At 45.0% G+C, this 57,671-nt stretch carries 55 protein-coding genes (2 of these 55 cut by a window edge); 25 read left to right on the top strand and 30 right to left on the bottom strand.

All coding sequences use genetic code 11. From position 1 onward, the window contains the following. A protein-coding gene (locus GVN20_RS09960; protein ID WP_166558152.1) for an LD-carboxypeptidase crosses the window boundary here: on the bottom strand, positions 1-99 show its beginning. 927 nt of this gene lie to the left of the window's left edge; the window shows 99 of its 1,026 coding nt (coding positions 1-99); its start codon is at positions 97-99; its stop codon lies beyond the left edge, outside the window. Positions 100-196: 97 nt separating this feature from the next. On the opposite strand from GVN20_RS09960, the gene GVN20_RS09955 reads away from it, so the two are divergent. Both GVN20_RS09955 and holA read left to right on the top strand, forming a co-directional pair. Beyond that, a complete protein-coding gene (locus GVN20_RS09955) occupies positions 197-1,495 on the top strand; it encodes a DUF5103 domain-containing protein (RefSeq protein WP_166558151.1) in 1,299 nt (432 codons plus the stop codon). A gap of 90 nt (positions 1,496-1,585) precedes the next feature. Then, positions 1,586-2,608 (top strand): DNA polymerase III subunit delta, encoded by a 1,023-nt coding sequence (gene holA, locus GVN20_RS09950; protein ID WP_114070478.1) that lies wholly within the window; start codon positions 1,586-1,588, stop codon positions 2,606-2,608. A gap of 88 nt (positions 2,609-2,696) precedes the next feature. On the opposite strand, the gene GVN20_RS09945 is transcribed toward holA, so the two are convergent. Both GVN20_RS09945 and GVN20_RS09940 read right to left on the bottom strand, forming a co-directional pair. Further along, positions 2,697-3,095 (bottom strand): hypothetical protein, encoded by a 399-nt coding sequence (locus tag GVN20_RS09945; protein WP_166558150.1) that lies wholly within the window; start codon positions 3,093-3,095, stop codon positions 2,697-2,699. Positions 3,096-3,165: 70 nt separating this feature from the next. Further along, positions 3,166-3,846 (bottom strand): DUF4230 domain-containing protein, encoded by a 681-nt coding sequence (locus tag GVN20_RS09940; RefSeq protein ID WP_166558149.1) that lies wholly within the window; start codon positions 3,844-3,846, stop codon positions 3,166-3,168. Positions 3,847-3,985: 139 nt separating this feature from the next. On the opposite strand from GVN20_RS09940, the gene GVN20_RS09935 reads away from it, so the two are divergent. Beyond that, positions 3,986-4,438: a lipocalin family protein gene (locus GVN20_RS09935; protein ID WP_166558148.1), complete on the top strand. Its 453-nt coding sequence runs from the start codon at positions 3,986-3,988 to the stop codon at positions 4,436-4,438. Positions 4,439-4,498: 60 nt separating this feature from the next. Beyond that, positions 4,499-5,410 (top strand): tRNA (adenosine(37)-N6)-dimethylallyltransferase MiaA, encoded by a 912-nt coding sequence (miaA, locus tag GVN20_RS09930; RefSeq protein ID WP_166558147.1) that lies wholly within the window; start codon positions 4,499-4,501, stop codon positions 5,408-5,410. Positions 5,411-5,484: 74 nt separating this feature from the next. Here miaA and GVN20_RS09925 read toward each other — a convergent pair whose 3' ends face one another. The 3 genes from GVN20_RS09925 to GVN20_RS09915 all read right to left on the bottom strand — a co-directional run bounded on the left by GVN20_RS09925 (position 5,485) and on the right by GVN20_RS09915 (position 8,395). Further along, entirely contained in the window at positions 5,485-6,198 is a 714-nt protein-coding gene (locus GVN20_RS09925) for a YebC/PmpR family DNA-binding transcriptional regulator (RefSeq protein WP_114460816.1), read from the bottom strand. A 104-nt stretch (positions 6,199-6,302) separates the two neighbouring features. Continuing rightward, the gene (gene lysA, locus GVN20_RS09920) at positions 6,303-7,538 is read right to left on the bottom strand and encodes a diaminopimelate decarboxylase (RefSeq protein ID WP_166558146.1); all 1,236 of its coding nucleotides are present in this window, start codon (positions 7,536-7,538) and stop codon (positions 6,303-6,305) included. Between the two features lie 122 nt (positions 7,539-7,660). After that, positions 7,661-8,395: a class I SAM-dependent methyltransferase gene (locus tag GVN20_RS09915; RefSeq protein WP_166558145.1), complete on the bottom strand. Its 735-nt coding sequence runs from the start codon at positions 8,393-8,395 to the stop codon at positions 7,661-7,663. A 178-nt stretch (positions 8,396-8,573) separates the two neighbouring features. Here GVN20_RS09915 and GVN20_RS09910 point away from each other — a divergent pair, with 178 nt between their 5' ends. Together GVN20_RS09910 and GVN20_RS09905 are read left to right on the top strand one after the other, a co-directional pair. Continuing rightward, positions 8,574-9,887, top strand: a complete 1,314-nt coding sequence (locus GVN20_RS09910) for an alkaline phosphatase (RefSeq protein ID WP_166558144.1) — start codon at positions 8,574-8,576, stop codon at positions 9,885-9,887. 26 nt (positions 9,888-9,913) lie between these two features. Then, a complete protein-coding gene (locus GVN20_RS09905) occupies positions 9,914-10,687 on the top strand; it encodes an amidohydrolase (RefSeq protein WP_166558143.1) in 774 nt (257 codons plus the stop codon). 38 nt (positions 10,688-10,725) lie between these two features. Here the strand turns inward: GVN20_RS09905 and GVN20_RS09900 are convergent, their stop codons facing one another. Both GVN20_RS09900 and tpiA read right to left on the bottom strand, forming a co-directional pair. Then, a complete protein-coding gene (locus GVN20_RS09900; protein WP_166558142.1) occupies positions 10,726-11,832 on the bottom strand; it encodes a hypothetical protein in 1,107 nt (368 codons plus the stop codon). 72 nt (positions 11,833-11,904) lie between these two features. Continuing rightward, complete coding sequence (gene tpiA, locus GVN20_RS09895; RefSeq protein WP_166558141.1) at positions 11,905-12,669, bottom strand: triose-phosphate isomerase; 765 nt, start codon at positions 12,667-12,669, stop codon at positions 11,905-11,907. A 248-nt stretch (positions 12,670-12,917) separates the two neighbouring features. Here tpiA and GVN20_RS09890 point away from each other — a divergent pair, with 248 nt between their 5' ends. Continuing rightward, positions 12,918-14,174 (top strand): aspartyl protease family protein, encoded by a 1,257-nt coding sequence (locus GVN20_RS09890; RefSeq protein ID WP_166558140.1) that lies wholly within the window; start codon positions 12,918-12,920, stop codon positions 14,172-14,174. A gap of 73 nt (positions 14,175-14,247) precedes the next feature. Here the strand turns inward: GVN20_RS09890 and GVN20_RS09885 are convergent, their stop codons facing one another. Then, a complete protein-coding gene (locus GVN20_RS09885) occupies positions 14,248-15,444 on the bottom strand; it encodes an anhydro-N-acetylmuramic acid kinase (protein ID WP_166558139.1) in 1,197 nt (398 codons plus the stop codon). 39 nt (positions 15,445-15,483) lie between these two features. Between GVN20_RS09885 and GVN20_RS09880 the strand changes: the two genes are divergently transcribed. Then, on the top strand, positions 15,484-16,371 hold the full coding sequence (locus tag GVN20_RS09880; RefSeq protein ID WP_206023233.1) for a fructosamine kinase family protein: 888 nt from the start codon (positions 15,484-15,486) through the stop codon (positions 16,369-16,371). A gap of 166 nt (positions 16,372-16,537) precedes the next feature. Continuing rightward, complete coding sequence (gene fbp / locus GVN20_RS09875) at positions 16,538-17,536, top strand: class 1 fructose-bisphosphatase (protein ID WP_166558137.1); 999 nt, start codon at positions 16,538-16,540, stop codon at positions 17,534-17,536. Positions 17,537-17,541: 5 nt separating this feature from the next. Here fbp and GVN20_RS09870 read toward each other — a convergent pair whose 3' ends face one another. Then, the gene (locus tag GVN20_RS09870; protein WP_166558136.1) at positions 17,542-19,191 is read right to left on the bottom strand and encodes a hypothetical protein; all 1,650 of its coding nucleotides are present in this window, start codon (positions 19,189-19,191) and stop codon (positions 17,542-17,544) included. After that, complete coding sequence (locus GVN20_RS09865; RefSeq protein WP_166558135.1) at positions 19,172-19,753, bottom strand: RNA polymerase sigma factor; 582 nt, start codon at positions 19,751-19,753, stop codon at positions 19,172-19,174. Before GVN20_RS09865 ends, GVN20_RS09870 begins: the two co-directional genes overlap by 20 nt. Before the next feature lie 235 nt (positions 19,754-19,988). Here GVN20_RS09865 and GVN20_RS09860 point away from each other — a divergent pair, with 235 nt between their 5' ends. From GVN20_RS09860 to GVN20_RS09825, 8 genes are all read left to right on the top strand, one after another. After that, positions 19,989-20,696, top strand: coding sequence for an SGNH/GDSL hydrolase family protein (locus GVN20_RS09860; protein WP_166558134.1), 708 nt, complete (start codon positions 19,989-19,991; stop codon positions 20,694-20,696). 613 nt (positions 20,697-21,309) lie between these two features. Next, positions 21,310-24,378 (top strand): TonB-dependent receptor, encoded by a 3,069-nt coding sequence (locus GVN20_RS09855; protein WP_166558133.1) that lies wholly within the window; start codon positions 21,310-21,312, stop codon positions 24,376-24,378. Between the two features lie 12 nt (positions 24,379-24,390). Further along, positions 24,391-25,893 carry a RagB/SusD family nutrient uptake outer membrane protein gene (locus GVN20_RS09850; protein WP_166558132.1) on the top strand — a complete coding sequence of 501 codons (1,503 nt, stop codon included), beginning with the start codon at positions 24,391-24,393 and terminating at the stop codon, positions 25,891-25,893. 152 nt (positions 25,894-26,045) lie between these two features. After that, on the top strand, positions 26,046-28,403 hold the full coding sequence (locus tag GVN20_RS09845; protein WP_166558131.1) for a DUF1549 domain-containing protein: 2,358 nt from the start codon (positions 26,046-26,048) through the stop codon (positions 28,401-28,403). Between the two features lie 108 nt (positions 28,404-28,511). Further along, positions 28,512-29,945, top strand: coding sequence for a DUF1501 domain-containing protein (locus GVN20_RS09840; protein WP_166558130.1), 1,434 nt, complete (start codon positions 28,512-28,514; stop codon positions 29,943-29,945). A gap of 9 nt (positions 29,946-29,954) precedes the next feature. Continuing rightward, positions 29,955-32,288 carry a PSD1 and planctomycete cytochrome C domain-containing protein gene (locus GVN20_RS09835; protein WP_166558129.1) on the top strand — a complete coding sequence of 778 codons (2,334 nt, stop codon included), beginning with the start codon at positions 29,955-29,957 and terminating at the stop codon, positions 32,286-32,288. Between the two features lie 20 nt (positions 32,289-32,308). Further along, positions 32,309-33,763 carry a DUF1501 domain-containing protein gene (locus GVN20_RS09830; protein ID WP_166558128.1) on the top strand — a complete coding sequence of 485 codons (1,455 nt, stop codon included), beginning with the start codon at positions 32,309-32,311 and terminating at the stop codon, positions 33,761-33,763. 79 nt (positions 33,764-33,842) lie between these two features. Further along, a complete protein-coding gene (locus GVN20_RS09825; protein ID WP_166558127.1) occupies positions 33,843-36,011 on the top strand; it encodes a c-type cytochrome domain-containing protein in 2,169 nt (722 codons plus the stop codon). An 82-nt stretch (positions 36,012-36,093) separates the two neighbouring features. Here the strand turns inward: GVN20_RS09825 and GVN20_RS09820 are convergent, their stop codons facing one another. The 5 genes from GVN20_RS09820 to GVN20_RS09800 form a co-directional block, all read right to left on the bottom strand. Further along, the gene (locus tag GVN20_RS09820) at positions 36,094-36,741 is read right to left on the bottom strand and encodes a hypothetical protein (protein ID WP_166558126.1); all 648 of its coding nucleotides are present in this window, start codon (positions 36,739-36,741) and stop codon (positions 36,094-36,096) included. A 74-nt stretch (positions 36,742-36,815) separates the two neighbouring features. Then, complete coding sequence (locus tag GVN20_RS09815) at positions 36,816-37,232, bottom strand: hypothetical protein (RefSeq protein WP_166558125.1); 417 nt, start codon at positions 37,230-37,232, stop codon at positions 36,816-36,818. Positions 37,233-37,393: 161 nt separating this feature from the next. After that, entirely contained in the window at positions 37,394-38,107 is a 714-nt protein-coding gene (locus GVN20_RS09810) for an endonuclease/exonuclease/phosphatase family protein (RefSeq protein ID WP_166558124.1), read from the bottom strand. Between the two features lie 206 nt (positions 38,108-38,313). Next, a complete protein-coding gene (locus GVN20_RS09805; RefSeq protein ID WP_166558123.1) occupies positions 38,314-38,484 on the bottom strand; it encodes a hypothetical protein in 171 nt (56 codons plus the stop codon). A 178-nt stretch (positions 38,485-38,662) separates the two neighbouring features. Further along, positions 38,663-40,081, bottom strand: a complete 1,419-nt coding sequence (locus GVN20_RS09800; RefSeq protein ID WP_166558122.1) for an ATP-dependent RecD-like DNA helicase — start codon at positions 40,079-40,081, stop codon at positions 38,663-38,665. A gap of 137 nt (positions 40,082-40,218) precedes the next feature. Between GVN20_RS09800 and GVN20_RS09795 the strand changes: the two genes are divergently transcribed. The 4 genes from GVN20_RS09795 to coaD all read left to right on the top strand — a co-directional run bounded on the left by GVN20_RS09795 (position 40,219) and on the right by coaD (position 42,772). Further along, on the top strand, positions 40,219-40,659 hold the full coding sequence (locus tag GVN20_RS09795; RefSeq protein ID WP_114460799.1) for a CBS domain-containing protein: 441 nt from the start codon (positions 40,219-40,221) through the stop codon (positions 40,657-40,659). 118 nt (positions 40,660-40,777) lie between these two features. Continuing rightward, positions 40,778-41,299, top strand: a complete 522-nt coding sequence (locus GVN20_RS09790) for an NUDIX domain-containing protein (RefSeq protein ID WP_166558121.1) — start codon at positions 40,778-40,780, stop codon at positions 41,297-41,299. Between the two features lie 87 nt (positions 41,300-41,386). Continuing rightward, on the top strand, positions 41,387-42,277 hold the full coding sequence (locus GVN20_RS09785) for a DUF3822 family protein (protein ID WP_166558120.1): 891 nt from the start codon (positions 41,387-41,389) through the stop codon (positions 42,275-42,277). Between the two features lie 21 nt (positions 42,278-42,298). After that, entirely contained in the window at positions 42,299-42,772 is a 474-nt protein-coding gene (coaD, locus tag GVN20_RS09780) for a pantetheine-phosphate adenylyltransferase (protein ID WP_114066250.1), read from the top strand. Here the strand turns inward: coaD and GVN20_RS09775 are convergent. The 3 genes from GVN20_RS09775 to rfbC form a co-directional block, all read right to left on the bottom strand. After that, positions 42,756-43,160, bottom strand: coding sequence for a DUF983 domain-containing protein (locus tag GVN20_RS09775; RefSeq protein ID WP_166558119.1), 405 nt, complete (start codon positions 43,158-43,160; stop codon positions 42,756-42,758). The two genes, coaD and GVN20_RS09775, sit on opposite strands and share 17 nt — an antisense overlap. 59 nt (positions 43,161-43,219) lie before the next feature. Beyond that, positions 43,220-43,963, bottom strand: a complete 744-nt coding sequence (locus GVN20_RS09770) for a tyrosine-protein phosphatase (protein WP_166558118.1) — start codon at positions 43,961-43,963, stop codon at positions 43,220-43,222. Between the two features lie 195 nt (positions 43,964-44,158). Further along, on the bottom strand, positions 44,159-44,704 hold the full coding sequence (gene rfbC, locus GVN20_RS09765) for a dTDP-4-dehydrorhamnose 3,5-epimerase (RefSeq protein ID WP_166558117.1): 546 nt from the start codon (positions 44,702-44,704) through the stop codon (positions 44,159-44,161). A 50-nt stretch (positions 44,705-44,754) separates the two neighbouring features. Here rfbC and GVN20_RS09760 point away from each other — a divergent pair, with 50 nt between their 5' ends. After that, complete coding sequence (locus GVN20_RS09760; RefSeq protein ID WP_166558116.1) at positions 44,755-45,858, top strand: sensor histidine kinase; 1,104 nt, start codon at positions 44,755-44,757, stop codon at positions 45,856-45,858. Positions 45,859-45,902: 44 nt separating this feature from the next. Further along, entirely contained in the window at positions 45,903-46,637 is a 735-nt protein-coding gene (locus tag GVN20_RS09755; RefSeq protein ID WP_166558115.1) for a LytTR family DNA-binding domain-containing protein, read from the top strand. A gap of 49 nt (positions 46,638-46,686) precedes the next feature. Here the strand turns inward: GVN20_RS09755 and GVN20_RS09750 are convergent, their stop codons facing one another. The 6 genes from GVN20_RS09750 to GVN20_RS09725 form a co-directional block, all read right to left on the bottom strand. Next, positions 46,687-48,072 carry a Gfo/Idh/MocA family oxidoreductase gene (locus tag GVN20_RS09750; RefSeq protein WP_166558114.1) on the bottom strand — a complete coding sequence of 462 codons (1,386 nt, stop codon included), beginning with the start codon at positions 48,070-48,072 and terminating at the stop codon, positions 46,687-46,689. A 247-nt stretch (positions 48,073-48,319) separates the two neighbouring features. Further along, positions 48,320-48,772: a DinB family protein gene (locus tag GVN20_RS09745; protein WP_166558113.1), complete on the bottom strand. Its 453-nt coding sequence runs from the start codon at positions 48,770-48,772 to the stop codon at positions 48,320-48,322. A gap of 133 nt (positions 48,773-48,905) precedes the next feature. Further along, positions 48,906-49,907, bottom strand: a complete 1,002-nt coding sequence (locus GVN20_RS09740; protein WP_166558112.1) for a 3-oxoacyl-ACP synthase III family protein — start codon at positions 49,905-49,907, stop codon at positions 48,906-48,908. 79 nt (positions 49,908-49,986) lie between these two features. Next, the gene (gene purS, locus GVN20_RS09735; RefSeq protein ID WP_114066241.1) at positions 49,987-50,238 is read right to left on the bottom strand and encodes a phosphoribosylformylglycinamidine synthase subunit PurS; all 252 of its coding nucleotides are present in this window, start codon (positions 50,236-50,238) and stop codon (positions 49,987-49,989) included. Positions 50,239-50,287: 49 nt separating this feature from the next. After that, complete coding sequence (gene pssA, locus GVN20_RS09730; RefSeq protein WP_166558111.1) at positions 50,288-50,995, bottom strand: CDP-diacylglycerol--serine O-phosphatidyltransferase; 708 nt, start codon at positions 50,993-50,995, stop codon at positions 50,288-50,290. Positions 50,996-51,055: 60 nt separating this feature from the next. Next, positions 51,056-51,694 carry an MBL fold metallo-hydrolase gene (locus tag GVN20_RS09725; RefSeq protein WP_166558110.1) on the bottom strand — a complete coding sequence of 213 codons (639 nt, stop codon included), beginning with the start codon at positions 51,692-51,694 and terminating at the stop codon, positions 51,056-51,058. Positions 51,695-51,753: 59 nt separating this feature from the next. Between GVN20_RS09725 and GVN20_RS09720 the strand changes: the two genes are divergently transcribed. Further along, positions 51,754-52,503 (top strand): TIGR00730 family Rossman fold protein, encoded by a 750-nt coding sequence (locus GVN20_RS09720; protein WP_166558109.1) that lies wholly within the window; start codon positions 51,754-51,756, stop codon positions 52,501-52,503. A 14-nt stretch (positions 52,504-52,517) separates the two neighbouring features. Here GVN20_RS09720 and GVN20_RS09715 read toward each other — a convergent pair whose 3' ends face one another. The 4 genes from GVN20_RS09715 to GVN20_RS09700 form a co-directional block, all read right to left on the bottom strand. Next, positions 52,518-52,886, bottom strand: coding sequence for an SxtJ family membrane protein (locus GVN20_RS09715; RefSeq protein WP_166558108.1), 369 nt, complete (start codon positions 52,884-52,886; stop codon positions 52,518-52,520). Positions 52,887-52,970: 84 nt separating this feature from the next. Continuing rightward, positions 52,971-53,120: a DUF5989 family protein gene (locus GVN20_RS09710; protein WP_166558107.1), complete on the bottom strand. Its 150-nt coding sequence runs from the start codon at positions 53,118-53,120 to the stop codon at positions 52,971-52,973. Between the two features lie 139 nt (positions 53,121-53,259). Continuing rightward, the gene (locus GVN20_RS09705; RefSeq protein ID WP_166558106.1) at positions 53,260-54,393 is read right to left on the bottom strand and encodes a GDSL-type esterase/lipase family protein; all 1,134 of its coding nucleotides are present in this window, start codon (positions 54,391-54,393) and stop codon (positions 53,260-53,262) included. Positions 54,394-54,453: 60 nt separating this feature from the next. Then, entirely contained in the window at positions 54,454-56,316 is a 1,863-nt protein-coding gene (locus GVN20_RS09700; protein WP_114066235.1) for a carbamoyltransferase, read from the bottom strand. Positions 56,317-56,531: 215 nt separating this feature from the next. Between GVN20_RS09700 and GVN20_RS09695 the strand changes: the two genes are divergently transcribed. Beyond that, the gene (locus GVN20_RS09695) at positions 56,532-57,404 is read left to right on the top strand and encodes a Ppx/GppA phosphatase family protein (RefSeq protein WP_166558105.1); all 873 of its coding nucleotides are present in this window, start codon (positions 56,532-56,534) and stop codon (positions 57,402-57,404) included. Between the two features lie 61 nt (positions 57,405-57,465). Here GVN20_RS09695 and GVN20_RS09690 read toward each other — a convergent pair whose 3' ends face one another. Continuing rightward, positions 57,466-57,671, bottom strand: the end of a protein-coding gene (locus tag GVN20_RS09690) for a DUF1624 domain-containing protein (protein ID WP_166558104.1). 955 nt of this gene lie beyond the right edge of the window; only the last 206 of its 1,161 coding nucleotides appear in the window; the start codon falls outside the window, past its right edge; the stop codon is at positions 57,466-57,468.

Below are 57,671 nucleotides of genomic sequence, written 5' to 3'. Positions count from 1 at the left end.
GAGGCGCGGAGGTTTGATGGTTGGCTTATTTTTTGAAAAAGAAGGAGTGGAAACGGCGGCAGTGGCGGCAAGCGTGTGCAGGAAATTTCGGCGGTGCATGAAAAGTCGTTTTTACATTTTTTGCTAATATAAATAATTGCCAACATAAAATGTGCTTCACATACGTTAGTTTTAAGCCATAAATGACGATGATTATATGATGACCCTCCGGAGTTTGTTTTTGCTTTTGATGGTGTTAAGCGGTTCGGCAGGACTCTTAGCCCAAAAATTCCCCGCGATTCGGTACGAAGACAAAACGTACGAAACCAACATCAAAACCGTGGGTATTTATCCATCGCCCAACCAACTTCAAGACCCCGCTCGGACTACGTACCCGCCCGTCATCAGTTTGGACGCGGGCGCGCCGCTCATTGCCGAATTTGATGACTTAACGGCCCGATTTCGCTCATTTCGGTACAAAATTTTTCACTGTAATGCCGATTGGACACCGTCCAACCTGAACGATATTGAGTTCACTTATGAATATAACGATTACGCTATCAACAATTATCAGGCGTCGTTCAATACCAAAATTCCTTACTTTCATTACACCCTAGAGGTGCCAAAACTGAAATTGTCGGGCAATTATGTCCTCGCCGTCTATGAAGATGTTCGCCCCGCCAAGTTGGTGCTCACCCGTCGATTTATGATGTATCAACCCCGCGTGAATGTGTTTCCGCAGGTACGACTTTCGACGGGCATTGCCGAACAACGCACCCATCAACAGGTGGATTTTGACTTGGAATACCGCGGCTACGAGATTTTGTCGCCCGCCGAAGATTTGAAAATTGTGATTCGTCAAAACTTCCGTTGGGACAAGGTTATAACCAAAATGCGCCCTACCAACGTGCGGATTTTTGACCAACGGTTGGAATATCGCCCCTTTGATTTGTCCAATAATCTGTTGGCGGGAAACGAGTTTCGGTGGTTTGATACACGTCTGTCTAGGGCATCTGGTATGAGTGTGAGGGATGTACAACAGCTTCCAGACCAGACCATTGCGCATTTACGGCCTGATGCTTCGCGTTTGGGCGGTGGGGCAAGTTTTCAGGCACAGGATTTAAACGGACAATACATTGTGCTAAACCAGGATGCCGCCAACAGTACCAACGAAGCTGATTATATCAACGTGGTATTTACGCTGCAAAGCCCGCCGTACCCCAATGCGCAAGTCTACGTAGGGGGCGCATTCAATCTTTGGCAGCGCGAAGATGCCAATCGCATGACCTACAACACCGACCGCAACGCCTACGAAGCCAGTATTTATATCAAGCAGGGCGTAGCCAACTATTGTTATTATGCGGTTTTGAACGACGGTCGCGTTGACGAAACTTCTTTTGAGGGGAGTTTTTCCAACACCGCCAATGACTACGAAATCTTCGTGTATCACCGTCCGCCAGCCGCCCGCGCCGACCAATTGGTGGGTTATCGACTCGTAGAGTTTGGAAGAAGATAAAGTAATTGTTGATTTCCGCACTTCAAATCCCGATTTTTGCGCCATACACTCTTTGCTTTTACACTTTTTGCCTTTTGGTTTTCCCAAACAATGCCCACTTTTACGCCTGAGCAAGCCCTCAAAGATATTCGTCAAAAAAAGCTACAACCGTTGTATTTTATTCACGGCGACGAGCCCTATTACATTGACCTATTGGCCGATGCTATCGAAAAAGTAGCGGTGCCCGAAGCCGAAAAAGGTTTTAATCAGTTTGTGTTGTTTGGCAAAGAGACCGACATTGGTACCATTCTCAACTACGCGCGTAGGTTTCCTTTCATGGCCGAGCGCCAATTGGTATTGGTCAAAGAAGCACAGCAAATCAGCGGTTTTGACTCAAAAGAAAAAACGGCGTTTTTGGAAGATTATGCGTCGCGGCCACCTGCCTCTACGATTTTGGTGCTGTGTTTTCAAGGGAACTTCGACATGCGCAAATCATTGCCCAAAGTCTTCGAAAGGCACGGAGCGATGATTCAGAGCAAAAAAATGTACGACAACAAACTGCCCGATTGGGTAGGGGAGTACGCCCGAAGTTTAGGGACAAAAATCAGCATCAAAGCCATTCAGATGTTGGTCGAAAACATTGGCAACGATCTCAAACGCATTACGAGCGAGATTGATAAAATTCTGCTCAATCTCACCGCCAGTGAAGAAATTACGGCAGCGATTGTCGAAAAATACGTCGGAATCAGCAAAGAATATAATGTGTTTGAACTCCAAAAAGCACTTACGCAACGGGATATTCTGAAATCCAACCGCATCGCTAACTACCTGGCGGCCAATACCAAAGACAATCCCTTGCCACAGGTCTTGATTATTCTTTATAATTTTTTCAGCAAGGTGCTGGTCGTTCACGGAACGCCCGACAAATCGGAAGGAAATCTGGCATCGGTACTGGGTGTCAATCCTTTTTTTGTCAAAGATTATCTGTCGGCCGCCCGTCAGTATTCGTTAGGACACGTGGTAAATGTCATCAAGGCCATTCGCCGCGCCGACAACGCCTCCAAAGGCATTGAAGTAGGAAGCGTAAACGAAGAAGCTGTTTTGAAAGAGTTGATTTTCAGGATATTGCATTGAGGGAGTTTTGTGAGGTGAACCGCAAAAGGGATGTTAAGCCTGGGTTAATGTTATTACTGCCCGATGGGACTGAAAATGGAACATCGTTTTAAAAATTACATTCTTCTTCAATTATGTCTTGATAGAAGATATTTTTTCCCTGAACAATATATGGCAAATACCAAGCAAACGATTTACCATCTTTATTTATAACTTTTACTTCTATGGCACTTATTTGGGAGCTATCTTTAGAAGATTTTATAAATACATCTACCCCTATCCCACCTGCAATTATATCTCCATTGTTTAGCCGGCTGGAAATATCCTTTTTTAATAGCTGAATTAAAATATTTGAGTCTGGATATTCTTCACCTGTAGAAGCACTTAAAGGCTTTATCTCACTATTTTCCAGCATGATTGCTCCAAAAGGATAAAACTCACCTGATTCTTCTAAAAAATGTTTGGCTTGTATAAAGCATAAATCCCTTACTTCATTCATAGGATTCATAGTGAAGTGATAAGCTAAATATAATGTTGATATTAAAGCTTAAACTATTTTTCTGTTCCTCAGTTCAGTTTTACATTTCTTTCCCCGCGTCTCCTTCTCCCAATTCCTTCACTTCAGCTTTGACTTCTTCGTAGATTTTAAACTCTTCGAGCTTCTGCTGGTTAGTAGGAGGGAGTTGCATATCGACGTTCCAGCCCATTGAAGCCGCCAATTGGTACATCATAAACTGGACTTGGTTGTTGGCAATGCGCGGCAGGTCGCTGGTGAGGGCTTTTTCGTTCATGGCTTGTTTGGCGTCCACGAGCAGATTGGTGTAATCTTCTTGGTTGAAGCGATTCCAAAGGCCATTTTCAATGTCATAAAATTTGTAGTCGGTATCAATCGACAAAACTTCTGGGTCGGGAAAGTATTCTACGACCATTTTGTTGGTTTTTTCGTCGATACGGTAGCGCATTTTGGCAAAATCAAAACCTATCAACACCTTTGCTTTGGCAATGACCAATGCTTTTTTGGAGTTTTTGAAGAGGTACCAATAGGTTTTGTCATCTTTGTAATCAAAGATTTCGGTAAAATAACCCTCTGCCATCACCACTTTGAAGACTTTTTCGATGCGTTCGAGTAGAATGGTGGAAGATTGAACCAATTGCTTGTTAGCGTTTTGTTTTTGGGTCAGCACATAAAAGATGCCAAACCCTAAACTCCCGCCCAATACTAAGGTAATAATGAAAAAAATAAGTGAAGAAAAGCCCATAATTGTCGGATTTTGCGAAAGTTAGGGAAAATTTATGACCAATAGAATGTTGACTACTTTGTGTAGTTACTTTGGCAGAATCATTGCTTGATTGAAAATAAAAGCGTTATTTTGAAAATAATATTTCGGCCTGATTCTTATGAAAAAGATTTATACCTGGGTACTGATGTTAAGTATTGTGTTTGGTTTGACGCAATGCTCTAAAACAAGTAACGAAGAAGACCCAACTCCTGCCCCCGGCGTTACGAAAACTGAACTTTTGGCGGGAAAATCATTGAAGACGTGGGTGATGATATCGTCTAAAATTGACGGAAAGGAAGTATTTAATCAATCGCTTGTTTGCAGCCGCGATGACCATACCATTTATCGTACCGACAAGACTTATGAGGTCAACGAGGGTGAAACCAAATGTTACTCCCAAGACCCGCAGACCTACGAAAAAGGAACATGGTCATTTAATACGGATGAAACGGAGTTGATTATCAACAATGAGCAGCGTTTTAAAATCCTTGAACTCAACAATACTACGCTGCGGCTTTCGATAAAAACGCTTTTTGGAGAAACCATTGAACGTACTTTTAAGAAAATCTAGCGTTTTTAACAAGCTATTTCTTCGAGGTACCGTATTTACGGATAACTATTTCACAGTGTTTTGCAAAAACTTCTCGTTGTCATTGCGGGCCCTACCGCCGTTGGAAAAACTGACTTTTGTGTCCGATTGGCACAAACGCTGAAAACCGAAGTAATCTCTGCCGATTCTCGACAGTTTTATCGTGAGCTTAGCATCGGTACCGCCAAGCCATCAGATGCTGAACTTCAGGGGATTACGCATCATTTTATCAACTCTCATTCCATTGATATTTTGTACAGTGCGGGGTCTTTTGAGCGAGACGCCTTGGCCGTGTTGGATAAACTTTTTGAAAAACAGAATGTTGCGATTTTGACGGGCGGTTCGGGATTGTACATCAAAGCCGTTTGTGAAGGTTTGGATAATTTGCCCGAAACCCCACCCGAATTGCGGGCTGAGCTGATGCATCGATTGGAGACGGAAGGTCTTCAGTCCTTGCAGACCCAACTTCGGGCCTTAGACCCCGTGTATTGCGAATCCAATGACCTTCAAAATACGCAGCGGGTGGTGCGGGCGTTGGAAGTTTGTTTATTGACGGGAAAACCATTTTCTTCATTTAGAGAACACCACCCTGCGCAACGTCCTTTCCGAATCTTGCAAATAGTGTTGGAAAGAAATCGGGAAGAATTATACCAGCGTATTGACCGTCGGATGGAGCAAATGCTAGCGGCAGGCTTGGTCGAAGAAGCCCGTTCGTTGGTGGCGTATCGGGAGCATAATGCCCTGCAAACGGTTGGTTATAAAGAAGTGTTTGACTTTCTGGATGGTCAATATGATTATGAAGAAATGGTACGACTTCTCAAACGCAATTCTCGCCGCTACGCAAAACGGCAAATTACGTGGTTCAAACATCAAGGAAATTTTAAAGGATTCCAGGCCGATGATTTTGGGGGAGTACTCGCTTATATTCAATCAACGAGAGAGGCACTGAAATAGATAAATGATTTTTAGGAATTATAGACGGATAATATGACATAAACGGAGCCGAAACCCCGTTTATGCCATTGAAATTACTTCATATTGGTGTACACATTCTGTACGTCGTCGTCTTCTTCGAGGCGCTCGATGAGCTTGTCTACCTCGGCCATTTCTTCTTCCGAAAGTTCCTTTAATTCCGTCGGGATTCGGGTAAATTCTGCGCCTTTTAGTTCGTAGCCTTTTTCTTCTAAAAATTTCTGAATGGCTCCAAAAGCCGAGAATTCGCCGTAAATGTTGATTTCGTTGGTTTCATCGTCCAAAAATACCTCGTCACCGCCCAAGTCAATGAGTTCAAACTCAAGCTCTTCCAAGTCGATGCCTTCGTTGGCAATTTTGAAAAGACATTTGCGGTCAAACAAATAATCCAACATCCCCGAAGTACCCAAACTTCCGCCCAATTTATTGAAATAACTGCGGACGTTGGCTACGGTACGGTTGGTATTGTCGGTGGTAGCCTCGATCAAAATCGCGATTCCGTGTGGGCCTTTTCCTTCGTATACAATCTCTTTGTAATCTTCCTGATCTTTGGAAATTGCCCGTTTGATGGCCCGTTCAACGTTTTCTTTGGGCATGTTTGCCGCTTTGGCGTTTTGGATAATGGCCCGCAAACGAGAGTTGTTTTGGGGGTCAGCTCCGCCAGCTTTTACGGCCATTACGATGTCTTTACCGATTCGGGTGAAGACTTTGGCCATCATTCCCCAACGTTTTAATTTACTGGCTTTTCGGTATTCAAATGCGCGTCCCATATTGAATGAGTAAATGTGTGATTTTATTGAATGAGTAAAAAAAAGGCGTCAAATGTTGGGCCGAGCGTCGTCGATATTCTGCGTTTACTGGCCCTTTGGCGCGGTTATAGTTCCAAAAGTACTTGATTTTTCAGAATGTCTTCCATCGTTTCGCGTTGGCGAATGATGTGCGCCTCGCCCTGATAGACCAACACCTCGGCGGGGCGAAAACGGCTGTTGTACTGGCTGCTCATCGTAAACCCATAAGCACCTGCGTTGAGCAACGCAAGGGTGTCATTTTCATGCACTTCCGTGAGCTGTCGGTCGGTAGCAAAGGTGTCGGTTTCGCAGATATAGCCTACTACATCGTAGGTTTTGAGCTGGTCAGAAACAGGGTTTGAAACATTGACAATGTGATGATACGCATCGTACATCATCGGACGAATCAGGTGGTTAAGGCCCGAATTAACCCCCACAAAAGTGCGATTAGGGGTTGATTTTACCACATTCGCATTCACCAACAGGATGCCAGATTCACTGACCAGAAACTTGCCCGGCTCAAACCACAACTGAAGCTTGCGGCCCAACTGCTCGCTAAGGGCTAAAAAGGCTTCACTGAGTTGAGCACCTAGCGCGGGCATGTCGGTGGTAGGGTCTCCTTCTTTATAGGCCACCTTAAAGCCTCCGCCTAAGTCGATGATTTGGAGGTTGGGAAAATCTTTGGCAAAGTTAAAAATAACGTCGGCGGCGCGGACAAAGGCATTGGCTTCTTTGATGTCAGAACCCGTATGCTGGTGCAACCCTACGACGTTGATGCCGTATTGGTTCACAATCCGCAGAATATCTTCACGTTGCCGAATGTCAATGCCAAATTTGGAACCTTCGTGCGCGGTCATGATTTTGGCGTTTCCACCCGCGGCCACGTTGGGTTTGATGCGAATCATGCACGGCACCGTTCCCCCAAAACGTTGCCCAAATTTTTCGAGGACAATCAGGTTGTCGAGGTTGATGATTGAACCCACGGCCACGGCCGTCTCGATTTCATCAAAAGAAACCCCGCTTGGGGTAAATGTAATCTGTGAGCCTTCGTAGCCGGCGTGCAGTCCCAGCTCCAATTCCTGCGGCGAAACTACGTCCAATTCCACCCCGTTTTGGCGCATCAATTTCAGGATGGAAACATTGGTCAAAGCTTTGCAGGCAAATTTTATCTTTAAATCGACCGATGAAAAGGCGTTACGCAACTGATTGATTTTATCGACTATCTTGTCGGCATCATATACATAGAGCGGGGTTCCGAATTGCTGCGCGATGTCTAAAACGGGTATTCCTTGGATTTCGTAACGGTCGTTTACTAATTGCATGATGATTTGGGCTAATTCGCTGATCATTATTCTCTTAACGCATAAGAGGGTGGACGTCGGCGACAGAAAAAAGTTGATTGGTTGAAAATGAAGCCGCAAAGATAGTTGATGCTTCTGCTTTTTCAAACCTCACCGAGTTGCGCAAAAACAGGAAATGTAACCAAACGCCTCGGCGCGCTACCCCAAACACCGATTAAGCGGTCATGCAGGGCTTCGATTGGGTTGTAACCGTTGGCTTTTTCAAACTTGCGCACACTCGACCAAGTGTTGAGGTAATGGCAGAGTTGGGTCAACGACCAGTTGTAGTTTTGCAGAAAAATACTCTTTTTAAGAGTGTTATATGGAAAAGGAACGTCAGCGTATAGGTTTTCAATGTGGCGTCGTTCGGGGTCCCAATAATCGCCGATGGTATTTTGGTAAAAATCCTGAATAATGGCATCAATTTCGGGGGAAATAGTGAGCAATTCGTAGCCCCAAACGGCGATAATTGCTCCTTTTTTGGCTACTCGTTTTACTTCTTTGTTAAAAAGCTCAAAATCAAACCAATGCAGCGCTTGTCCGACGGTAATTAAATCAAACGTATTTGCGTCAAAGGGCGTGGTTTCGGCGGGGCTCACTTGATAATGAATATTGGGTAACAAAACCGCCTGACTGATTTGGGCTTGGCTGAGGTCTGTCGCTTCGACCTCACTGAAGTGTTTTGCTAAAACGGTTGCCACTTGTCCGTTGCCGGTAGCGCAATCCCACGCCTTCCCAAAATGTTGGACGTGTTTGAAAACCCACTGGTACAACGTCTCAGGGTAGTTGGGGCGATAGCGGGCGTAATCGGTGGCGTGGCCCGAAAAAAGGTCTTTCATGGAGTAGCAATTTTATAAAATCGTTAAATCAGAGGCTGCTTTAAGAAAAACTTGTCTGTAAATGATTGAGTAGAAGCACTTTTGTATTTTATATTTTTCGGTTTATTATTTTTCTGTTCCCCAATTCGTTACGGCTCAATGGATTGTTTTTTAACTTGCGTCAAAAATAACCATAACCATGAGAAAACTGCTATTCGTACATTTCCTTCTTTGTTTTGTCTCGTTTTCGCTTTTGGCACAAATCCAATCAGGGCCGATGGTGGGCTATTCTGATATGCGTGAAGTGCTTTTGTGGGTGCAAACCAAGCAGCCCGCTAAGGTGAAATTTGTGTATTGGGAACAGGGAAATAGTGCGCAAAAATGGTCGACCGATGAAACCTTAACCGCCAAAAATACGGCCTTTATTGCGCGTCTGATCGCTGACCAAGTGCAGCCCGGCAAAAAATATGATTATGAAGTATGGGTGGATGGCAAAAAAGTAGCGATTACGTATCCGCTCAGTTTTCAGTCGCAGACCTTGTGGCAGTGGCGTACCGACCCGCCCGCGCTCAAATTTGCGTTTGGCAGTTGTACGTACGTCAACGATGCGCCTTACGACCGCCCTAATTCTTACGGCGGCGACTATGAAATATTTAAAAGTATTGCTTCCCAAAAGCCTGATTTTATGGTGTGGGGTGGCGATAATGTCTATACCCGTGAGCCTGATTGGAATACCCGTACGGGGGTTTTGTACCGCAACACGCATACGCGCTCGTTGCCCGAGATGCAGCCTTTGTTGGGCTCAGTACACCACTACGCCATTTGGGATGACCACGATTATGGGCCCAACGACTCCGACCGCAGTTTTGCGCACAAAAACGTTACTTCAGAAGCTTTTCGTTTGTTTTGGGGAAATCCCAATTATATTTTTGAAGGTGCTTGCACAGGAACCTTTGAATGGAGCGATGCGCAGTTTTTTATGCTCGACGACCGCTGGTTTCGTGCCCCTAACAACCGTGCCGACGACCGTACTTATTTCGGAGAAGCCCAAATCAACTGGCTGATTGATGCTTTGACCAACAGCAAAGCATCCTTTAAGTTTATCGTGACGGGTGGCCAAGTCATTAATACCGCAGCAGTGTATGAAAACTACGCCATTTACGGTGAAGAAAGGGCCCGTTTTCTGCAAAAAATCGCCGATGCCAAAATCCCAGGGGTTATTTTTCTGACGGGCGACCGCCACCATACAGCCTTGCATAAACTTGATCGTTTTGGTACCTATCCTTTGTACGATTTTACCATTTCGCCCCTGACTTCTGGTGCAGGAAAACCCATTGATGCTGAAAAAAGTGCTACCACGTTTGTTGAAGGAACAGTGGTGGGTAACACGCGCAATTTTGGGTTGTTCGAAATTACGGGCCCTGCCAAAGAGCGAGTGTTGAAAGTGACCGTTTTTAACGCTCAAAATCAGCCACTTTGGACGCGTGAAATCAAATCAAATGAGTTGAAGTAATGCTAACTAAAGGGGACCGGATTGTTATGGATTTACGCGTTGCACTCATTCAAACTTCTTTATATTGGGAAAATCCAACGGCTAATTTGGCCATGCTGGAAGAAAAAATTGCGGCTTTGGAGCAACCCGCTGACCTCATCGTTTTGCCCGAAATGTTTACAACGGGCTTTACCATGAAGCCCGAAACCGTGGCCGAGCCCATGAATTTGACCACCTTCAAATGGATGCGTCAAATGGCGTCGCAGACGGGCGCGGTGGTTACGGGAAGTTATGTCGTTAAGGAAAACGGCAATTATTTCAACCGCTTGCTTTGGATGCAGCCCGATGGAGAATTTGACGCTTACGACAAACGTCATTTGTTTCGGATGGGCAAAGAACACGAACACTACGCGGCAGGAGAACGCCGTATCATCAAAGAAATCAAAGGTTGGCGGGTGTGTCCGTTGATTTGCTATGATTTACGCTTTCCAGTCTGGGCGCGCAATCGGCAGATGGAATACGATTTGCTGGTTTATGTCGCCAATTGGCCAGCGGTTCGGCGTCAGGTGTGGAATACGCTTTTGCAGGCCCGCGCCATCGAAAATCTAAGCTACGCCATCGGTGTTAATCGGGTAGGAGAGGATGGAAATGGCCTGTATCATGCGGGAGACTCGGCCGTGATTGATTTTAAAGGAGAATTATTGAATCGACGCAGTGCCAATGAAATCATTATCGAACAAACGCTTGATTATGAAGCGCTACGGGCGTTTCGAGAGCGTTTTCCTGCGCATTTGGATGCTGATGAATTTGAGATAAAATAGATCGTTGGTGAAAAACACCAACGACGGCATAAAAAAACTCAAAATTCAACAATCGTATAAGCTGCCTGATGCGGTTGGCGGGTTTGGTCGCCGATTTTGGTGCGATTGCGGTCGTCGTCGTGGATGACGAACAGGCGGTTAGAACCAACGGTCGTGAGGTCCTCTGCTTTATGGGTAAACTTTAAAGGTTGGCCAGTGGCGCGGTCTTTGACCAAGTGAAGTTTACCACTTTTCAATTCGGCTTCGGTGGCCCACCAGAGGTAGGCACTGTTGAGTTGGGTTTCGCTTTCCATGGAAGTCAAGACCCAAAATATATTGCGTTTGGCGTCAAATTCGATGCACGAAAGGGCCAACGGCTTGGGAAGGGAAGGTTCTAGGGCAGCAATATCAATGTCGGCCAAAGTTTGAAAGTCAGTGCCTGCAACCAATGAATCATTCTCAAAACGATACGATACCGTCAACACTTTGGCTTTGTATTTAAAATCATCGTACTTTTTGCCCTCTTCACGAATCCCGAAAAAGAGTTTATTATTGGTGGCCGCAAATCCTTCAACTTTAAAATAAGGCATTCCATCAGGAAACTCAGTCGAGCGCAAGGCTTTGGACAGTGCATTCCGCAGTCCTATCGAAAACTTTTCGCCCGTGGCCAAGTGAACTGCTTTGGGTTGGATGCTCTGCGGGCTGCCGCCGTTAACGGGCCAATAAAGCAGCGCATTGTAGCTGTCCCATTCGGTACTTCCTTCTTTTACCCGGTCGAAAGCAGTGGTCAAAAAGGCTACTTTACGGTCGGGAGTAAGGGCAAAGTCTTCGTATTTCTGGGCCGTTTTGAAAAGGTTTTGGGTAACATACGTGGGCTTGCTTCCAAAAACCCCCGTTTCGGCGTAGGCCCAGTAAAAAATGGATGCGTCGGTGCTTGGCATGTCTTTGTCGTTGGCCATTGAAATATAATTTCCATCGTTCAATACCGCCGAAGCTTCGCACCAAACGTCTTTCCCCGCGGCCTGAAGGCCCGCTTGAAAACAATCAATAAATCCCTCTTTTACGATGATTCCCCCCGTTTGCAGTTTTGTCGCAGGGCGTTGGCAGGCGTTGAATAATAAAACAGAGCCTAACGCTAAGGCAGAAGAGAAACGAGTGATTTTCATGGTTTTGAGGCGATTTTAGGGAGAAAGAATACAGGTTGGCAGTGTAGCTGATTCAGCTACACTGCCGGAAAATTACATCCGTGCTTTGATGATGTTGGTAAACTCGCGTGACTTGAGCGAGGCACCGCCAATGAGGCCACCGTCTACGTCGGGGCAAGCAAAAAGTTCGGCGGCATTTTTTTCGTTGCAGCTTCCACCGTACAGGATGGTGGTATCGTCGGCTACTTGGGCACCGTATTGACCAGCAATGTGCTCGCGCAATGCAGCGTGCATATCTTGTGCCTGCTGCGATGTAGCCGTAAGGCCCGTGCCAATCGCCCAAACGGGTTCATAAGCAATCACTACTTTACCGAAATCTTCGGCCGACAAGTCAAAAAGGGCGGCAGTGATTTGGGCTTTTACAATGGCAATGAAATCTTCGTTTTGGCGTTGCTCCAGCAATTCTCCGCAGCAAAAAATAGGTTTGAGGCCATTGGCTAAGGCGATTTTTACTTTTTCGGCCAATAATTCATCCGTTTCGCTAAAATACTGACGGCGCTCGCTGTGTCCAACCAGTACGTAGGGCGTGCCGAGGGCAGCAAGCATCGGGGCAGAGATTTCACCTGTATAGGCACCAGAGGCTTTTTGGTGGCAATTTTGGGCTCCCAAAGAGATACGGTCTACTTCTTCAACGTATTTTTGTAATACCGGCAGGTAGATGTAAGGGGTACACAGGATCACTTCCACGTCGCCACGTACTTCATCGCGAACCATGTTAACCACTTCAGAGGTAAGAATCAGCGCCTCTTCGAGGGTTTTGTTCATTTTCCAGTTGCCGGCTACTATTTTTTTTCTCATTGGAATAGAGGAGTTTTAATGAATATTGGGTTGATTTTATTTCGTAAACTTAGGCTTTATAAACACTTTTTACTGTTTAAATGTTAAATTCAAAATTATCTAAAAAAGTGCTTTTACCCGATAAGAAAGTGTTGCGAAATTAGTAAGAATATATTAATTCAAAACGGCACTTTTTTGGGTATATTTTTTGTTTTTCTAAGAAACAAGATTATCTTTACCAACACCCAAACGCTTTTTTGGGTACAGCTATGGCACGACGTCATTTACACTTGGCTCTATTTTTCTTTTTACCTTTTTTTATCTTCGCTCAAAAAAGCACCAAGAAAGAAGATAAGTTCGGATATTTTTTAACTGGGAATGCCAAATTTACCCGGATTCCTTTTGAACTCCATGCAAATCTCATTGTTGTTCCCCTCAAAATCAACAATTCTGATACCCTTCATTTTATTCTTGATACAGGCGTCAGTTCGCTGATTATTACCAAGCCCGATGCCCTTAAAAATCAAAAACTACGGTTTACCCGTCGGGTACAACTGACGGGGGCAGGAGAGGGCGAATCGCTGAATGCGTCGGTGGCCATTGGGAATGTCATTGAAATGGGAAAGATGATGGCTACCTACCAAAACATCGTGGTTTTGGAAGAAGACGTACTGCAACTTTCAGAATACGTGGGGATACCGATAGACGGGATTTTTGGCTATGAAGTGTTCAATAATTTTGTGGTTACGATTGATTTTACCAATCGAGAACTCGTGTTGACTAATCCGGAAAGCTACAAATACCGCCGCCGCCACGGTGATCGTTACCCGATTATCATTGAAGATACCAAGCCGTACGCGGATGTTATTGCTTTGGTGGGCAACGGTACCGAGTTGCCGATTCGGGTCGTGATTGACACTGGGGCGGGTCATGCGCTGTTGATTGACAAATCGTATGATAATAAAATCCAACTTCCCGAGAAAGTCCTTCGTGCTCAACTGGGACGCGGACTCAATGGAGTCATTAACGGAAGCCTGGGCCGAATTGATAAAGTCCGTTTTGGCAAATATGAATTGGACAACGTACTGGCTTCTTTTCCCGACAGTTTGGCTTTTGGGGTAAAATTTGCGGCTCGCAACGAACGACAAGGAAATATCGGCTGTGAATTGTTGCGCCGTTTTCGGGTTACGTTCAACTATGCAGATCGCTACATGGTGCTCAAACCCGTCAAGCGCCGTCTAAAAGAAACGTTTGAGCATGACATGAGCGGCATGGAGTTGCGGGCCAAGGGTACAGACCTCCGCAAATTTTACATCGACAAAGTCATTGAGGGCTCACCTGCTTGGGAAGCAGGGCTACAAGAAGGTGACGAAGTCTTGTTTATTAATAATAAGTCTTCGGACGAACTGGTTATCAGTGAAGTATACAAACTTCTTCAAAAAGGAGAAGGAAAAGAAATATCGCTGCTTGTTCGTCGAAAAGGCGCCATCCAATTTGCTAGATTTCAGCTAAAACGAATGATTTGAGGCAGAGAGGTAAGTTGGGATTTGGGGAGGAAATGCGTTTTTCCTCCCTTTTTTGTGCTCTTTCTTTCGATTTTTATGAAGGAAACGAAATTTTACCCATCGATACGCTAGGTACGCCTTCTCTGCTTCCAAAATCAGTGGGTTGACCGCAGAGCGCTTCGTTGGCCAAAATGGCAAACAATACGGCTTCTTTGGCATCTCCCGCAATTCCCAATGAATCCGTGACATCCATTTCATAATCTGGTAATAATTCGCGTAATGCTCCCACCAGTACGGGGTTGTGCATTCCACCACCACTTAAAAAAAGCCGATAACTTTCGTCTTTTTTACAAACTCTCAGGATGGACTCCGCAATAGTTTCGGCAGAAAACCGGGTTAGGGTAGCCATCAGGTCTTCGGGGGCCAGCGATGTTGTCCCGCTGCGTTGCTGTGCCAAACGTACGTAATCAAGGCTGAATGATTCGGGGCCAGTGGTCTTGGGGAAAGGGGCGTCGAAAAAAGCATCTTTTTTGAGGCATTTCAACAGTTCGTCGTGTACTTTTCCGCTTGCGGCAATTTTACCGCCTTTGTCGTAGGGCAGGTTGAAGAATTTGCGTGCAAAAGCATCAATGAGGGTGTTTCCGGGCCCAGTATCGGTCACAAACACTTCTTGGGCGTTCAGATTGCCGGGCAAATAAGTAAAGTTGGCAATCCCGCCCATGTTGAGCATGATGCGATTTTCGTCCTTTTGCGAGAAAATAAAATAATCGCCGTATACGGCCAATGGGGCACCTTCTCCGCCAGCGGCACAGTGTTTTTGACGAAAATCACTCAGCGTTGTTATGCCCGTCGTAACGGCAATGTGGTCGCCGTCGCCGATTTGGAGGGTCGCATTGGGATATTTTTCAATGCGATGGAGGATTTTCGGAGCGTGAAAAACGGTTTGTCCGTGACTGGCTATGATGTCTATGTCGTTGGGAGTGAGATTGAACTTTTTCAGGCTATCCAAAATCATCTTGCCGTGCAGTTTTCCAATCCATGAATTGAGCAGGCAGAGCAACTGAAAGTCTATTTCTTTTTTCGCAAATACTTTTCGTATTTCATCCTTAATATCTTCACTGAAAATGACGGTATCGAAGTGCTCTAGTGTTACATGGGTTTGGGAGCCGCTTCCGCTAAAACGGCACACTGCAATGTCTAACCCGTCCATCGAAGTGCCCGACATCAGGCCTACGATTCGCCGCTCGGGTTTTTGGGCTATTTGAAAAAGTTTTACTAGGTTTGGATTCATAGCGTAAGTAATCAATCAATGGGTGCTTAATTTTTGGGTATGTGGGATGGAATAGATCAATATCAGTTTTTTGAAAGTATTCTTTTTGAAACCTTCGGAAAGTCAGTCGAAGTGATTGACGTCCGTTTTGTAGCGGGAGGGAGCATCAATACGGCGGCCCGTGTTCTTACGCCCGAAGGTACGTTTTTTGTCAAATTTAACCATGCCGAAAAAGAAGATATGTTCGAAAAAGAGGCGTGTGGTTTAGCCCTTTTACGAAATACAAATGCCATTCACATTCCTGAGGTGTATGGTTATGGCAAAAACGGCGGCCGGGCTTATTTAATTCAGGAGTTTGTAGAAAATGGAGGACAGCGCCCAGATTTTTGGCAGACATTCGGTCGGTCGCTTGCGGAGCTACATTCTCATACCCAGTCTTTTTTTGGATTAAACTTCGACAATTACCTTGGCTCTTTGGAGCAGAATAATACTTTTTATGTAAATGGTATTGACTTTTTTGTAGAAAAGCGCCTACGGCCACAGGCAGGATTAGCATTGTACAATAACCTGATTGGGCCTGATTTGTACAGCCGTTTAGAGCGCTTTTATCCATTGCTTAAAAATTTACTTCCTGCCGAAGCGCCCGCGCTCATTCATGGTGATTTATGGTCGGGCAATTTTATCATCAATGAGCACGGGAGAGTCTCCCTTATCGACCCCGCTCCCTATTATGGATTTCGGGAGGTTGAATTGGCATTTACGCACCTATTTGGCGGATTTGATGATGAATTTTACGAAAATTACCAAGAGTCCTTCCCTTTAGAGCCTCATTTTGAAGCCCGAATTCCAATCTATAATCTCTACCCGTTGCTGGTTCATGTTAATCTTTTTGGGAGAAGTTACCTGCCTCCCGTTGAGCGACTCGTTAAGCGTTATGTTGGGGCCTGAAATTTGATGTTTTGGGTAAAAAATTGGATGAAATTTAGATAGATGAAAAATTGTATATTTTTTATAATTGTCGAAATTATATTTTTGATAATTTGACTTTGAAAATATAATATTTTGTAGTTTTGCGTAGAAACTCTCCCAACAACAATCTCAATGATGGTAAATTATGGAAACGAAAACTGACCAACACATTGCAGTACCCGTAGGTGTAACGTTGGACCGTTATATCATGCACAATCAAAATGCTTTTTCGTTTGCAACGGGGGAGCTTTCTCAACTTTTGAGAGATATCGCGCTAGCTGGAAAAATTATTAATCGGGAGATTAACCGAGCTGGGTTGATTGATATAACGGGAGGGTTCGGGACCAATAATGTGCAGGGCGAAGCGCAACAAAAACTCGATGTGGTGGCCAATATTCGATTTATCCGGGCGCTTATCAACGGGGGAGAAGTTTGCGGAATTATTTCGGAAGAAGAAGACGATATTATTCACACGGGAAACAATCAAAGTAAATACGTGGTAGCCATCGACCCTTTAGATGGCTCGTCCAATATTGACGTCAATGTATCTATTGGTACTATTTTCTCGATTTATCGACGGGTGAGTCCACTCGGTGAAAAACCTACCATTGAGGATTTTCTGCAAGGCGGCGATAAGCAGGTGGCAGCAGGGTATATTCTCTACGGTTCTTCTACGATTTTGGTATATACTACGGGCAACGGTGTAGCTGGTTTTACGTATGATTTTTCGTTGGGAGAATTTATTCTTTCTCACGCCAATATTCGCAGCCCGCAAGACGGGAAGATTTTTTCGTACAACGAGGGCAACTACAACAGTTACGAGAGCTTTGTGCGAGAATACCTGATAGAATGTCGCAAACGCAGTTACTCGGCACGCTACATTGGTTCATTGGTGGGGGATTTTCACCGAAACCTACTCAAAGGCGGTATTTACCTATATCCGCCCACTACCAAAGACCCCAAAGGGAAATTGCGGCTTTTGTACGAATGTTTTCCGCTGGCCATGATTGCCGAGCAGGCGGGGGCCAAAGCGACCAACGGCTTTCAACGTATATTGGAGGTCGAACCAGAATCACTTCATCAGCGGGCACCGCTTTACATAGGCGCGGAAGCGATGGTCAATGAGTTGATGAATCTAATTTGAGTCAGTTAGAAACGCCCCAAACGGTAGCGCGCCGAAATAAACAGGCCTGCGGTATTCAGTTTTATTTTTCCTAAACCCACTTGGGCCAAAGGTAATTTAAAATAAGGCTCGGCCTGCAGGCTGATTTTTTTGCCAATCTGACGCTCGAAACCCATCGAAAAATTCAAAACTCCAAACCAATAACTACCCGTAGAGCCTTCCCAATCGTACCATTTTACATTGTAGGAATGAGGAGGATAAGTATAGATATATTTCTCGTTGAGCATTTTGTAGCTTGTGATTCCCGTGGAAACAAACCAGCGTTTGTTGGTTGATTGAGTGATGTCATACCGCACATTGAGCGGAATATCGAGCACTTTACAAGCGGCTTCGATGCCACTGGGACGTGCTTTTTGTGAGTTCCAGACTTCTGGCCAAATGTACTGGCTTCCAGTGGCATCGTAGAGTTTCATGGCACGTAAAGCCCCCGCTTGAATACTTATTCTTTGGCTGAAACGGTATTCTAGCATAGCTCCCAATGTGGTTCCGGGTCGTTTCATTTGGTCAAACCCAATGTAACTCAAATCAGGGGCGACCAAAATTCGCAGGCTTAGGCCTTTTCTGAAAAGTGGCTCTACTTCGGTTTTCGTAGGTTTAGCTACTATAGGGGGCGGCGGGGGAGATATATACGAAACCATAGGGGAAGCATACCCCACACTGAGCAGATGCCACGGATGGATATTTAGCGTATTTGGGGTACTGACCCGTAGCCTTGGACTTGTCGTTTCCTGATTTTCATTGGGGCTAGAAAGCGAAATCGTGGCCGATGTTGACTCTTTTGAAACGGAGTTGGAGGCGGCCGTAGAGCGTTCTGACCCAATGCCTGCTTCCTTTCTGCTGGTAGAGCTGCTGTTTTTTGATGTCAATGGCTCAACAAAACTGTTTTTGGGGCTATTGCTGGTATTTTTTGCCGATTTTTTACTGATTTTTGAATCGTTGCTAGTCAGCAATGGTTTGCCAGAAAGCGCAATCGAAGGGCGGGTTGATTTATTTCGATTATCTGCCTTGGTTTTTTGGTTCGTTTTCCCAGTCGTTTGCTCATTAGATTTAGCGGAGAGTGACGGCGAATCTACACCAATGTTTTCTGGGTTGGTGGTACTATTGGCAATTTTACTGTCCCTTAAACCCGTTTTAGGTGCTCGGGCGGTGCCAGAAATAACCTCTTTCCTTTTGGTTGAATTATCGGGTAAAACCGCCCCTGATTCAAGGGCATCTTTCGCCGCAGGTTCTGGGTTTGACTCAGAATCATCCGGCTCAGGATTACTTGAATTTTGTTCAGAAGCCGCTTCGGCTGGTTTTATTTCTTCAGGTTGATTGTTTGATTCAGTTTTTAAGGTTGAACTTTGTTGAGTTGCAGACGGGGCAACGGCAGGTTTGCTGGACAGCGGCGTGTTGATTCTGGGCCACAAAAGAACACCACCAATGATAACACTGGAGAATAACAAAAGCAACAGCACTAAAGGGAGGAACGAACGTTTTTTCGGGGTTCCTTTAGTGTCAGTACTGTCTAATTTTTTGCGCATTGCAGCCCAAGCTTTGGGCTCAAATTCAGGCTCAAACTCCTCAGCAGATTTTCTGAAGAGGTCGTCCAGCGAATCATCTGGGAACTCTTGCATACTCATTGCTTTTCTTTTTGGATAACATAACTCTTAAGTTTTCTCGGGCACGGGCCAAATTAGATTTGGAAGTGCCTTCACTTATGCCCAAACGCTGGGCTATTTCTTCGTGTGAATAACCGTCAATGACGTATAAATTGAATACTGTACGGTACGATGGAGTAAGCTGTTGAATGAGTTCAATCAAATCTTCATGAGCCAAAGTACTGTAGATGTTGTCGCTGTCAGCAGCGGCAACGGTATTTTCTGCAACACTGAGATCTGTGTTGTGTTGGAATTTTACATTTTGACGATAATGGTCCAAGGCGGTATTTATCATGATACGCCTCAACCATATTTTAAAGGGTTTTTCAGCGTCGTACATCTGAACTTTTTGGAATATTTTCAGAAAACCGTCGTTTACTACTTCTAGGGCTTCTTCCCGGTTCGGAACATAACGCATACAAACTCCCATAGCGTAACCGTAGAACTGCTTATACAGCAATTCCTGACACTTGCGGTCGTTTTTCAGACAGCCTTCAAGCAGTTCCGGCAAAGTTTTCAACGCACGAGAAAATAACATCCGACAATTATTTACGGAATTTTAAAATGATTGGTTGCGTCTATGGTTTCGAAAAGATAAGATTTTTTTTGACTAACTGGAATGATGCCCGCCCAAATTGAATATTTAAGAAAGCCGATTTTTAATCTTGACCAACCAAAGATTTTTTTTGTATAAAATAATCTTGGAAAAATCAAGTATTGACGGCGTCTTGTTTCCTTGTATTTCATTTAAAATGACCAAACCCTTACCGTCAATGAAGAAGCGATACCTGTTTTTACTCGTCGTGTTTTCCCTGCAATTGACTCCTAGAACTGAGATTGCGGACCCGTCGGCTTATTTGAGCGACCTCAAAACTGAATTAACCAAAGAATGGCCTAAAAACAGGGCCATCAATCTGGTTTTTCACGGTCATTCAGTACCAGCGGGTTACTTCAAAACCCCCGTCGTTAATACCTTGGAGGCATATCCCTATCAGGTGTTGAAACAATTGAAGGAACGCTATCCTTACGCAGTCATCAACGTGATTAATACATCGATTGGCGGCGAAAGTTCAAAAGGTGGCGAAAGTAGATTTGAAACAGAAGTGCTAGTACACCGGCCAGATGTTATTTTCATTGACTACGCTCTAAATGACCGTGGCATGGGGCTTGAGGAGGCTCGAAAAGCGTGGGTATCGATGATAAACAAAGCCACTCAAAAAAAGATAAAAGTGATCCTGCTCACGCCCTCTCCCGACCAACGTACTGATTTATTGGATGCAGAGAGTGCCTTAGAAAAACACCGAAAACTAATCATTGAGATAGCAAAAGAGCATAATCTGGGATTGGTAGACAGTTATGCCTTTTTTCAAAAAAAAATACAAACTGGTGAAATAATTTCTTACTATATGTCGCAGGTAAATCATCCGAACGAAAAAGGACACCAATTGATTGCCGATGGTATAATGACCTATTTTAAGTAGTACTGTATAGTCGTTATTCAATAATTCACCAAAAGAGGTCTCCCACTAGCGGAGGCCTCTTTTTTTTGGGATTATTGAGTTTTTTGATTTTAAGTTAAATAATTGATAGTCAATAGTTTGATTGTAGATATTTTGGTTGATTTTGACTTCGCTTTAACGGCTTTTTTGAGGACTAATGGGCTTTATTTAATACCATTTAAATATCAAAAAGTGCAAAAGAATGACCATTTTGAACAAATACTATGCTTTTGCTTTGGATTAGATTTGTTAAATATAAACTCAATATGTTTATATAAACGAAGGGGTTTTAGCACTTATACCATCGTACTGCCAATCGTAAGAACCTTTGTCCAAAGTAAAGCATTCAGGCAGGCTAGTACAGGATAAAATCAATTGTGAATTGTATAGAGAAAGTAAAAGTGTATAGGTAAGTGTCTTAAAATCAGATGGTTGTAGTAAAGCTTAAAAATATCAAATTTTATTTATGCAGTTCAGTAACTCACATCAAAAAAACACCATTTAATCCTATTCATCTATGTAACTTACTATTCCGTCCTCATCACTTTCAAAAGTTAATTAAACAATTTAAACAACCCTTAACACAACCTTTATTATGAGACAAATTCGACTATTTATTCTTTGTATGCTGCTTGCCTTTAAGGGAGTAGCACAAGGGGTGCAAATTCAGGGCAAGGTAACCACCGCCAACGGTTTGGGAATCCCCGGGGCAACTATTCTTGAGCAGGGAACAACCAATGGTGCTACGACCAACTCGGAGGGTGAGTATAAAATTACTACGACAAAGACGAACCCGACACTGGTTTTTTCGTACGTGGGTTTGATTAGCCAAACCATTAATAGCCAAGGGCGGAAAACCATTGACGTTACGCTCGAAGAAGACTTGAAAGCCTTGCAGGAAGTGGTCGTTGTGGGATACGGTTCGCAACGGAAGCAGGATATTACATCGGCAGTATCGGTCATCAATATGAAAGATATTGGTGAGCAGCCCGCCAACAACATGAACCAGTTGCTTCAGGGCCGTGCTGCTGGGGTGGTGGTTAAGCAGAAAAGCGGTACGCCAGGCGGAATATTTGAAGTACGGGTACGGGGTATAGGTTCGTTAGGTGCGGGTAGTGACCCTCTGTATGTAATTGACGGATTTGCCGTGGGTACGTCGGTTGGTCAAAACTTAAACCCCAACGACATCGAAAGCATCACGGTTTTAAAAGATGCTGCCTCAACCGCGATTTATGGAGCGAGAGGTTCTAACGGGGTAGTGTTGATTACTACCAAAAGCGCCAAAGAAGGCAAAGTCAACGTGAATCTTTCCATTGATTATGGTATTCAGAATGTACCTGATTCTAGAAGGGTAAAAATGCTCAATGGGGTTGAATTTGCCCAGTTTAAAAAGGAGATTTTTGAAGATGGTATCCGTTATTTCCAGAATAGAGAACCAAAACTGGAAGAGGTACCTATTGGTTTCCGGTATCCAGAGCAGACCAAGTACTCGACCGACTGGTTCGGAGCCATTATGCGCAATAATGCCCCATATATGGACGTAAACCTGACGATTTCGTCGGGAAAAGGGCCACTTAAATCAATGCTTTCGGTGGGGTATTTTAAGGAGGAAGGCTCTATCATAAAGACGAATTACGACCGAATTTCGATTCGTAGCAATATCGGGGGTGAGGTTACTAAGTTCCTGACCGTTGGGATGAACGTAAACGGTAGCTACACCAAACAAAACGTAGCCAATACTGACGGTCGCAGTGCCTTAGTGGGTGGTGCGTTGTTGATGGACCCGCGTGAACCAATTTACAATGATGACGGCACGATGCGCCCTTACATTGGCGGGGTTGACGGAGCGTTTGGTTTTCCTAACCCTGTATTTGTACTTAACAACGTTATCAGAAGAAGAAACATAGGAGATGTGCTTGCCAACGGTTTTGCAGAAATTGCGATTTTGAAGAATCTGAAATTCCGTACTTCGGTCAATGCCAAGATTAATTTCAACGCATATAAAGAGTATGTCCCGTCAACTATCGGTTTATCGGTGGCTTCTGGAACAGCGGGTGCGCCACCAAGAATCGCGACAGCGCGGGATATAAACGAGCAGTTGCGTAATTACTCTTTTGACCAACTCTTGACCTACACGCCCAAAATCGGTGCCAATCAGTCCATGGACTTTTTGCTGGGAGTAACTTCTCAAAAAGAAACGGTCTACGGCGTGGATGGCTCAGGAAATACATTCCCAGATGATGTGGTGCCTTATTTGGGTGCGGCATCTATTCGCTCTTCCAACTCGTACGAGTATGGTTGGGGACTGTTGGCGTATTTTGCCCGCGCCAATTATTCTTACAAAGATAAATACCTACTTTCGGCGTCGTTCCGTCGTGAGGGAAGTTCACGTTTTGGTGCTCAAAACAAATACGGAGATTTCCCGGCTGCTTCAGTAGGTTGGAGATTGACGGAAGAGTCATTTATGCCTAAAGCTTCTTGGTTGACAGACGTGAAACTGAGAGCAAGCTGGGGGGTAACGGGTAACAACAACATCGGTAACTACCCAAGTTTGGCGTTTGTGGGAGCCAACAACTATATTCTTGGCAATGCATTTGCCGCAGGGAAAGTGATTAGTTCATTTGCCAACTCCAACCTAAAATGGGAGAAGTCAAACCAGTTGGACATTGGTTTGGACGTGGCTACTTTCAACAACAAGCTGACCTTCACGTTTGAATATTACAGCAAAATTACCAACGACATGTTGTTGCCAATTTCTATCCCAGCGGTGTCAGGTTTTACTTCAAGTTTGGACAACATTGGAAAAGTGCAGAACCGTGGAGTAGAAGTAAGTGCTGACTTTAGAACCACCATCGGAAAAGTAAATTTCCGCACCAATGCCAACCTTACCGTAAACCGCAGCAAAATATTAGCCATCAAAGGAGCCAATGATATGCTTTGGTATGGTGGATTTTATGGGGGCTATAACGTACAGAAAGTGGGCCGTCCTATTGGGATGATTTACGGGTATCAAAAATTGGGTATCTTCAATACACAAGCCGAAATCGACGCGTGGCCTAAGCAAGACGGAGTGATTCCGGGCGGTATGAAATTTGCCGATACCAACGGCGACGGCGTGGTGTCGTATGATACACAGGACATGGTTGAAATCGGAAATCCAAATCCTGCTTTTACGTGGGCATGGACCGTGGCGGCCGATTATCGTCGCTTTGACCTGAACGTTTTATTTGTGGGAGCGCACGATTTTGACATCTATCGCAACATAGAAGCATCGACCATGAACATGGACGGCGTGTTTAACGTATTGGACAAAGCGAAAGACCGCTGGAGATCACCTTCCAATCCAGGATCTAATCCAAACGCTAAAAATTCACAGGGTGGAACCAACTACTTCAAATGGTCACGCGAGAGCAGTGAGCGCTACGTATACGATGGTAGCTACGTTTGGTTAAAGGCTGTAACCATCGGTTATAACCTTCCTAAATTCAAATCAGTACTGAGCGATGCCCGTATTTTCGTAACGGCCAACAACTTGTTCTTATTTACGAAATACCCTGGCAACAACCCTGATGCGGGTGTGAGAGGCGGCACGGAATTGAACAATGACGATGAGTCATATCCTGTTCCAAGAACGTTGGCGGTTGGTGCTAAGTTTAACTTTTAATTCTACGCAGAAATGAAAAAAATAACCTCTTTTATACTTGTAACGCTTGGCTTGGTTCAGTTTTCGTGTAACGATGACTTCCTGACGACCACTGACCCGACCCGGATTAGTACAGATATTTTCTACCAAAACCAAACCCAGTTTGAGCAGGCACTCAACGGCGTGTATGGTCAGTTGCAGCAAATCACAAATACGGCGTATCTGGGACAGGAATTTATGTCCGACAACACAACGCTTGATTTCAACCCCCTTGACCGTGGGGGGGCAGCTGGTTGGGAAGCGTTTGAATTTTCGACCGTTAACCCCGGCAATGGCGAAGTAGCAGCTTTGTGGAATAACCATTATTCTGCAATGTACAATATCAACTATGCACTGGAAAAGCTTGAAACTAGCACCATTGACGCCGCCGCCAAGAGCACCATTGGAGGTCAATTGAAATTCATCAGAGCTTACCATTACTTTAATTTGGTCCGTTATTTTGGGGATGTTGTGTTGGTCACCAAAACATTAAAAAACCCCAACGAAGCTTTTGATTTGGTAAAATCGCCGCAAGCAGAGGTGTATAAGCAAATCGAAGCCGACCTGAAAGATGCCGTCAACTTACTGCCTACCACTTATCCTGCTGCGGGCAGAGGACGGGTCACGAAGGGAGCCGCGCTGAGTTTGTTGGGTAAGGTGTATCTGACCCTCAAGCGTTATCCAGAAGCGGTTTCTACGCTGAAGCAGGTGTTGCCATTGGGTTATTCTTTGTATGCCAATTACAAGGATAATTTTGACCCCACCAAGAAGAACGGTGTAGAATCCATCTTTGAAGTTCAGTATCAGGGTGGCAACGACTTGGGTGAGCAAAGCAACTTTGTTTATTTATTTGCGCCACGCCTTTCTCAGGGAGCCGTAACGGGATTTGCCAATACTACGCCAAGCGGTCGTAATATCCCCACCAATGACATGATTGCTGCCTACGAACCCGGCGACCTTCGTAAAGATATTTCTTTGCAAACTAGCTACACCCTCAACGGTACAGTTGTGTCGATTCCTTTTGTCAATAAATACCGCTATCCGCACACCATCACGGGGCGCTCTGACAATAACTGGCCTGTGCTCAGATATTCGGATGTGTTGTTGATGCTCGGCGAAGCCATCAACGAAGCTACTGGACCAGATGCCGAAGCCTTGGGCTATCTGAATCAAGTACGTAAGCGGGCAGGGCTGGCGGAGTTGACGGGATTGACAAAAGACTCTTACCGTACTGCAGTACTTAAAGAAAGACGCGTTGAGCTTGCATTTGAGAACCACCGTTGGTTTGATTTGCAACGCACAAAAACCCCAGCTGAATTGGCGGCGTTTATGAATGCTTACGCGGCCAAAGAAAAAACGAATCCGACCGTTTCAAGAGGCGGAATTGCCTTCAACGCGCTCGACTATGTATACAGTGATTTTGAGTATTACCTGCCAATTCCGGCACCGCAAATTTTGATTAACAGCAAACTCACTCAAAATCCCGGTTACCAATAGCAGGACGACTTTTATAAGTAGGATTTGATAAAGAGTCCGCTTTTATAAGTAGTACATTTACAAGTACCTGTCGTAATCTAAAGGGCAATTTTGCTTTCTACGACAGGTACTTTCTTAACCAAATTTTACCACCCTTATTTTTGTTAAAAACCGTGCAGGAAACCACAGAAATCTTCTGGCTTTGGCAGTTTTTAGGCCGATTACACCCCTTGGTCGTCCACTTCCCCATCAGTTTGCTTTGCGTAGCGTTAATACTTGAAATTGTTGGTTGGCGGCGCAAATCAGTCGAATTGCGCGCTGGCATCACCGCTCTGGTTTGGATTGGGGCCGTCAGCTCGGTGTTGGCCGTAGCGTTGGGTTTACTTTTAGCCAATCAAGACGAATACGGCGGCGATACCGTCACCATTCACCAATGGTCGGGCATTGCCACCATGGTTTTTGCATTAGGTTCATTGTTTGCCCTTCGTACGGGGCGCGCCTCGCTTTATAAAACCATGCTTTTTATGACCGTAGGCGGGGTCACATTGGCTGGGCACTACGGCGCTTTACTGACGCACGGAGAAGATTATCTGACCGGCGTTTTACCTTTCAACAAAGACCAAAAAGAAAATACCGAAGGGGGGGCAAACTTTACGTTTGCCAACACTAATCAGCCCCTCACGCAGGAACAAATTGTGGAATTGAACGTGGAAGTGAGGTCCATCTTGGCCCATAATTGTTACAGTTGCCACAGTGCAACCAAAACTAAAGGAGAATTACGGCTAGACAAAAAAGAATTTATCTTTAAAGGCGGCGAAGACGGCCCGATTATCGTCGCGGGAAATCCCGACAAAAGTGAAATTATACGTAGAATCACCCTTCCAACGGGCCATAAAGAAGCAATGCCCACCAAAGGCAAACGTCTCAGTGAAAAAGAAGTGGCTCTCTTGGAGTTTTGGATAAAACAAGGCGCTCCGTGGCCCGATGGCCCCGAAAAAAGCATTTATCGGGTGGCAGAAATGGCACCTCGTATGCCTGAACTGCCCCCCGCAACCGCCCAATTTACGCAACCCGTTGACCGTTTGGTCAATGCGTATTTTCAGAAAAACAAAATTGCTTGGAAGAATGTCGTCGATGACCGAACCTACATCCGCCGGGTTTATTTGGACGTTATTGGTTTGTTACCTTCTCCCGAAAATATTCAGGTGTTTATCGAAGATAATCGCCCCGACAAACGGGAAATATTGGTCAAAAGTTTGTTGGCTCGCAACGAAGACTACGCGCAGCATTGGTTGACGTTTTGGAACGATGCCCTTCGTAATGATTATTCCGGAACAGGGTACATCACGGGTGGGCGTTTTAATATCACAAAATGGTTGTATTCATCCCTCAAAAACAATAAACCGTACAATCTGTTTGTCAAAGAGTTAATCAGCCCAACGAAAGAGTCGGCAGGGTTTATTAAAGGGATTAAATGGCGCGGCACCATTAATGCTAGTCAGCGCAATGAAATGCAAGCCGCCCAAAATGTGGCACAGGTGTTTCTGGGGCTAAACCTGAAATGCGCCTCTTGCCACGATAGTTTTATCAGCGACTGGAAACTGGAAGACGCCTACGCGTTTGCCAACGTTTTTGCCGATACTACGTTGGAAATCCACCGTTGTGATAAGCCCACGGGTAAGCTGGCTGGGCGTGGGTTGTTGTTCAAAGAACTAGGTCAAATCAAGGAGACCCCTGTGACCGAAGAACGACTTAAAGAACTGGCGGAGTTTTTGGTACAGCCCAAAGACGGACGACTTTATCGTACGTTGGTAAATCGAGTATGGGCGCAACTCATGGGCAGGGGTATTGTTGAGCCCGTAGATGCCATGGACAATCTGCCTTGGAGCCAGGATTTGCTGGATTGGTTGGCTTCTGATTTTGCGGCGAATGGCTACGATATTAAGAAACTAATGTATACCATTTTGACTTCCAAGACCTATCAGTTGCCTTCTATTGGTATCAAGGATGCAGGGTTGGTGACAGCACCCGACTTTGTATTTCAAGGAATGGTGCGCCGGCGATTGACGGCGGAGCAGTTTGCTGATGCCGTAAGTGTGGTTTTTAATCCAATTTATGTAGATACCGCGATTGTTTTTAAGCAATTACCCGAAACCATCAAACAAGAGATTCCTTTCACGCGGGCATCTTTGGTAAAAAGAGACCCCTTCTTGACGGCCTTGGGGCGACCGAATCGAGAAACGGTGAGCACAAGTCGAAACTCACAGGCGAATCTTTTGCAAGCGTTGGAATTGACCAATGGCACCCAATTTAATGAAGCCCTGAAAAACGGTGCGAAAATTTGGAAAGTCAAATACCCGACCTCCGAAATGTTGGTGAAAGAACTGTACAAAAAGTCGCTGGGACGAGAGCCGTTGTCTAAAGAACTCGCGGCGGCTCAAAAAATTATTGGCCCCAAACCAACCGACGAAGGAATTCAGGATTTGGTTTGGGCCATGACACTGCACCCTGAGTTTCAGTTGATTTATTGATGGTAGAAGAGAGGTTGGCGGTGAAAATCCCACCAATTGTGAAGAATCTAAAAGGCCCCCACAGGGGCGAAAACTTTGTAGAATTTTGTATAAACCGCAATGTTTATCATGAAAAATAGATGGAATAGAAGAGAATTTCTTCAAAAAACCAGTGCTGCAACCTTGGCCGCTTTGGCCGCAAGTGCTCCCATGCCGAGCCTGTTGTCAAGTTGTAAAAGTAAACTCGTAGGACAGACGAATGGAACCGCCGATACGGTAATTTTGCTGTGGATGGCAGGCGGAATGGCCCATACCGAAACCTTTGACCCCAAGAGATATACGGCTTTTGAAAAAGGAATGGAAGGCAACCGGGTCCTGAGTACCTTTAAACCCATTCCGACCGTTTTGGACGGAATCAATTTCTCCGAAGGATTGCAATCTATCGGTAAAGTGATGGATAAGGGAACGCTCATTCGGTCGTATGTGGCGGCAGATATGGGCCATATATTACACTCACGTCATCAGTACCACTGGCATACGTGTTATGAGCCACCTCAAACGGTGGCCGCGCCGCACATGGGGGCGTGGATTGCCAAAGAATTGGGTCCTAAAAACCCCGTTATTCCTGCTTTTATTGACATCGGTCAGCGGTTTACCGTTGGTGAAGCCGAAGAGCTGAAAGCCTTTCATACGGCAGGATTTTTAGGGAATGAGTTTGGCCCGTTTTTCATTCCTGACCCTAGCCAAGGGTTAGAAAGTGTGCGTCCGCCCGTTGGAATGGATGCCAAGCGTTTTGAGCGCCGAAATCAATTGTACAATGATTTAATCAGTAATAGCCCTGTGGGTGAGTTTGGTAGTGATTACCAAAAAGAATCGCTGAAACGCTCAATGGAACAGGCCTATATGCTCCTCAATTCGCCCGAAGCCAAGGCGTTTAATTTAACCACTGAACCGAAAGAAAGCTACGATATTTATAATACTGGGCGCTTTGGTTTAGGCTGTTTGTTGGCCAAAAGATTGACCGAGCAAGGTGCTCGTTTTATCAGTGTGACCACCGAATATGAGCCTTTCTTTGGCTGGGATACGCACGAAAATGGCCATACGCGCTTGGTGGACATGAAAAAGCAGATTGATGGGCCTATTGCTCAGCTTGTGAAGGATTTGGATAAATCGGGGCATCTCGACCGCACCTTGATTGTCCTCGCCAGTGAATTCAGTCGCGATATGATGGTAGAGGGCCGCCCCGAAGCCAAAGTACAGGAGCAGGTCAAACAACCAGAGATTTTGGACGACATCAAGTTTTACGGAATGCACCGCCACTTTACGGATGGCTGTTCTATGCTGATGTTTGGGGGAGGAATCAAGAAGGGGTTTGTATACGGAAAAACGGCCGACGAGCGTCCGTGCAAGACCATTGAAAACCCCGTGAAGATTGACGGTATCCATCAAACCATTTATCATGCGTTGGGGATTCCGCCTGATACTCAGTATGAAATCGAAAAAAGACCCTTTTATACAACACCCGACGGTAAAGGGAAAGCCGTGATGGATTTATTGGCTTAACGATTCACAATGAGAAAGATTTTCTTCTTTGGTATAGGTATTTCGGCAGTAATTGGTGGGTATTTGCTGTCGTGTACCAATAGCTCAACGACCCGGGCTACGCAGGAACATATTCCTGACCGGGTCAGCTATAATTTTGACATTCGCCCCATTCTTTCGGACAAATGTTTGACCTGCCACGGGCCTGATGCCAACAAAAGGCAGGCTGGCCTTCGACTCGACGACCCCGAAAGTGCCTTCCAAGCCTTGAAAGAGCATCCATCTGCCCACGCCATTGTGGCGGGAGAGCCGCAGCTTTCGGAGGTTTTCTTGCGCATAACGACCAAAGATACCGCCAAGCTGATGCCGCCGCCCGCGTCTAATCTCAAGCTGTCGTCGCACGAAATCGCACTTATCGAAAAATGGATAAAACAAGGGGCTAAGTACGAGAAACACTGGGCGTTTGTGGCACCCAAAAAACCAGCACTTCCTGAAGTAAAAAAAGAGGGTTGGCCCAAAAATGAGATTGACTATTTTATTCTGCACAAACAGGAGCAAAAAGGCTTTAGCCCCAACGAAGAAGCCGACAAAGAACGTCTGTTGAGACGACTCAGTCTTGATTTGGTGGGGCTACCGCCTACCCTGAAAATGATGGACAGTTTTCTGGCTGATAAAAGCCCGAATGCCTACGAAAAAGCGGTGGATGAATTGCTGAAAAATCCCGCTTATGGTGAGAAAATGGCGGTTTATTGGCTGGATTTAGCTCGCTATGCCGATTCACACGGTTATCAAGATGATGGCTACCGCACGCAGTGGCCGTGGCGCGATTGGGTGATTCATGCCTTAAATACCAACATGCCATACGACCAATTTGTGACCTGGCAATTGGCGGGCGATTTACTCCCCAACCGCGACAATGAGGCGCTTTACAAACAGCAATTGCTGGCGACGGGCTTTAACCGAAACCATAAGATTACGGAAGAGGGTGGGGTGATTCCCGAAGAATACCGCATTGGTTACGTCACCGACCGGAATGATTTATTTGGCAAGGCTTTCTTGGGCATGACGCTCGAATGCGCCCATTGCCATGACCATAAATATGACCCTTTTTCCCAAAAAGAATACTACCAACTCTTTGCGTTTTTTAACAATGTCAAAGAAGTGGGTATCGAGTCGGTGATTGGTGGCCCCGAAACTTACGCCAAAAAACCGTTGATGGAAATCAGCAACGACGACGTAAAAAACATTTTGACGTTTATCAACAAGCCCGATACCAACCGCCTGATTGTATCGGTGATGAGCGATTTGGACACGATGCGCAAAACCCACATTCTTCGTCGTGGGGCGTACGATGCACCCGGCGATGAAGTCCAACCCAATACCCCTAGTTTTATTCTGCCGTTCAATAAATCTTACCCTAAAAACCGACTGGGTTTGGCTAAGTGGTTGGTTGACAAGCAAAACCCACTCACAGCGCGGGTGTTTGTGAATCAGGTATGGCAAGAGTTTTTTGGTAAAGGAATCGTCAAAACGTCGGGTGATTTTGGAATGCAGGGCGAGCTGCCCAGTCACCCCGAACTGCTCGATTGGCTGGCGGTCGATTTTATGGAACACGGTTGGAATATCAAACGCCTTGTCAAGCAAATGGTGACGTCGGCTACGTATCGTCAGTCGGCTGTTGTGACGCCCGAAAAACTGGCCACCGACCCCGACAATATTTTCTTAGCCCGGGCGCCGCGTTACCGGATTCATGCCGAATTTGTGCGTGATGTGGTTCTGTCAAGTAGTGGTTTGTTGGTGCCCAAAATTGGTGGGCCAAGCGTGAAACCTTACCAGCCCGCTGGATTGTGGGAAGGGGCTACGTCGGGCCGGGGATTGCTTTCTATGTACGTCCAAGACCACGGAGAAAGCCTGTATCGTCGAGGCATGTATACGTTGATTAAGCGAACGGTTCCGCCACCAGCGATGAGTATTTTTGACGCCAGCAACCGTGACCTTTGTGAAGTTAAACGGCTGAAAACCAATACGCCGTTGCAGGCATTGGTCATGATGAACGACCCGACAGTGCTGGAAGCCTCGCGGGTATTGGCCGCGAAGTTGTTGCAAGAAAAAAGCTCCACCCAAGATAAAATCATAAAGGCTTTTAGGCTCATTGTGAGCCGTAAACCCAGTGAAAAGGAAGTGTCGATATTGGCGGCTTATTACGACAAAGAGCTTAAAAAAATCACCAAGCCGAGCGCTGAAAAGTTGCTAGCCGTAGGCGAATACCCCATTCCTCCCCAACTAGATAAGACACAATTGGCGGCGTTGATGCGCATTGTCAATACGATTTACAACTTGGAAGAAGCAATCACGAAATCCTAAGTTTTGTTACCCAAACATCAATGGAAAAAGAATTTTTAGAACACGGTCTGACCTTTAACCGACGTCGTTTCCTGTCCACGATGAGTTTGGGATTGGGAAGTGTGGCGTTGGGGTCGTTGATGATACCCAATTTACTGAATGGTGGCGAGGTAGACGAGGCTGGTTTTGTGCCAGGCATTCCTCATTTTGCCCCCAAAGCCAAACGCGTCATTTATTTGTTCCAAAACGGCGCTCCTTCGCAGTTTGAAACCTTTGATTACAAACCCAAACTCTGCGAAATGGTGGGTCAGGAACTGCCGCCGTCGGTGCGCGGTATGCAACGACTCACGGGCATGACGGCCAATCAGGCGTCGTTTCCGTTGGCGGCTTCGTTTGTGGATTTTAAACAATACGGCCAATCGGGCGCTTGGGTAAGCGATTTAATGCCTTATACGTCCAAAATCGTGGATGATTTGTGTATCGTAAAATCCATGTACACCGAGGCCATCAACCATGATCCCGCCCTCACTTTTTTCCAAACAGGCTCCCAACAAGGCAATCGCCCCAGCATGGGCGCGTGGCTGAGTTACGGGTTAGGAAATGAAAACAAAAACTTGCCAGATTTTACGGTTTTGCTCTCACGTGGCATCGGCAATGGGCAAGGAGTTTATTCCAAACTTTGGTCCAACGGCTTTTTGGATTCCATTCATCAGGGCGTACAGTTTAGCAAAGGTGAAGACCCCGTACTGTACCTGCGCGACCCCGAAGGTATGGACCGCGCCGCCCGTCGCGAGATGTTGGACAACTTATCCGAACTGAACCAGCTTTCGTACAGTGAATTTGGTGATCCCGAAATTGCCGCCAAAGTGAAGCAATACGAAATGGCGTATCGAATGCAAACGGCCGTGCCGGAGGTGATGGATTTGTCGAAAGAACCCGACGATATTGTAAAATTATACGGCCCCGACTGCTTAGTGCCGGGTACATACGCCGCTAACTGCCTTTTGGCGCGTAAACTTTCCGAAAACGGGGTTCGATTTGTGCAATTGTACCACCAAGGTTGGGACCAACACGGCAATCTTCCGTTTGAAATCACTAGTCAGGCCAAAGACGTTGACCAAGCGTCGGCGGCGTTGGTGACGGATTTGAAACAACGTGGTTTGTTGGATGAAACATTGGTTATTTGGGGAGGAGAATTTGGCCGTACGAGTTATAGCCAAGGAAAACTGACGGCCGACAATTATGGTCGCGACCACCATCCGCGCTGCTTCACCATTTGGATGGCGGGCGGTGGCATCAAGCCGGGTATAGTTTATGGCGATACAGACGAGGTGGGTTATAATGTCAGTCGAAACCCCGTTCATGTGCATGATTTTCAGGCTACCGTTTTGCATTTGTTGGGTCTAAATCACGAGAAGTTGATTTTTAAACACTTAGGCCGTCGCTATCGGCTGACCGACGTATCAGGAAAAGTAGTACGTGATATTATTAGTTGAGAATTAGGTTGTTGGTGTTTTTTTACCAACAACGGCTTCGAAGCATACCCTTGTAGCGACTTGTAGATTTTAGGATTAGATGAATAAAAAGTTCATAGACATAGCCGAGCAGGCCTTAATCGTTTCCACGATTTTTATCCTTTTTTTATTGCTGTTTGAAAGCAAATTGGTGGTGCCCGTTTGGCTGCAACCCGTCGGAAGAATGCACCCGCTTTTTCTTCATTTTCCAATTGTACTCTTGCTTTTGGCATTGGGGATGGAATTTTTTCGATTCAACCCCGCCAATAACGCCAATACCTTTTACCGCACCTTTTTAACCAATTTTTGGCTGATTGGGGCTTTGTCGGCAGCCTTTACAGTCATCATGGGGATATTTTTGTCCAAAGAAACGGGCTACGAAGGAGAGACCTTGCCGTGGCATAAATGGACGGGAATCGCGGTTTTTTTTCTGGCCGCTATCGGTTATTGGTGTCGATCCATGGCGTGGTACCAAGCTCCCGTGGCCAAAGGTTTGGCATTGGTCACTACTTTATGCGTGGTTTTGGCGGGACATTATGGCTCGGTTTTGACCCACGGCGACAATTTTATCACGGGTCCAATCCTCAAATCTGCACCTGTTCCGTTGGAGGAGGCCATTGTCTTTAATGACGTAATTCAGCCCATTTTTGAACAGAAATGCGTCAGCTGCCATAATCCCGACAAACTCAAAGGAGAGCTGATGCTTACCGATGCCAAGTCTATCTTGAAAGGTGGAAAAACGGGGAAATTGTTTGTGGCGGGCCAACCCGAAATTAGCCTGTTGCTACAACGCATTCATTTGCCATCGGAAGATAAAAAACACATGCCGCCGATAGGTAAGTCGCAACTGAACCCGCAAGAAATTGCGCTGCTTTCGTTGTGGATAAAGGCCAAAGCTGATTTTACAAAAAAAGTGATTGATTTGCCCCTCAATGATTCGCTGAGGCTCATTGCCAGTACGTTTTTGTCACCCGTTGAGCGAGAAGAAGAGCATTTTGATTTTTCGGCGGCTGATGAAGAAACCATTCAAAAGCTGATAACGGAGTTTCGGAGCATTTCCCCTCTCGCGCGTGAATCGCCAGCATTGGCGGTTAATTTCTTTAACAAAACTGCCTTTAATTCGGAGAAAATCAAGGAGTTAAAAGAAATAAAAGAACAGGTGGTGTTTTTGAATCTGGCCAAAATGCCCGTCAAAGATGCGGATATTTCGCAAATCACTGCCTTTGAAAATCTGCAAAAACTAGACCTGAACTTTACGGATATTACGGGAAAGGGCCTGAAAGAATTGACGTCTTTGAAACAACTCAAAAACCTGTCGATTTCGGGTACAAAAGTAACGATGAAGGATTTGCAGGCCGTTATACCGAATTTTAAAAGCTTGAATACCATCGTGGTATGGAATACCGGGCTGACGATTGAGGAGATTCGACAGTTGCAAAAAGCCCATCCGCGTATACGGTTCATTGAGGGCTTTAAAGATGATGGCAAAAATCCGATTAAGTTAAACCCACCCCAGGTCAAAAATAAATCCACCGTTTTTAATGAACCAGTATTGGTGCAGTTGGCCCACCCCGTCAAAGGGGTTCAGATTCGGTTTACTACAGATGGAACCGAGCCAGATAGCGTGAAATCGGCCATTTTTACGAACCAAACAGTCATTAAGGCAAGTACTAACATTCGGGCCAAGGCTTACAAAGAAGGCTGGTTTGGGAGCGATGAAGTGGCGTTTGACTTTTTCAAAAGAACCTACGTGCCTGATAGCGTACGTTTGCTGTTGCCACTTAACCGCGTCCATCAAGCAGAGGGAGCAAAGTCCTTTTTTGACCAAAAATTAGGCACCTTTAACGCCAATAGCCCCGCGTGGGCCAATAATTGGGCGGGGGTAAGAAACAATGATTTGGCGTTGATGGCCGAATTTAAAAAGCCTGTCCTGCTTTCTTCGGTAGAATTGCGCATCATGGAAGAAACCGAAACGGGGATTTTTCCGCCAGAATCCATTGAAGTATGGGGTGGAAATTCGCCCGACCAACTGAAGAAAATCGCGGTAATAAAACCATCTATTCCGACCAAATACCGGACACACTTGTTGCAGGCGGTGGGAGGGAAATTCAAACCGCAAACCGTCTCTTACCTGAAAATTGTGGCTAAACCATTGTCGAAAATGCCCGAATGGCACGGAGGAAAGGGAAAACCTGCACTCCTGTTGGTCGATGAAATGTTTTTTAACTAAACCCATTTGCGAGGCGTCGCCTCGTATGAGGTGAAAAACATTGTCAGTTTGGGCACATCAAAAGGGCGCGTAGTTGCGCCCTTTACTTTTTAGATTGGGTGGGTTTAATATGCTCAAAATCTTCTTTTTGTGTAAAATACTCCAAACCCAAAATCAAAATAATTGTACTGCCAAAGGTAACTTTCTGCATGATGGGTAAATAGGCGTAACTACCTGAACCATAAAGGTATAGAGTATAGTAAAAAATAAGCAGACAGGTAATGCACAAGAACTTAAACAAGTGTAGCCTTGACTTTAAAATAAAAACAGTGATGTAAAATAGGCTTAACAGAAACAGGGTGCTGGCGAGCGTAACCATACTGTCATGTAACGGGGTCACGATTAAAAAAGTAAAAAGCATGCCTCCCGCTCCCAAATATTGTACGACGTTGGCGGCACTCCTTACGGGTATTTTCTTTGAAAATTTAATGAAGAATAGGGCAAAACTCACCGAAAGGAAAATCATTCCGCCGTCAGCCCAGATTTGCGCAGGATTGTCGGCACCATTGATGGCTTTTGGTGCAAACAAATTGCTGATAAAGTTTTTTGACCAGTCAAAGCCCACTGAATTTTTATCAAATAGCGAGCCTCCTGGATAAACCCTCGTCGCAATGAAAAGCAGCGATACCGAAATAAATATCCCTAGTAAAACGGAATATCTTTTTAGTGCTTCTATGCTTTTTTCGTACATATCCAAGAAATCGTTTTAGGAAGGGGAATAACGAATCAGAGGTATTAGAAATCAGTCTGTTGGGCTTCTTCGCCTTATCTGCCAACCCTGCTTTCTAAGTACGCAATGTCATTTCTTAATAAAGCGTTTAAGCAGTCAATCGCATCGTTTTTCGTTGTCGCTTGAATGACTGTTGAGTAATTGTCGGAAATCTGGTCGTTGAGCCCTAAAAATGATTTTACTTTTTGGGGGCTTTTATACGTAACTTTAAATTTATAATTCTCGGGCTCACCAATTACCGAAATAGTAATTCCGTTTCCACTTTTCTTGTTCTCGATGCCAAATGTTGGGTGGAAATATATTTCGTCGAGCTTGGCATTGCTGCTTTTTTGCAAATACTCATTCCAATCAACCTTTTCAAAAGTATCCATGATTGTGTCTTGTGCCATATCGCCAAGATCAATGATGTCGGCTTCTACGGGGTCGCAAAAAAATGCTCTAAATTCCATCATCTTCTGTTTTTGGGGTTCGTGAGTAGCCGATAAAGTAAATTATAGACTAGGTTGTCTATGTGCGTATTTATTCGTTTTTAATTGACTTATAAAATGTGTCTTTTGAAATCAATATAGTAGGTAACGGCTAGGGCTTGCTGCACGTTCGCCCTTCTTTGTCTTTAGTTATCAAAAGTAACAATAACTGGAACGTGGTCGCTATACATTATCCAATCATCAAAGTTGCCAATTTCAACTGATATAACTTTATTCAAAAAGTCTTTTGAAGCAAAGCAATAGTCAATATGATAAGGTTTGTCTTTGTGTCTATACATATAAAGTGTTGGATTGTCTTCTGTTCCTTGTGCCTGCTTATGATGAAAATGATATGTGCTGAAAATCCCTTTGTCTTCCAAAAACTTTACAACATTTGAGTGATTGCCTTGTCTATGTTTTCTGTCCCAAATTTTGTTACTGTTAAAGTCGCCAACAAGAATTGTTTTAGTGTCTGTAAGCAAGTTGTTGTAATGATGGACAGCTTTCCAAACTTGTTCAATATATTGTCCATCTCTGTCTGTTGGGTTGTTTGCCCAAATTGCAATCATATTAAATTCAACTTGTCCGTTAGTTACAGCAATTGGAATAATCATTTGTAAGTTTTCATTGTAATTGTCAAGAACTTTAAAACGAAAATTACTGTATGAAAAAATTGCAAGCCCCTTGCTTTGATTTTTTCCAAACCATAAAATGTCTATTGGCTTTGGTGTGTCGATTGGAAATAATAATTTATTGGGATGCTCACATTCTGGAACTATTAAAATGTCTGGCTTATATGTCAAAATGTAGTCAGCCTTTTTTCTGAAAGCCATATTACAGTTCCAAGTTATAATTTTCATTCAGGGTGTGTCTACTAGGGTGACGTGCAACTCGCTAATTGGCGCATGTTTTACGTAAAGTAAATGCTTCTGTTACAAAAAGCAAGTATTAAAGGTTGTTCTTGTTAATGTATTGTTATACAGATATTTGCGTGTTATTTTAGCGCTTCTGACTCTTCCCTCACTCAACAAACTGTGCGTGAAAATTCATCACGATTTCGTGTGTATCAGGCTGGTTGTTTCTTGTCGGTGCTAAGTCGTAATGAACGCTCTTTACGCTTTGCATTTTTGTCTTTGATGTCCTGCATGATTTTTCTAAAGTCAATAAGTTCTTGCTCAGTCCACGGTTCTGACTTTGTCGATAAATCAACGTTCTTTGGTTCTTTAATGAGTCCCATTATTTTAGCTTTTAAAATATTGCACCCTGAAGCAGGGCTACTAACGCCCGCATATTGCAAAGTAAATGTAACATACTTTAAAAACAAATTTCTATAAAATTGTTTTTAAAGTATTGACTGTCAGTTGTTTATTTGCCTTTTTTTTCAAATATCCTGTTATCACTTTTGACTCTTTCCATCACTCAAAAAACTGCGCGTGAAAATTCATCATAAATACCTCGTCGGTGGCGCGGGTCATGGCGGTGTAGAGCCACCGCACAAACTCCCGATTTACCTGCTCTTCGGGCAGATACCCTTGGTTCACAAACACCGATTTCCACTGCCCACCCTGCGATTTGTGGCAGGTGAGGGCGTAGGCAAATTTGACCTGCAATGCGTTCAGGTATACATCTTGCCGGATGGCTTCGGTGCGGGCTTTTTTGGATTTTAGGTAGATATAATCCTGCAAAACGGCCTCGTATAAACGCTTGTTCTCATCCTGACTCAGCGACGGGGCGGGGGAGTGGAGCGTGTCCAGAAAAATCTTGGCTTCAAACGGCGGCTGCTCTTCATAATCCAGCAATTGAAGCTCAACGGTGGCAAATCGAAAGCCGTGCATTTCTTCCTCTTTGCGGATGCGCTTTACTTCCACAAAATCGCCGTTGGCCAAAAAGCCCGCCGGCGACTCTTCGTTGAGCACGGTATAATTGTTCCGGACAATCATCAGCAAATCGCCGGCTTCAATTTCTTCTTCGGAGCCGTTGATTTGGCGGCGCACAAACTCATTGAGCTGGACGGCCTCGCGGTTGGAGCGCGTAATGATGGTCACGTTTTCGCGGCCGTGTTTGTCGTAGGCATAGCGGAGGCCATCTTCGAGGCGGTCGCCGGGCATTTTATAAAAATCGCGCAGGCCACGCGTGCGGAGTTGAATGGAAAGTTTTTCAAGCGGCAGTGCGTCGCGGAGGCGGGTGGCATTTTGCAAAATCCCCGAGTTTTGACCTTGACGCGTCACCTCCGTCAGCTCTTGCTCGTACACGCTCATGTAGTAGGTGCTTTCGAGGAGCGCCTTGTCGAGCGCGGGGCTGAGGTCTTTGTTGATGGGCGGTAGCTGGGCCACGTCGCCCACGATGAGGAGCTTGTTGCCGATGCCCTCAAAAACGTACTCAATCAAGTCGTACAGTAACCCGCGTGAGCCAAATTCGGCCTCGTCCGAAATCATCGAGGCTTCGTCCACGATAAAAAGCGTGTCGCGGTGTTTGTTGGCCTGACGCTCAAAATGCAGCGAGCCCGTGTAGGCATCGGCCACCTGACGGTATATTTTTTTGTGAATCGTAAATGATTTTTTCTTGGAATAGTTGCTCATCACCTTGGCGGCGCGGCCCGTAGGGGCCAAAAGCACGGTTTTGAAGCCAAACTTACTGACCACTTTGATGACGGTACTGATGAGGGTGGTTTTTCCCGTTCCAGCGTAGCCTTTCAACAAAAAACAGTCGCGCAGGTTATCATCTTCCAGAAATTCGGCTATTTTTATAAAAAAATGCTGTTGACCTGCGGTAGGCTCATGCGGAAAGCTCTTCAGTAGTAAATCCGAGACGGTTGGAGGTGGTGTTTCTTTCATGTATCCAAAACTACGGCAGTAACACAAATTTCACAACCCTGTTAAATTATTCCTTGTCGAAAGTTTTCATTTTTTTGGATTAAATTGTATTTTCATCACCTTTTTCACCTAACTCTTCAAAATTAAAGCAATTAAACATGAAAATTAAGAACGTATTACGCGATAAGTCCCGCAATGCTATCTATTCGGTTACGCCGGAAACTACCGTGCTGGATGCGCTAAAACAAATGGCCGAAAAAAATATCGGAGCGGTGTTGGTTTTGGAAGAGGGACGTTTGGCGGGGATTTTCTCGGAGCGTGACTATGCCCGCAAAGGGATTCTGCAAGGGCGGGCGTCCAATCAAACGTTGATTAAAGAAGTAATGACCTCCAAGCTCATTACCGTAACTTCAGAGCAAAAACTGGAAGAAGCCATGGTCATCATGTCGGAAAAACACATCCGTCACTTGCCCGTGGTCGACGAGGGTGAACTCATCGGTATCATCTCCATCAACGACGTGGTAACTAGTATTATTAAAGACCAAAAAGTACGCATTGAATCGCTAGAGAGCTACATTTCGGGCAATCCTTACGCATAATCACTATCTTTGTAGTCTTGAAAAAGTTCAAGGTTGGTCGTCAACAGACAGTAGCTTGATTTTCAGGGTGCTGTCAATTATTGCCGATTGACTTATAACGTTAACCAATATCTGTCCATTGGAAAAAGCAAGACAAGAAGTAGCCCGGTTGTATGGCAATCGATTGCGGCTGAGAGTATGCGGGATTTGCATTGAAAACAATAAAATTTTGATGCTGAGCCATCGCGGCATTGGTGATACCGACGTTTTTTGGTGTCCTCCCGGTGGGGGAATTCAGTTTGGAGAATCAACGCATGAGGCCCTCAAACGTGAGTTTGAAGAAGAGACGGGTCTCTTTATCGAAATCGGGGACTTACTGTTTGTCAACGAGTTTATGCAGCCACCTCTCCATGCCCTAGAATTATTTTTTGAGGTCAAACGAAAAGGTGGCGACCTGCATCTGGGCACCGACCCCGAAATGACCACCGATAATCAGATTATTCAAGAAATGCGCTGGATGAGTATCGAAGAGATCAAAGCTTACCCCGCCCACGAAGTTCATACGCTGTTTAGGCATTGCGAAAGCCTGTCGGATATTTATCAATTGAAGGGCTATCTGAACGATGAATCTGCGGAATTGGCCGATTTCCAAAACAATTGATACATTTAGCGAAGAATTCGTGAATTAGCCGGTTAATTCTCAAAACGATTAACTTTTTACAATTAACACTGGATTATAGAAAGAGGGATGGTTGATACACAAAACGTAATAGCTCCTCTATTGGAGATAAAAGACGAACGCTTCGACCCCACAAAATGCGCGGAGTATGAATTGCTGATGGAGTTGGGGGCCGAACGATTGCGCTTTTTGGTGCTAGATAGCAAAAAAAAGCGTGTGTTGTATCTGGAAGACTATTTGATAGGTGGGCTGCCGAGCGAAAAAAAATGGGCGAATTGGCTGGCAAAACTGTCGGCGCTGCACCCATTTTGGGGTAGTAATCTTTGGAAAAGTGTGACGGTTTCTTTCAATACGCCGTATTTTACGTTGGTGCCAGAAGCTTATTTTCGCAAAGAATACGTCAATAGCTACCTGAGTTTGGTGCAGGGGGACTTGTTTGAAACCGATCAGATTTTGCACCGCGAAGTAAAGCGCATCGAAGCCCGAAACGTGTTTACGGTCAATAAAGAGCTTTGGGAGTGGGTGCTGAATACGTATACGTTGCAATTGCCCGCTTTTATTCACCAAACCAATGCCCTGATTGAAGGCGCGTTGGCGCTTTCGGTGCTGGATAAAGAAGCGGTTTTGATGAATCTGCACTTTGAAGATGACTTCGTGACGTTGGTGATTGTCAAGAACGATTCGCTCCTGATGTGCAATAAATTTGCCTACAAAGCCGCGGCCGACATGGCGTATTTTATCATGTTTGTGCTGGACTCACTCCAACTCAAACCCGCCGAGGTGAAGTGCCGTTTTTATGGTGAAACAACCCCTTATTCTGAAGATTATCAACTGCTTCAGAAATTTTTACCGCATCTTTCGTTTGGCAAAACCCCCGAAACTTTGTTGTTGGGCGAGGCCTTTGAAGATGTGCCCGAGCACCGGTATTATAGCCTATACACGATTCCCTTCGCTTCCTGAAACCGCTAACGCATTCTACGCATGAAACGCATTGCTCTTTTTCCCGGCTCGTTTGACCCTTTTACCAAAGGCCACGAAGACATCGTCCTGAGAGGTTTACATCTTTTTGACGAAATCATCGTCGGAATTGGGCACAACACGGCCAAAAAGCGTTATTTTCCGGTGGAGGTAATGCAACGAATGATTGAGGAGACCTTTGAGAAATACCCACAAATCCAGACCGTCACTTACGACGACCTCACGGCCAACATGGCGCGTCAGTTGGGTGCGCGGTTTTTGTTGAGAGGATTACGAAATACGACCGATTTTGAGTACGAAAACAGTATCTCTCAGGTAAACCGCCACGTGTACAGCGACGTAGAAACGGTGTTTTTGATTACTTCGCCGCATTTGGCTCCTATCAGCTCGACGATTATTCGCGAGCTGCACAAGTACGGCCACAATGTGGATGAGTTTTTACCTTATAAACTTTCAGAGCTTACCATTTCGGCGTAATTTTCTTTTCACCTTTGGCGGCTTCTGGGTCGTAGCTCACAAAGACATTGATCCATAACAGCCTGCCCCAACGAAAAAAGACGGGTTGGGAAATAATAAGGATGGGAATAAGAATGGCCAATACGTAAAAAATATTGATTCCTAGAAGCACCACGCAACTCACAAATACCACGGCAATCAACGCCGTATAAAGCGCGTAGCTACCGTACATGCCGCCAAAATAGAAGCCGGGCTCTCGCTCAAACGATTCGCCGCATACTTCGCATTGGGGGTTCATCTTATCAAATTTCTTTAAATTGAAAGGATTGTTGTGGACAAAAAATGACCCTTGATGACACCGGGGACATTTGTTGTTGAGAATACTGTAAACTTTGGTTCCTTTGAGCATGACTTCTTGAAATTTTGCTAAAGGTACAACAATCGTTCAATTGCTTTGGTGCAAAAATGCTAAAGCAGATGCTGATTAAGCAATCCCTTTTCAACTAACTTAGCGAAGGTAACGCTGCGAAGGGCCTCGTGTGCCTGATTCCACTCGCGGAGATTATGTGCATTACTGCCCACAAAAGAAACTAAACCTTCAATAACCAAACGCTCGGCCAACATACGGGTGCCTTGATGACTGCTCGCCCAAGAGCCCAGATTTACCTGAAACAAAACGCCTTGCCGGTGCAAATCCATTACGAGATTGAAATTTTGTTGTAGATAATGATACCGCTCGGGATGTGCCAGCACAACGACGAGGTTTCGTTGGCGGGCCAATCGGATGGCATCGCCCAAAAATGAAGGCATTCCTACAATATTAGTTTCTAAGAGTAGATAGTTATCTGCAATAGTGAGTAAGGTTTGATTGTTTTCAAGCAATGAGATAAGTGATATATCGAGGTAGTATTCGGCGGCGGCTTCCAGCTCAATGGAAATGCGTTTGCGCTGAACTTCCGAACGAATGCGGGCAAGGCAAGACTCGATTATTGCGGGGGTATTGCGATAATAGTCCCCCATGATATGTGGGGTAGCAATTATTTTACGAACTCCATTGGCTGCCATTTCTTGGAGGAGCAAAATGCTCTCTTCGATGCTTTCTGGCCCGTTGTCTAACCCGGGTAAAATATGCGCGTGAACGTCTACCGTAAAGGGAGAGGAGGGGGCAAATCCTGCAACAGTTCGTTTTCGTTTTAAGAATGAAAAAGGCATGAGATTTTTCAATTCGTGACAAGGGTAAACAAGCTTTTAATCGTTTCAATGGTCACGAATTGTGCCAAAGTAGAAGGGTAAAAAAAATAAATCCTAATACCTTGATAATTGGTTTGTTATGGCATATAATATCTGAATGGGATATAAAATAGGTGAATTTATTGGGATAAGATAGTCATATTGGTACATAAATTGCTATGGATGCATCTGCTCAAAAAGGGCTTTAAAGGAAGGTAAAAGCACATCTTTTTCGGATACAATTGGGTCAGAAACCTGCCAATCAATGTTGAGTTCTGCATCATTCCAGAGGATGCCACCTTCCGAAACTTTATGATAAAGATTGGTGCATTTATAACTAAAAATGGAGTCTTCCAGCGCGGCAAACCCGTGGGCAAAACCTTCGGGAATGTAAAACATATTATTTCGTTCTCCATCCAATTCGACGGCTTCGTATTGCCCGAAAGTCGGCGAATCGGGGCGAATGTCGACGGCGATATCCAGTACCCGCCCTACAATCACCCGTACCAATTTTCCCTGTGCATGAGGGGCACGTTGAAAATGTAAACCGCGAACAACTCCCTTTTTAGAAAATGATTGATTGTCTTGAACAAAATGGGTGGGCAGGCCATTGGCTTCGAAGAGCTGACGATTGTAATTCTCGAAAAAAGACCCTCTTTCATCTTTATAAACCGTTGGTATAATTTCCAACAGCCCTTCGATGGATTTTTTAATAACTTGCATCAGTGAGTATATAATTGAATATCCAGTACAAAATTAGCTAATTTGCTCGAATGTCGAAAAAAAGAATATATTGGGCTTGCCAAGTAGGCAGTTGGACGGCGCTCATGTTTTATGAACTTTGGGTTTATAGCCTCGAAGACGAATTTACGTGGGAGATGTTCTACTTTGCAATTGCCAGTATTTTGGTCTGCATTTTACTCACCCATTTTTATCGTTTGGTGGTTCGTGAACGTAATTGGGTTGCGCAACCCTTGTATAAGTTGGTCCCACGAGTGATACTGTCTGGGTTACTTCTGGGCCTCATTATGACGCTCATGAACTTCCCGATAGATATTCATACTTTTAAGGAAGTAGTTAGAAGTCAGCCTTATATATTTTTTTCGCTTTGGCTTTCATGGAGCAAGAGCATGTTTATGTGGGTGTTGAGCTACACCATTTATCATTATGTAGAAAGCATGAGAGATACCGAAATTGAGAAAATTCTGCTCAAAACGTCGGTAAAAGAAACGGAGGCCAAAATCCTGCGTTCGCAATTAAATCCCCATTTTGTGTTCAATGCGCTCAATTCTATTCGGGCGTTGGTGTCGGAAGACCCTTCAAAAGCGCAGCAAAGTGTTACTCAATTATCCAATATTTTACGTAATTCGCTATTGGCCGACCGCCGAAAAACGGTTGAATTACGCGAAGAATTAAAAACCGTCGAAGATTATTTAGCCCTTGAAAAGGTTCGTTATGAAGACCGGCTAATGGCGGATTTTCACATCGACCCCAAAACCCTCTATCTACAAGTGCCGCCGATGATGCTCCAGACGCTGGTCGAAAACGCCATCAAGCACGGAGTTCAGAAAGCGGTCAGTGGCGGATTTGTGCAGGTGACCTCTTTTTTGGAGGGTAATTATGTGCATATTCACATTCGTAATACGGGCACGTTGGTTAAAAAAGACAACGATTTGGAAAAACACAAAGAGGCCAGCGGGTTTGGGTTGGCCAATACCGAGCGTCGTCTGCAATTAATTTACGGGGACGAGTCAGCAAGGTTCAGAATATTTCAGGAGTCGGAAGATGTCGTTAGGGCGGAAGTTATTTTGCCCACTCAGACCGAAGGCGTCTTTCGGAATACCGCAGCTAAACCCATTGCAAAAAGCCAATCATAAAACATAACATCACCTAACATCTAAATCACCCTAAACATCAGCTAATGAAAGCCCTTATTATTGACGATGAAAGGCTCGCCCGCAATGAGCTACGCCGCTTGCTCGAAAATTTCCCCAAAATTGAAGTCGTTGGTGAAGCGGCCAATGCCGATGAGGCCATCAAAATGGTGAATGAACTCCGTCCTGACCTATTGTTTTTGGATATTCAGATGCCAGGCAAAAACGGTTTTGAACTCTTGGAAGCGCTGGAAGATGACACCATCCCAGAAGTTATTTTTACCACTGCTTACGACGAATACGCCCTCAAAGCCTTCGAATACAATGCGCTAGATTACATCCTCAAACCCATTGACCTGCCTAGACTAAGCGAAGCTGTTCATCGGGTGTTTGAAGAATTGGACCGTAAACACGACCATGATTCAATTTCGGAGCGCAAAATGTTGGGTGAAAATGACCAAGTTTTCATCAAAGACGGTGAAAAATGTTGGTTTGTCAAACTTGGAAAAGTTCGTCTTTTTGAATCCATGGGCAATTATGTTCGACTGCATTTTGACGATCAAAAGCCGCTTGTTCTCAAGTCATTGAATGCCCTTGAAGAACGTTTGGATCCGATTTCTTTTTTCAGGGCCAACCGTAAACACATCATAAATTTGCAGTGGATTGACAAAATCGAACCTTGGTTTTCGGGTGGATTGTTGGTGACATTGCGCGGAAGCGGCGAAAAAATCGAAATATCACGTCGTCAGGCCATTCGATTTAAAGATATGCTGAGTTTATAACAATAGGCGTCTGACGGTTCTGAACCGTCAGACGCCTATTGTTACGGAATTAGCCCAGCTTTATGTCCATCGACTTGCCGCTTTTGCGACTAGCTTCGGCCATAAAACCCATGACGTGACTTTCAATGGAGGCGTCTATGGTTGAGGTCAATAAGGCACGATTATTCTGCGCTACAGCCTGCACAAAATTTTGCATCAGCCCGTGGTCGCCGCCACCATGACCGGAATTGTTGAATTCCTTCTGGGCGCTGGCTTTCCAGATGGTGACTTCTTTGGTACGAAAATCGGTTACTTTGATTAAATCATTATCGCCCTCAATTTCTCCCATGCTAAACATTACACGGGTCTTACGAGCTTCCCAAGCCGTAAAGGCTTCTAGTCCGAAAGTAGCTAAAATGCCGTTGCCAAACTGAAAAATACTGGTGTAATGGTCGGGTTGGTCGTTGTTCATCCGATAAACACAACGGCCGTAGTTGGAGGTTTTGAGCCGTTCCAAAATGGCGGGACCTTGTAGGGCTGGGTCTTCGGGAACGTCAAGTACGTGGATACGTTTTTTCTGTTCGTAATAGACTTTAATGGCCGAAAATGGACATTCTCGCTCCACTTTGCAGCCTTCCACACAGCGCTCGGTGCTACCAACGGGTGCGTTTTCGAGTTTAAACCATTTAAGATTTCCATAGGCCGACACGGTTTTGGCGGGCGTGTTGGCAATCCAACGCATAATATCTAGATCATGACTTGATTTTGCTAAGATAATTGGATTTGTCTTTTCGGATTCGTGCCAATTGCCCCGCACGTATGAGTGCGCCATGTGAACGTGCTCAATGCCTTCTAAGTGGTTGATACTGATCATTTCGCCCAAAGTGCCCGAAGCGCAAAGTTCTTTCAACTTACGAAAATATGCCGTATAGCGCAATACGTGACAGACCGCAATAATGCTTTTTGATTTCTTTGTCGCCGCCAGAATATCCAGACACTCCTGCATGGAGGGTGAAATGGGCTTTTCAAGCAATACATTATAGCCCATTTCCAACGCTTTCATCGCAGGTCCGTAGTGGAGGGTGTCGGGCGTAGAAATGATGACGGCATCGGCAAATTTGGGTACTTTAAACACATCCTCCCACGTTTTGAAGCGATGCGCGGATTCAATACCGTGCGTTTTGGCAAAGCGCTCATTCCGAAATTCATTTGGCTCGGCCACGCCTACCATTTTTACGTCGCCGGGGTAAGCCACGGCGTAGCGTCCATACACATTGCCGCGATTTCCTGCCCCCAACACAATGGCCGTAATGGGCTGAGCAAGTGGAAGATAATCAGGGTTTTCGGGAAAAGTGATTTCCCTAATCTCGGTGGCTTGGGCGGTTGGGGTCAGGGCGGCGGCCCCGGCGGTCAGACCAAGGGTTTTGAGTACGTCGCGGCGGTTAAGGGTTGGCATTATATTAATTACGTAATATGATTGTAGTATTGATTTGAATCAGCGTAAAAGAGGTGGCTTTTTTTCTAATACCAAGATAACGGTTAATTACAAACTCCCCCTTTTAGGCAAGGAAAAAATAAAAGTGAACTTGGGCAAAGACCAGTAAAATTAAGGTTTATCGGCCTCGAAAACACTCATCTACTATATCCTATATATGTCGGTGGGTTGGCAGTCCAATACTTTGCAACTGTTTTTGAAAATAATTTCACTCCCTCAACCACAAAATATAATCTGTTGTGGGTAGTGGGCTGAGTACGGGTTTTAGGGCGTCGATAATCTGGCCTCGGTGGTAGGCAGCGTGATGGCTCAAATGCGTTAGAATCTCGCCGAGGGGTGTTTCGAAGTATTCTCCTTTGGTGTTTTGATACTTAATAATTTTGCCAAATTCAGCTTCATCGAGGTCTCTAACGTAGCTGTCCCATTTGTGATAACTGAGGTCGGCTGTTTCTTTGAGCCACGAAACTGGCAATAAATCCCAAATCCCTACCACCAAATGGTCGTTGGCAATTCGGGTAAACCACACCATTTGGGCGTTAAGGATATGACTCGTGAGCAGGACCGCTCTTTCGGGAGGTTTGTCAAGTTTTTCAAGCGCTTCGATAATGCGAGAATTGGCCCAATATTCGTATTGGAGCAGGCGGATATGATATGCTTTCATGGTACAAGACGTTAAGTCACGACAAGTTGGTGAAAACCTTTCAAACTGTCAAGGACTTCGCGTTTGGTAGTACCACTTAATCCAGAAGAATTTATAACCGTCGGTCGGCTCGTATGGACCGACCGACGGTTTACTACCACTTTATCAATGCGGATGCCCACGTAAAACCGCTACCGAAAGCGGCAAGGCAAATAAGGTCACCGTCTTTTACGCGGCCTTCTTCCCAGGCTTCGGTGAGTGCAATGGGAATAGAGGCGGCGGTGGTGTTGCCGTATTTATGAATGTTGCTGATGACTTGGTCTTCCCGCAGTTTCATTTGGTCGCGCACGTATTCACTGATGCGAATATTGGCCTGATGGGGCACCAATAGCGAAATATCTTCGGGTTGGTAGCCGTTGGCATCCAATGCTTCTCTGATGGCTTCGGCAAAGCGAACTACGGCGTGTTTAAACACCGCATTGCCGTTCATAACTACTTCAAAACCACCTTCGTCAATCATCTCTTTGGTAGCAGAGCGGGTAGGCCGGCTACTGCCGGGGTCTTTGACGTAGAGGTCTTCGGCAAAACGCCCGTCGGCATGGAGGTGAGTGGAAAGAATGCGGTGCGTGGGGTCTTCGGTGGCCTGTAAAACCGCCGCTCCCGCACCATCGCCAAAAATAACGGCTACGTTACGGCCTTTAGTGCTTTTGTCGGTCCAAGTGGATTGGATTTCAGCCCCTACCACCAAGATAGTTTTGTACATGCCCGTTTTGATGAATTGGTCAGCAATTGATAGGGCATAGACGAAGCCCGAACATTGCTCCCGAATGTCAATGACGGGGATTCCGATTAAATCCAATTCTCGCTGCATCAAAAATGCCGAACCCGGAAAAAAATAGTCGGGCGTAATAGTGGCGTAGACAATCATCTCTACGTCGGTTGGTTGCAAGCCTGCCCGTTCGAGGGCCTGCCGCGAGGCGGCGGTGGCCATGCTCGAATTGGTTTCTTTGCCGTAGGTAAAATACCTCCGCTCACGGATTCCGGTGCGTTCCTGAATCCATTGGTCGGAAGTATCCATCAATTGGGTCAAATCATCGTTGGTTACTACCTTTTCAGGGACGTAATAACCTAAACCTGTAATTTTGGAATAAGGCATTTTTGTGGGAAGTTAAAGGTATTTCGGTTAAGAGTTAAAAAACGACAGGAGTACTTAACCCCTTAACAGACAGTCCCTTTTAGCCTTCTTTCAGCGTGTATGTATAATCTTCCATAATCATATTGGCCAATAATTTGCTGCAGGCAGTTTCGACGCGTTGCTGCGCATCCGCTTCTGAGTCGGCATCGAGGGCCATGGTGATGTGTTTGCCAATGCGTACGTCTGACACGTCGTCAATACCCAAATTGTGAAGACCCAATTTGACGGCTTTGCCTTGAGGGTCCAAAATCTCTTTTTGCGGCATGACGTTGATTTCAGCGATGAATTTCATAGAATTGAATTAAGGCCCCCCATCCCCGATGGAGGAGTTTTTTTTATTGTTAAGCCACCTTTGGGGGTTTGGGGGCTATGACCGATAGCAGGATATACAACGCTACTATCAGAGGAACGGCTGCAAATTTCAGCAAAAACAGTAAAATCACCGCCAAAAGGATAAAAATATATTTGATTTGATTGTCTTTCCAGCCAAATGTCTTGAATTTGAACGCCAAAAGGGGCAGTTCACAGATTAATAAATACGACATTAAGAGGGTATAACCTACCAAAACGGATTGATTGATAATCCACGATTCGTATTCGGGGTGATTGCGCAGAATAAACGGTAACGACGCTACCAAAATAGCATTGGCGGGCGTTGGCACCCCAATAAATGAATCCGATTGGCGGGTATCAATGTTGAATTTTGCCAAACGTAAACCCGAAAATACCGCCAAAATAAATGCACTAAACGAAAGCATCATGGCTCCGATGTCAATGGAGGTGGTGGTACGTTCCAATAACTGAAAGATAATCATGGAAGGCAGCACACCAAACGTAACCATATCGGCCAATGAATCAAGTTCTTTGCCGATAGGAGAGGATTGATTCAGCAGCCGTGCCACAAAACCATCCAAAAAGTCAAGTATGCCCGCAAACAGAATCAAATACCCCGAAAGCAATAAATCTCCGCGAAAACTAAACACAATCCCCACACACCCACAGAGAAGGTTGCCGCAGGTCATTAGGTTTGGAATGGTAAAAAGACGCATAGTGATGGTATGGGTAGCCGTGATGAAATAGGAATTTGCAAAATAAATAGGCCCGAAAAATCAGTTAATAAAGGGATTTGAACGGCGCTCGCGACCGATGGTGGTAGGCTCCATATGTCCCGCAAATACCTGATAATCATCATCCAAGGTCATAAATTTTGTTTTGATGCTTCGCAAGAGTGCCGCAGGGTCGCAGAGTGGAAAATCAGTACGCCCAACACTTCCTTTAAACAAAACATCGCCCCCAATGATGAAACGTTGGTCGTGGTTGACAAACGCCAAATGCCCGGGCGCGTGGCCAGGCACAAACAGAATGTCAAGGGTTGAATGGCCGAATTTTACCACATCTCCTTCGTCCAAAAAAGCATTGGCTTCGACGGGTTCGTAGCCTCGGATTCCCCATATATTGCAACGACTTTCAACAGATGCCAAAATTGGAAGCTCGTTTTTGTGCATGTACATTTTTACGCCATATTTGCGCTTTACATACGCACTGCCAAATACATGGTCTAAATGCGCGTGTGTTTGGAGGAGCATCGTTATTTTTAGGCCTTTTTGTTCGATAAAACGCGCTAACGTTTCTTTTTCTGATTGCATCAGACAGCCCGGGTCAATAATGACGGCCTCATTGGTTTCGTCATAAAGCACGTAGGTATTCTCTTCAAAAGGGGAGAAAACAAAAGATTGTATTTGAATCATACTTACTTCATCATATTCAACCGTAAAATTACTAAACTATTCTGTAAACACTACCGACAATGACTGATAAGCAACCCCAAAGCCCTTTTATTGACCAACGCAAAGGATATTATTTTTTAGAAGGCCCCAAGAGCCGACGTTCTGAGTTTGTGTTTTTGTTGGAGGTAGTGTGGGAGTTTTTTAAGGGAATTCGAGCGTTACATTTTGTGGGGCCGTGTGTAACGGTGTTTGGCTCGGCACGATTCAAAGAAGGAAGTATTTATTATGAGCAGGCCCGTGTATTGGGGAGGCGGATTTCGCAGGAATTGGGACTGACAATCATGACGGGTGGTGGCCCAGGTATCATGGAGGCGGCCAACCGAGGGGCATTTGAAAGTGGTGGACGTTCGGTGGGGTGCAATATACAGCTTCCTTTTGAACAAAAAGAAAACCCATATATGGAAAAGTGGGTAAAAATAAAGTATTTTTTTATTCGTAAAGTGCTCTTAGTCAAGTACTCTTATGCCTTTGTAATTATGCCGGGTGGGGTAGGCACCATGGACGAACTGTTTGAAACACTTACACTCATTCAAACGGGGGTGATTCATAACTTCCCGATGGTTGTCATTGGCAAAGAATACTACACACCGATGATTTCGATGTTACAAAAGATGGCTGACCAAGGCACTATCTCGCCCAAAGACCTAGATTTACTCAAAGTTACCGACGACATCGACGAAGCCATTGAGCACATTCGGGTGTATCTGACCGCCAATTTTCAAATCCAGAAACGTCGTCGGCCTATCTGGTGGCTTTTGGAAAAGAGATAATGACTATCTCTTTTCTACCAAATATTCTCCATGTCTTTTTTGACATACGTATGGTTACGCTCCACATATACGCTGTTGCCAGTTGGGCGTTTGATGCCCATTGGGTTCTTGGTAGAAAGGCGATACAGCATGGCGATGGGCCACAAAAACACATAAAACATAATCGAAAGGATGACGCGGGAGTTAAACCAACCCAGACCTTCGGCTATTTTGAACCAAATTTTGACGATAAAATCGCCAACAACTGGAACGAAAATACTCAAAGCTCCCACGATTCCAGCGGCATATAACAAATAAAGAGCGGCAGATTTGAAAATAAACGAAAAGATAACCAGCCCGGTAACGATTACTAACTGGGCTTTACTTTTTTCAGCTTCAGACATTTTTTGAGGGGTGAGGGGTGAGGAGTCAGAAGCGGGAATTACAGTTCGTAAACTGCTCAATTCTCGCTCCTGACTCCTTAATACTTAAAATAATGTATAAATAAACGGTGCTACGGCTGAGCCTCCGCCAATGACGATGATGACGCCGATAAGCAATAAAAGAATAATCATTGGAGCTAACCACCACTTCTTCCGCTCACTCAGGAAAGCAAATAAGTCTTTTAAGAAATCCATCTTCGGTAAGTTTGTAGTTATTTATATACGTATTCGGTTTAAAAAGCAACCAAAACGAATGGTTTATAACAGTTATAGAATGTAATTAAGCACAAATTTACACATTTTCGCATTAAGACAAAGTGAACATTTGTGGGATTTATTTTATGGAAACCTTCATTTGTTCAAATAGCTTTTCGGCAATGACTGCATTTACTTTGGCGCTGGCATGACCATCATTCTTGCCTACAATCCGCTCTTTGGGTGGAATCGGTCCCAGGTGTTCACTCAGGCGAACGACTGGAATTTGCTGATTGGTAAAGAAATCTTCAATGGGTTTGGTATAGCCATTGCTTTTCTCCACATTTTGTAAAAACGGAACCATCACCACGTACATCGGCGCTTTGTGCGCACGGGCGTAGTCCACGATTTTCTGTAAATCACGCAAGTGAGGATTCAGAATCGTGGTGTCGGTGTATGATTTCTGAACAAAGTCCGTAATCGACGCGGGGGGCATGTGCGGGAATTGCCAATAAATGTAATTGGGCAGATAAAAGCGCATCACCAACGACCCTACGCCCGGGAGCTTGATATCGTCGTAAGGCTTAAACTCGGCCAAGGTCAGTTTGGCGTCGCGGGCGGCTCTTTCGATGTCGTTGGGGAAATATTCTAACACCAACACATCGGGCTTGACGGGAAATTTCTGTAAACGCTGAAATTCATCGCGTGTATCAGAACCCGACACCCCCAAATTGTACACTGCGTACTTATCAGCGCCCAGTTTTTGCTCCAATTGATCCGAAAAACGCTCTTCCGTTTTGTCTAAACCGTGTCCTGCCGCGAAAGAATCGCCCAAAACCAATACTTTTTTCTTTTTCTCAACGCCCGTTTTCGGAAAATCGCGGTAGCCTTCGGCCGTAATCGGTTTCCAGTACTTGGCAAACCAAATCTGCGAAGCCTTGCTCAAATCTCCTTCGTGACTTTGGGAAACAAACATAAACGCGATTTCTAATAAACCCGCCAACCACACCACCATAATCCCAAGCGTAGCGATGTTGGCTACAATTTTATTGCCCTTGGGGTTCTTGATAATTCCGTAATAAAACATCCGCAACAGTTCTATTAGTACAAAAAATAGCACCATTGCTTTGGCCAATCGGATATAAAAATTATCCATAAGGCCCGCGTAAGGGTAATCAAACTTGATGTTTATTTTGTCTGGAAAAAACAAAAGAAACGCTGGAATACTCAAAACAGCAAGGCGGATGAGTGAGGTGATGAGTTTTGAAATCATATAAAAAATGTAGGAATAAGTCCCTGAATCATTGGTATTTGTGGGTAAATGGACCGAAATTTAATCCAGTACAAACTCCTCTTTCCAGTTATCGGTATCCTGCCATTCGGGTTGTTGACGTTTGTCAAACAGATAATTTCCTACGACCAAATAATCCATTTCGGTGCGCATAAAGCAGCGATAGGCATCGTTGGGGGTACTTACGATGGGTTCGCCGCGTACGTTAAAGCTGGTATTGACAATCACGCCATAACCGGTCAATTTTTCAAAATCCTGAATCAATTGATAATAACGCGGATTGGTCTGCTTGTGTACCGTCTGAATACGGGCCGAAAAGTCGATGTGCGTAATGGACGGTAAGTCTGAACGCAAATAATAGAGCTTGTCGCGCAAATCAAACGAATCAAACTCGGCGGGCAGTTTTTTGCGGCGCGACTCTTTGACCGGGTGAACCAACAGCATATACGGTGATATCCCGTCAAAATCAAAATATTCACCCACTTTTTCGGCCAATACCGAAGGTGCAAACGGACGGAAGGACTCGCGATATTTGATTTTGACGTTGAGTTTTTTCTGCATTTCTGCGTTGCGGGGGTCGCCCAAAATACTGCGTGCTCCCAACGCCCGGGGGCCGAACTCCATCCGCCCCTGTACCCAACCTACCACGTTGCCGTCGGCCAAAATTTGGGATACTTCCTTGGTCAACTCGTCGAAGTTGTCAAATTTTTTGAACGCGGCTTTGTATTTTTTGGAGACCAACTCCACGTCCAAATCCGAGAATGTTGGCCCTAAATAAGAACCGCTCATGGCATCCTGCGTGTAGTTGATGGTGCGTTTTTGGTCGAAATAAATGTAGTAGGCAGTCAAGGCCGCTCCCAATGCTCCGCCCGCGTCACCAGCGGCGGGTTGGATGAATACCTCCTTGAACACCCCTGATTTTTGAAGCTTTCCGTTGGAAACGCAATTGAGCGCCACCCCACCGGCCAAACATAAATAGTCTGCTCCCGTGAGACGTTTGGCTTCCTGCGCCATTTTTACCACTACTTCTTCAGTAACGCGCTGAATGGCCAATCCGAGGTTGCAGTGATGGGCTTCTAATGGGTCTTCTGGCTTGCGGGTTTTCATCCCGAAGAGGCGTTCCCAGTCGGCTTCGCGCACCATTTTGAGGCCCGTGGCGTAATCAAAATAGTTTTGGTCCAACCAGATAGAGCCGTCTTCTTTAATGACCACGAGGTCTTTTTTGATGGTTTCAACGTACTTGTCAACCTCGGGGGAGGAAGGGTTACCGTAGGGAGCAAGTCCCATGAGTTTATATTCTCCAGAATTGACCTTAAAGCCTAGAAAATACGTAAATGCTGAATATAAAAGCCCCAATGAGTGAGGAAAACGGAGTTCTTTCAGTATAGAAATTTTGTTCCCTTCGCCCGAGCAAATTGAAGCGGTGGCCCATTCACCCACGCCATCGATGGTCAGAATCGCTGCTTTTTCGTAAGGAGAAGGATAGAATGCGCTGGCGGCGTGCGATAAGTGGTGTTCGGGAAAAAGAAGTTTAACGGGGTTCTTTTTGTCGTATCCTATTTTCTCTAATTCTTCATTAATGAGTCGTTTGAGAAACATTTTTTCTTTAATCCACACCGGAATGGCGGTGATAAACGACTTGATACCCTTGGGAGCAAAGGTATAATAGGTTTCCAGCAAACGTTCGAACTTGAGTAAAGGCTTGTCATAAAAAACGATGGCATCCAGTTCATTAAGTGTTGTTCCGCCGTACTCTAAACAATAGTTGATGGCATTGGAAGGGAAGTTTGGATCGTGTTTTTTACGGGTAAAACGCTCTTCCTGGGCGGCGGCGACAATTTCGCCATTGTCAATCAGAGCGGCAGCTGAATCGTGGTAAAATGCGGAAATTCCAAGTATCTTCATTCTAAGATGGGATAAAATAGGGGGTATTTGTGATGATTTTTGTTGAAAATCTTGACAATGTTACTACAACTTTGCCGGTTTCTGGTTTTTAATCTTCTATATAATGCAGACAAAACTAAGGAGGATTATGAGAAATTTCAAAAATTAACGAATTAGGTTATTAAAAGGTACGCCGCTAGGTTTTACATTTGCACAAACTAAATGACAAAAATTCATTGAAAATCGCGGCAATTGATATTGGCTCCAACGCAGCGCGCCTACAGATTTCATCCGTTCTGCACGATGGTGGTTATACCAGTTTCAAAAAAGTGGAATACGTCCGTTTTCCACTACGTCTTGGACATGACGTTTTTAATTTCGGCAGCATCACCCCCGAGAGCGAAGCTCGTACGGTCAAACTGATGCAGTGCTACAAACTGTTGCTGGAACTGCACGAAGTCGAGGGGTATATGGCCTGTGCCACTTCGGCCATGCGTGAATCTGCCAATGGCGAGGACATCGTAGAGCGGATTGCGGCAAGCACGGGCATTCAGATTCACATCATTGACGGCACCCGTGAAGCGCAGCTCATCAACAATGTAGTCGTACAAGCTCTGGAAGATGGTCAGTACCTTCACATCGACGTAGGTGGCGGTAGCACAGAACTGAATATTTATTTTAACCGGCAAAAAATTGCCACCAAATCGTTTAAAATTGGCTCCGTGCGTTTGTTGGAAGGCAAAGAAAGCAAAGGCGCTTGGGGGAAAATGGAACAATGGATTGAGGATAATGTAGATTCGCTCGAACCCATCGTGGCCGTCGGAACGGGTGGTAATATTTCCAAGCTTTTTAACTTGGTCTCCAAAACTGCCGACAACTCGACTTCTTTGTCGGAACTAAAACGAATGCGTGACTACATCGCCTCCTTTAGTCAGGAAGAACGCGTCAATAAATTACGACTCAATGCCGACCGTGCCGACGTTATCATTCCAGCGGCGGATATTTATACGTCAGTCATGAAATGGGCGGGTGCAGATAGGATTCTGGTACCCGACTTAGGATTGAAAGACGGTATTATTCAGTTGGTATACGAAAAACTGAAAAAGTAAGAGTATTGTACGTTGCTATGCTCAACCCCTTCAGACCTAAAAAGCCGAAGGGGTTTTGTGTTTATAAATAAGACAGCCATTTTAGGTTTCGGTGCGTGGCTTTGTAGTTTGCGTACCAACGACACAATGGATACAAAAATAAAACCACGGCTATCCATACACCATAAACTGCGCCTAACTCGATGCCAGAGTTGGGCGGTCGTCCAAAGCTAAACGTTCCAATGGGGATATCTTCCCAGCGGAACCCCTGCAAAAACAGCATCCCAA

The organism is Runella sp. CRIBMP (genome assembly GCF_009905605.1).
Lineage (GTDB): Bacteria > Bacteroidota > Bacteroidia > Cytophagales > Spirosomataceae > Runella.
The sequence above is the reverse complement of the archived record's forward strand: the minus strand, read 5'-3'. Positions and strand labels throughout refer to the sequence as shown.

Bases quoted from the DNA above. Each gene is read 5' to 3' on its own strand.
- GVN20_RS09955 (WP_166558151.1), top strand. From the start codon at position 197: ATGATGACCCTCCGGAGTTTGTTTTTGCTTTTGATGGTGTTAAGCGGT.
- holA (WP_114070478.1), top strand. From the start codon at position 1,586: ATGCCCACTTTTACGCCTGAGCAAGCCCTCAAAGATATTCGTCAAAAA.
- GVN20_RS09945 (WP_166558150.1), bottom strand. From the start codon at position 3,095: ATGAATCCTATGAATGAAGTAAGGGATTTATGCTTTATACAAGCCAAA.
- GVN20_RS09940 (WP_166558149.1), bottom strand. From the start codon at position 3,846: ATGGGCTTTTCTTCACTTATTTTTTTCATTATTACCTTAGTATTGGGC.
- GVN20_RS09935 (WP_166558148.1), top strand. From the start codon at position 3,986: ATGAAAAAGATTTATACCTGGGTACTGATGTTAAGTATTGTGTTTGGT.
- GVN20_RS09925 (WP_114460816.1), bottom strand. From the start codon at position 6,198: ATGGGACGCGCATTTGAATACCGAAAAGCCAGTAAATTAAAACGTTGG.
- lysA (WP_166558146.1), bottom strand. From the start codon at position 7,538: ATGCAATTAGTAAACGACCGTTACGAAATCCAAGGAATACCCGTTTTA.
- GVN20_RS09915 (WP_166558145.1), bottom strand. From the start codon at position 8,395: ATGAAAGACCTTTTTTCGGGCCACGCCACCGATTACGCCCGCTATCGC.
- GVN20_RS09910 (WP_166558144.1), top strand. From the start codon at position 8,574: ATGAGAAAACTGCTATTCGTACATTTCCTTCTTTGTTTTGTCTCGTTT.
- GVN20_RS09905 (WP_166558143.1), top strand. From the start codon at position 9,914: ATGGATTTACGCGTTGCACTCATTCAAACTTCTTTATATTGGGAAAAT.
- GVN20_RS09900 (WP_166558142.1), bottom strand. From the start codon at position 11,832: ATGAAAATCACTCGTTTCTCTTCTGCCTTAGCGTTAGGCTCTGTTTTA.
- tpiA (WP_166558141.1), bottom strand. From the start codon at position 12,669: ATGAGAAAAAAAATAGTAGCCGGCAACTGGAAAATGAACAAAACCCTC.
- GVN20_RS09890 (WP_166558140.1), top strand. From the start codon at position 12,918: ATGGCACGACGTCATTTACACTTGGCTCTATTTTTCTTTTTACCTTTT.
- GVN20_RS09885 (WP_166558139.1), bottom strand. From the start codon at position 15,444: ATGAATCCAAACCTAGTAAAACTTTTTCAAATAGCCCAAAAACCCGAG.
- GVN20_RS09880 (WP_206023233.1), top strand. From the start codon at position 15,484: ATGTGGGATGGAATAGATCAATATCAGTTTTTTGAAAGTATTCTTTTT.
- fbp (WP_166558137.1), top strand. From the start codon at position 16,538: ATGGAAACGAAAACTGACCAACACATTGCAGTACCCGTAGGTGTAACG.
- GVN20_RS09870 (WP_166558136.1), bottom strand. From the start codon at position 19,191: ATGCAAGAGTTCCCAGATGATTCGCTGGACGACCTCTTCAGAAAATCT.
- GVN20_RS09865 (WP_166558135.1), bottom strand. From the start codon at position 19,753: ATGTTATTTTCTCGTGCGTTGAAAACTTTGCCGGAACTGCTTGAAGGC.
- GVN20_RS09860 (WP_166558134.1), top strand. From the start codon at position 19,989: ATGAAGAAGCGATACCTGTTTTTACTCGTCGTGTTTTCCCTGCAATTG.
- GVN20_RS09855 (WP_166558133.1), top strand. From the start codon at position 21,310: ATGAGACAAATTCGACTATTTATTCTTTGTATGCTGCTTGCCTTTAAG.
- GVN20_RS09850 (WP_166558132.1), top strand. From the start codon at position 24,391: ATGAAAAAAATAACCTCTTTTATACTTGTAACGCTTGGCTTGGTTCAG.
- GVN20_RS09840 (WP_166558130.1), top strand. From the start codon at position 28,512: ATGAAAAATAGATGGAATAGAAGAGAATTTCTTCAAAAAACCAGTGCT.
- GVN20_RS09835 (WP_166558129.1), top strand. From the start codon at position 29,955: ATGAGAAAGATTTTCTTCTTTGGTATAGGTATTTCGGCAGTAATTGGT.
- GVN20_RS09830 (WP_166558128.1), top strand. From the start codon at position 32,309: ATGGAAAAAGAATTTTTAGAACACGGTCTGACCTTTAACCGACGTCGT.
- GVN20_RS09825 (WP_166558127.1), top strand. From the start codon at position 33,843: ATGAATAAAAAGTTCATAGACATAGCCGAGCAGGCCTTAATCGTTTCC.
- GVN20_RS09820 (WP_166558126.1), bottom strand. From the start codon at position 36,741: ATGTACGAAAAAAGCATAGAAGCACTAAAAAGATATTCCGTTTTACTA.
- GVN20_RS09815 (WP_166558125.1), bottom strand. From the start codon at position 37,232: ATGATGGAATTTAGAGCATTTTTTTGCGACCCCGTAGAAGCCGACATC.
- GVN20_RS09810 (WP_166558124.1), bottom strand. From the start codon at position 38,107: ATGAAAATTATAACTTGGAACTGTAATATGGCTTTCAGAAAAAAGGCT.
- GVN20_RS09805 (WP_166558123.1), bottom strand. From the start codon at position 38,484: ATGGGACTCATTAAAGAACCAAAGAACGTTGATTTATCGACAAAGTCA.
- GVN20_RS09800 (WP_166558122.1), bottom strand. From the start codon at position 40,081: ATGAAAGAAACACCACCTCCAACCGTCTCGGATTTACTACTGAAGAGC.
- GVN20_RS09795 (WP_114460799.1), top strand. From the start codon at position 40,219: ATGAAAATTAAGAACGTATTACGCGATAAGTCCCGCAATGCTATCTAT.
- GVN20_RS09785 (WP_166558120.1), top strand. From the start codon at position 41,387: ATGGTTGATACACAAAACGTAATAGCTCCTCTATTGGAGATAAAAGAC.
- coaD (WP_114066250.1), top strand. From the start codon at position 42,299: ATGAAACGCATTGCTCTTTTTCCCGGCTCGTTTGACCCTTTTACCAAA.
- GVN20_RS09775 (WP_166558119.1), bottom strand. From the start codon at position 43,160: ATGCTCAAAGGAACCAAAGTTTACAGTATTCTCAACAACAAATGTCCC.
- GVN20_RS09770 (WP_166558118.1), bottom strand. From the start codon at position 43,963: ATGCCTTTTTCATTCTTAAAACGAAAACGAACTGTTGCAGGATTTGCC.
- rfbC (WP_166558117.1), bottom strand. From the start codon at position 44,704: ATGCAAGTTATTAAAAAATCCATCGAAGGGCTGTTGGAAATTATACCA.
- GVN20_RS09760 (WP_166558116.1), top strand. From the start codon at position 44,755: ATGTCGAAAAAAAGAATATATTGGGCTTGCCAAGTAGGCAGTTGGACG.
- GVN20_RS09755 (WP_166558115.1), top strand. From the start codon at position 45,903: ATGAAAGCCCTTATTATTGACGATGAAAGGCTCGCCCGCAATGAGCTA.
- GVN20_RS09750 (WP_166558114.1), bottom strand. From the start codon at position 48,072: ATGCCAACCCTTAACCGCCGCGACGTACTCAAAACCCTTGGTCTGACC.
- GVN20_RS09745 (WP_166558113.1), bottom strand. From the start codon at position 48,772: ATGAAAGCATATCATATCCGCCTGCTCCAATACGAATATTGGGCCAAT.
- GVN20_RS09740 (WP_166558112.1), bottom strand. From the start codon at position 49,907: ATGCCTTATTCCAAAATTACAGGTTTAGGTTATTACGTCCCTGAAAAG.
- purS (WP_114066241.1), bottom strand. From the start codon at position 50,238: ATGAAATTCATCGCTGAAATCAACGTCATGCCGCAAAAAGAGATTTTG.
- pssA (WP_166558111.1), bottom strand. From the start codon at position 50,995: ATGCGTCTTTTTACCATTCCAAACCTAATGACCTGCGGCAACCTTCTC.
- GVN20_RS09725 (WP_166558110.1), bottom strand. From the start codon at position 51,694: ATGATTCAAATACAATCTTTTGTTTTCTCCCCTTTTGAAGAGAATACC.
- GVN20_RS09720 (WP_166558109.1), top strand. From the start codon at position 51,754: ATGACTGATAAGCAACCCCAAAGCCCTTTTATTGACCAACGCAAAGGA.
- GVN20_RS09715 (WP_166558108.1), bottom strand. From the start codon at position 52,886: ATGTCTGAAGCTGAAAAAAGTAAAGCCCAGTTAGTAATCGTTACCGGG.
- GVN20_RS09710 (WP_166558107.1), bottom strand. From the start codon at position 53,120: ATGGATTTCTTAAAAGACTTATTTGCTTTCCTGAGTGAGCGGAAGAAG.
- GVN20_RS09705 (WP_166558106.1), bottom strand. From the start codon at position 54,393: ATGATTTCAAAACTCATCACCTCACTCATCCGCCTTGCTGTTTTGAGT.
- GVN20_RS09700 (WP_114066235.1), bottom strand. From the start codon at position 56,316: ATGAAGATACTTGGAATTTCCGCATTTTACCACGATTCAGCTGCCGCT.